The 57671-nt window shown below is 42.9% G+C and carries 52 protein-coding genes and 2 pseudogenes (1 of these 54 running past the window's edge); 22 read left to right on the forward strand and 32 right to left on the reverse strand.

Annotated features, from left to right (window positions below; all coding sequences use genetic code 11):
• Window positions 1-41: 41 nt before the first annotated feature.
• The 6 genes and pseudogenes from IM475_RS03870 to IM475_RS03895 form a co-directional block, all read right to left on the reverse strand.
• A pseudogene (locus IM475_RS03870) lies at window positions 42-398 on the reverse strand (transposase); the annotation flags it as partial.
• A 152-nt stretch (window positions 399-550) separates the two neighbouring features.
• Entirely contained in the window at window positions 551-727 is a 177-nt protein-coding gene (locus tag IM475_RS03875; protein ID WP_287658581.1) for a hypothetical protein, read from the reverse strand.
• A 261-nt stretch (window positions 728-988) separates the two neighbouring features.
• Window positions 989-1474: a crossover junction endodeoxyribonuclease RuvC gene (locus tag IM475_RS03880; RefSeq protein ID WP_287629052.1), complete on the reverse strand. Its 486-nt coding sequence runs from the start codon at window positions 1472-1474 to the stop codon at window positions 989-991.
• Between the two features lie 3 nt (window positions 1475-1477).
• Window positions 1478-2581, reverse strand: coding sequence for a non-hydrolyzing UDP-N-acetylglucosamine 2-epimerase (wecB, locus tag IM475_RS03885; protein WP_287658582.1), 1104 nt, complete (start codon window positions 2579-2581; stop codon window positions 1478-1480).
• A gap of 157 nt (window positions 2582-2738) precedes the next feature.
• Window positions 2739-4070, reverse strand: coding sequence for an MlaD family protein (locus tag IM475_RS03890; RefSeq protein ID WP_287658583.1), 1332 nt, complete (start codon window positions 4068-4070; stop codon window positions 2739-2741).
• Between the two features lie 46 nt (window positions 4071-4116).
• Window positions 4117-4899, reverse strand: a complete 783-nt coding sequence (locus IM475_RS03895; RefSeq protein WP_002752097.1) for an ABC transporter ATP-binding protein — start codon at window positions 4897-4899, stop codon at window positions 4117-4119.
• A gap of 198 nt (window positions 4900-5097) precedes the next feature.
• Between IM475_RS03895 and IM475_RS03900 the strand changes: the two genes are divergently transcribed.
• The gene (locus IM475_RS03900) at window positions 5098-7668 is read left to right on the forward strand and encodes a TIGR03960 family B12-binding radical SAM protein (RefSeq protein WP_287726749.1); all 2571 of its coding nucleotides are present in this window, start codon (window positions 5098-5100) and stop codon (window positions 7666-7668) included.
• 220 nt (window positions 7669-7888) lie between these two features.
• Here IM475_RS03900 and IM475_RS03905 read toward each other — a convergent pair whose 3' ends face one another.
• From IM475_RS03905 to IM475_RS03915, 3 genes are all read right to left on the reverse strand, one after another.
• Window positions 7889-9103, reverse strand: a complete 1215-nt coding sequence (locus tag IM475_RS03905; protein ID WP_287726750.1) for a type II secretion system F family protein — start codon at window positions 9101-9103, stop codon at window positions 7889-7891.
• Between the two features lie 126 nt (window positions 9104-9229).
• On the reverse strand, window positions 9230-10336 hold the full coding sequence (locus IM475_RS03910; protein WP_287726751.1) for a type IV pilus twitching motility protein PilT: 1107 nt from the start codon (window positions 10334-10336) through the stop codon (window positions 9230-9232).
• 197 nt (window positions 10337-10533) lie between these two features.
• Window positions 10534-12546 (reverse strand): GspE/PulE family protein, encoded by a 2013-nt coding sequence (locus IM475_RS03915; RefSeq protein ID WP_287658589.1) that lies wholly within the window; start codon window positions 12544-12546, stop codon window positions 10534-10536.
• A 333-nt stretch (window positions 12547-12879) separates the two neighbouring features.
• On the opposite strand from IM475_RS03915, the gene grpE reads away from it, so the two are divergent.
• The gene (grpE, locus tag IM475_RS03920; protein WP_287658590.1) at window positions 12880-13602 is read left to right on the forward strand and encodes a nucleotide exchange factor GrpE; all 723 of its coding nucleotides are present in this window, start codon (window positions 12880-12882) and stop codon (window positions 13600-13602) included.
• 203 nt (window positions 13603-13805) lie between these two features.
• Here the strand turns inward: grpE and IM475_RS03925 are convergent, their stop codons facing one another.
• Window positions 13806-14465: an HAD-IA family hydrolase gene (locus IM475_RS03925; protein WP_287726752.1), complete on the reverse strand. Its 660-nt coding sequence runs from the start codon at window positions 14463-14465 to the stop codon at window positions 13806-13808.
• 90 nt (window positions 14466-14555) lie between these two features.
• Complete coding sequence (locus IM475_RS03930) at window positions 14556-16520, reverse strand: amylo-alpha-1,6-glucosidase (RefSeq protein ID WP_287726753.1); 1965 nt, start codon at window positions 16518-16520, stop codon at window positions 14556-14558.
• 90 nt (window positions 16521-16610) lie between these two features.
• On the opposite strand from IM475_RS03930, the gene rpmH reads away from it, so the two are divergent.
• The 5 genes from rpmH (at window position 16611) to IM475_RS03955 (ending at window position 19249) form a co-directional block, all read left to right on the forward strand.
• The gene (gene rpmH / locus IM475_RS03935; protein WP_002739276.1) at window positions 16611-16748 is read left to right on the forward strand and encodes a 50S ribosomal protein L34; all 138 of its coding nucleotides are present in this window, start codon (window positions 16611-16613) and stop codon (window positions 16746-16748) included.
• A 26-nt stretch (window positions 16749-16774) separates the two neighbouring features.
• Window positions 16775-17137, forward strand: a complete 363-nt coding sequence (gene rnpA / locus IM475_RS03940) for a ribonuclease P protein component (protein ID WP_193959845.1) — start codon at window positions 16775-16777, stop codon at window positions 17135-17137.
• Window positions 17127-17522, forward strand: a complete 396-nt coding sequence (locus tag IM475_RS03945; RefSeq protein ID WP_002763099.1) for a PH domain-containing protein — start codon at window positions 17127-17129, stop codon at window positions 17520-17522. The genes rnpA and IM475_RS03945 overlap by 11 nt, the downstream gene beginning before the upstream one ends.
• A gap of 84 nt (window positions 17523-17606) precedes the next feature.
• On the forward strand, window positions 17607-18755 hold the full coding sequence (gene yidC / locus IM475_RS03950; RefSeq protein ID WP_002800507.1) for a membrane protein insertase YidC: 1149 nt from the start codon (window positions 17607-17609) through the stop codon (window positions 18753-18755).
• A complete protein-coding gene (locus tag IM475_RS03955) occupies window positions 18755-19249 on the forward strand; it encodes a Jag family protein (protein ID WP_151695271.1) in 495 nt (164 codons plus the stop codon). Before yidC ends, IM475_RS03955 begins: the two co-directional genes overlap by 1 nt.
• Before the next feature lie 105 nt (window positions 19250-19354).
• Here IM475_RS03955 and IM475_RS03960 read toward each other — a convergent pair whose 3' ends face one another.
• Genes IM475_RS03960 through IM475_RS03970 form a run of 3 tightly spaced genes read right to left on the reverse strand, consistent with a single transcriptional unit; the run spans window position 19355 to window position 21832 of the window.
• Complete coding sequence (locus IM475_RS03960; protein WP_002739214.1) at window positions 19355-19564, reverse strand: hypothetical protein; 210 nt, start codon at window positions 19562-19564, stop codon at window positions 19355-19357.
• An 11-nt stretch (window positions 19565-19575) separates the two neighbouring features.
• Complete coding sequence (locus IM475_RS03965; RefSeq protein ID WP_287726754.1) at window positions 19576-21255, reverse strand: glycosyltransferase family 39 protein; 1680 nt, start codon at window positions 21253-21255, stop codon at window positions 19576-19578.
• A gap of 1 nt (window position 21256) precedes the next feature.
• Window positions 21257-21832: a hypothetical protein gene (locus IM475_RS03970; RefSeq protein WP_287658596.1), complete on the reverse strand. Its 576-nt coding sequence runs from the start codon at window positions 21830-21832 to the stop codon at window positions 21257-21259.
• A 236-nt stretch (window positions 21833-22068) separates the two neighbouring features.
• On the opposite strand from IM475_RS03970, the gene IM475_RS03975 reads away from it, so the two are divergent.
• On the forward strand, window positions 22069-22263 hold the full coding sequence (locus IM475_RS03975; protein ID WP_287658598.1) for a hypothetical protein: 195 nt from the start codon (window positions 22069-22071) through the stop codon (window positions 22261-22263).
• A 130-nt stretch (window positions 22264-22393) separates the two neighbouring features.
• Here IM475_RS03975 and IM475_RS03980 read toward each other — a convergent pair whose 3' ends face one another.
• Window positions 22394-23923: a pyruvate kinase gene (locus tag IM475_RS03980; protein ID WP_287726755.1), complete on the reverse strand. Its 1530-nt coding sequence runs from the start codon at window positions 23921-23923 to the stop codon at window positions 22394-22396.
• Window positions 23924-24407: 484 nt separating this feature from the next.
• Between IM475_RS03980 and gatB the strand changes: the two genes are divergently transcribed.
• Together gatB and IM475_RS03990 are read left to right on the forward strand one after the other, a co-directional pair.
• Window positions 24408-25880 (forward strand): Asp-tRNA(Asn)/Glu-tRNA(Gln) amidotransferase subunit GatB, encoded by a 1473-nt coding sequence (gene gatB / locus IM475_RS03985; protein WP_287726756.1) that lies wholly within the window; start codon window positions 24408-24410, stop codon window positions 25878-25880.
• 178 nt (window positions 25881-26058) lie between these two features.
• Window positions 26059-26709: a ParA family protein gene (locus IM475_RS03990; RefSeq protein ID WP_002745320.1), complete on the forward strand. Its 651-nt coding sequence runs from the start codon at window positions 26059-26061 to the stop codon at window positions 26707-26709.
• Between the two features lie 17 nt (window positions 26710-26726).
• Here IM475_RS03990 and IM475_RS03995 read toward each other — a convergent pair whose 3' ends face one another.
• Both IM475_RS03995 and IM475_RS04000 read right to left on the reverse strand, forming a co-directional pair.
• Window positions 26727-27179: a DUF8637 domain-containing protein gene (locus IM475_RS03995; RefSeq protein ID WP_287726757.1), complete on the reverse strand. Its 453-nt coding sequence runs from the start codon at window positions 27177-27179 to the stop codon at window positions 26727-26729.
• Between the two features lie 48 nt (window positions 27180-27227).
• The gene (locus IM475_RS04000; protein WP_287658644.1) at window positions 27228-27995 is read right to left on the reverse strand and encodes a pentapeptide repeat-containing protein; all 768 of its coding nucleotides are present in this window, start codon (window positions 27993-27995) and stop codon (window positions 27228-27230) included.
• Between the two features lie 428 nt (window positions 27996-28423).
• On the opposite strand from IM475_RS04000, the gene IM475_RS04005 reads away from it, so the two are divergent.
• Genes IM475_RS04005 through IM475_RS04015 form a run of 3 tightly spaced genes read left to right on the forward strand, consistent with a single transcriptional unit; the run spans window position 28424 to window position 31756 of the window.
• The gene (locus IM475_RS04005; protein ID WP_287726758.1) at window positions 28424-29461 is read left to right on the forward strand and encodes an AI-2E family transporter; all 1038 of its coding nucleotides are present in this window, start codon (window positions 28424-28426) and stop codon (window positions 29459-29461) included.
• A gap of 18 nt (window positions 29462-29479) precedes the next feature.
• Entirely contained in the window at window positions 29480-30337 is an 858-nt protein-coding gene (locus IM475_RS04010) for an amino acid ABC transporter substrate-binding protein (RefSeq protein ID WP_287658606.1), read from the forward strand.
• A 12-nt stretch (window positions 30338-30349) separates the two neighbouring features.
• Entirely contained in the window at window positions 30350-31756 is a 1407-nt protein-coding gene (locus IM475_RS04015; protein ID WP_287726759.1) for a DUF2079 domain-containing protein, read from the forward strand.
• On the opposite strand, the gene miaA is transcribed toward IM475_RS04015, so the two are convergent.
• From miaA to IM475_RS23090, 4 genes and pseudogenes are all read right to left on the reverse strand, one after another.
• On the reverse strand, window positions 31698-32645 hold the full coding sequence (miaA, locus tag IM475_RS04020) for a tRNA (adenosine(37)-N6)-dimethylallyltransferase MiaA (protein ID WP_287726760.1): 948 nt from the start codon (window positions 32643-32645) through the stop codon (window positions 31698-31700). The two genes, IM475_RS04015 and miaA, sit on opposite strands and share 59 nt — an antisense overlap.
• A gap of 408 nt (window positions 32646-33053) precedes the next feature.
• The gene (gene ftsH3, locus IM475_RS04025; protein ID WP_002763074.1) at window positions 33054-34907 is read right to left on the reverse strand and encodes an ATP-dependent zinc metalloprotease FtsH3; all 1854 of its coding nucleotides are present in this window, start codon (window positions 34905-34907) and stop codon (window positions 33054-33056) included.
• Window positions 34908-35435: 528 nt separating this feature from the next.
• On the reverse strand, window positions 35436-37925 hold the full coding sequence (locus tag IM475_RS04030; RefSeq protein ID WP_287726761.1) for a tetratricopeptide repeat protein: 2490 nt from the start codon (window positions 37923-37925) through the stop codon (window positions 35436-35438).
• Window positions 37926-37951: 26 nt separating this feature from the next.
• Window positions 37952-38053 (reverse strand): annotated as a pseudogene (locus IM475_RS23090) (IS30 family transposase); the annotation flags it as partial.
• Window positions 38054-38417: 364 nt separating this feature from the next.
• Here IM475_RS23090 and IM475_RS04035 point away from each other — a divergent pair.
• Both IM475_RS04035 and IM475_RS04040 read left to right on the forward strand, forming a co-directional pair.
• Window positions 38418-39479, forward strand: a complete 1062-nt coding sequence (locus IM475_RS04035) for a CIA30 family protein (protein ID WP_287726762.1) — start codon at window positions 38418-38420, stop codon at window positions 39477-39479.
• 86 nt (window positions 39480-39565) lie between these two features.
• The gene (locus IM475_RS04040) at window positions 39566-40186 is read left to right on the forward strand and encodes a CPP1-like family protein (protein WP_287726763.1); all 621 of its coding nucleotides are present in this window, start codon (window positions 39566-39568) and stop codon (window positions 40184-40186) included.
• Here IM475_RS04040 and IM475_RS04045 read toward each other — a convergent pair.
• Window positions 40183-40878 carry an HAD family hydrolase gene (locus IM475_RS04045; RefSeq protein WP_002801790.1) on the reverse strand — a complete coding sequence of 232 codons (696 nt, stop codon included), beginning with the start codon at window positions 40876-40878 and terminating at the stop codon, window positions 40183-40185. The two genes, IM475_RS04040 and IM475_RS04045, sit on opposite strands and share 4 nt — an antisense overlap.
• Window positions 40879-41177: 299 nt before the next feature.
• Here IM475_RS04045 and sds point away from each other — a divergent pair, with 299 nt between their 5' ends.
• The gene (gene sds, locus IM475_RS04050; protein ID WP_287726764.1) at window positions 41178-42149 is read left to right on the forward strand and encodes a solanesyl diphosphate synthase; all 972 of its coding nucleotides are present in this window, start codon (window positions 41178-41180) and stop codon (window positions 42147-42149) included.
• Here the strand turns inward: sds and IM475_RS04055 are convergent.
• Window positions 42146-42691 carry a hypothetical protein gene (locus tag IM475_RS04055; RefSeq protein ID WP_287658616.1) on the reverse strand — a complete coding sequence of 182 codons (546 nt, stop codon included), beginning with the start codon at window positions 42689-42691 and terminating at the stop codon, window positions 42146-42148. The genes sds and IM475_RS04055 overlap by 4 nt on opposite strands.
• A 107-nt stretch (window positions 42692-42798) precedes the next feature.
• Entirely contained in the window at window positions 42799-43134 is a 336-nt protein-coding gene (locus IM475_RS04060) for a 2Fe-2S iron-sulfur cluster-binding protein (protein WP_287726765.1), read from the reverse strand.
• Window positions 43135-43196: 62 nt separating this feature from the next.
• Between IM475_RS04060 and cimA the strand changes: the two genes are divergently transcribed.
• Window positions 43197-44837, forward strand: a complete 1641-nt coding sequence (gene cimA / locus IM475_RS04065; protein WP_287726766.1) for a citramalate synthase — start codon at window positions 43197-43199, stop codon at window positions 44835-44837.
• A gap of 131 nt (window positions 44838-44968) precedes the next feature.
• Here cimA and IM475_RS04070 read toward each other — a convergent pair whose 3' ends face one another.
• The 4 genes from IM475_RS04070 to rimM all read right to left on the reverse strand — a co-directional run bounded on the left by IM475_RS04070 (window position 44969) and on the right by rimM (window position 47635).
• Complete coding sequence (locus IM475_RS04070) at window positions 44969-45463, reverse strand: hypothetical protein (protein WP_045362090.1); 495 nt, start codon at window positions 45461-45463, stop codon at window positions 44969-44971.
• 64 nt (window positions 45464-45527) lie between these two features.
• Entirely contained in the window at window positions 45528-45992 is a 465-nt protein-coding gene (locus IM475_RS04075; protein WP_287726767.1) for a hypothetical protein, read from the reverse strand.
• A 75-nt stretch (window positions 45993-46067) separates the two neighbouring features.
• A complete protein-coding gene (locus tag IM475_RS04080) occupies window positions 46068-46847 on the reverse strand; it encodes an ABC transporter permease (RefSeq protein ID WP_287726768.1) in 780 nt (259 codons plus the stop codon).
• Between the two features lie 209 nt (window positions 46848-47056).
• On the reverse strand, window positions 47057-47635 hold the full coding sequence (rimM, locus tag IM475_RS04085; protein WP_287726769.1) for a ribosome maturation factor RimM: 579 nt from the start codon (window positions 47633-47635) through the stop codon (window positions 47057-47059).
• Window positions 47636-47785: 150 nt separating this feature from the next.
• Between rimM and IM475_RS04090 the strand changes: the two genes are divergently transcribed.
• On the forward strand, window positions 47786-48583 hold the full coding sequence (locus IM475_RS04090; protein ID WP_287726770.1) for a Tab2/Atab2 family RNA-binding protein: 798 nt from the start codon (window positions 47786-47788) through the stop codon (window positions 48581-48583).
• Here IM475_RS04090 and IM475_RS04095 read toward each other — a convergent pair.
• Window positions 48566-49360, reverse strand: a complete 795-nt coding sequence (locus tag IM475_RS04095; protein ID WP_287726771.1) for a CPBP family intramembrane glutamic endopeptidase — start codon at window positions 49358-49360, stop codon at window positions 48566-48568. The two genes, IM475_RS04090 and IM475_RS04095, sit on opposite strands and share 18 nt — an antisense overlap.
• A 374-nt stretch (window positions 49361-49734) precedes the next feature.
• A complete protein-coding gene (locus IM475_RS04100; protein WP_002795460.1) occupies window positions 49735-50121 on the reverse strand; it encodes an AbrB family transcriptional regulator in 387 nt (128 codons plus the stop codon).
• Window positions 50122-50652: 531 nt separating this feature from the next.
• Between IM475_RS04100 and IM475_RS04105 the strand changes: the two genes are divergently transcribed.
• From IM475_RS04105 to IM475_RS04115, 3 genes are all read left to right on the forward strand, one after another.
• Entirely contained in the window at window positions 50653-51636 is a 984-nt protein-coding gene (locus tag IM475_RS04105; RefSeq protein WP_271935202.1) for a succinate dehydrogenase/fumarate reductase iron-sulfur subunit, read from the forward strand.
• A gap of 73 nt (window positions 51637-51709) precedes the next feature.
• Window positions 51710-52711, forward strand: coding sequence for a CsgG/HfaB family protein (locus IM475_RS04110; protein ID WP_287726772.1), 1002 nt, complete (start codon window positions 51710-51712; stop codon window positions 52709-52711).
• A 219-nt stretch (window positions 52712-52930) separates the two neighbouring features.
• Window positions 52931-53893, forward strand: a complete 963-nt coding sequence (locus IM475_RS04115; RefSeq protein WP_159254004.1) for a protochlorophyllide reductase — start codon at window positions 52931-52933, stop codon at window positions 53891-53893.
• Between the two features lie 73 nt (window positions 53894-53966).
• Here IM475_RS04115 and gltS read toward each other — a convergent pair whose 3' ends face one another.
• On the reverse strand, window positions 53967-55175 hold the full coding sequence (gene gltS, locus IM475_RS04120; RefSeq protein ID WP_287726773.1) for a sodium/glutamate symporter: 1209 nt from the start codon (window positions 55173-55175) through the stop codon (window positions 53967-53969).
• Between the two features lie 138 nt (window positions 55176-55313).
• Window positions 55314-57218: a molecular chaperone DnaK gene (gene dnaK / locus IM475_RS04125; protein WP_287726774.1), complete on the reverse strand. Its 1905-nt coding sequence runs from the start codon at window positions 57216-57218 to the stop codon at window positions 55314-55316.
• A gap of 360 nt (window positions 57219-57578) precedes the next feature.
• Between dnaK and IM475_RS04130 the strand changes: the two genes are divergently transcribed.
• Window positions 57579-57671 carry the 5' end (the start) of an RtcB family protein gene (locus IM475_RS04130; protein ID WP_287726775.1) on the forward strand. The gene runs 1089 nt beyond the window's last position, so only the first 93 of its 1182 coding nucleotides appear in the window; its start codon is at window positions 57579-57581; the stop codon falls past the right edge of the window.

Below are 57671 nucleotides of genomic sequence, written 5' to 3' on the forward strand. Positions count from 1 at the left end.
ACTTTACATTTAAGAACATAACAACCCCAAAACGCCATTTTTCAAATTGAATAGACAATTTTCCTAAACCAGTGTACATAGCTGATATGTTGACACATAAAACTCTGTAAATAGCGGAGTTTATCTAATAAGCTTTTGCCAAAATCTTCCGCAATATCAATTAATTGTAAAATTAGGTAGACGATAATACAGCTATAGATTTGTATCCGAATTCCCTTTTCATTTTTGGTGATGAGGTTGTCGAGTTTAAGAGGCATTTTCAAGAACTTCCACAGGAGTTCTATCTGCCATCTTTGTCGGTACATTTCCCCGATTTCTTCATTGCTGACCACCCCTTCCCCTACTAAAGGTAAATCCGTTGCTATCCGAAATTCAGTCCGACTTTCTAGGTCACAGAAAGCGGGAACATCTCACCTTTGCATTAAGCATATAGTCATTTCAGATAAGTCTGATACACTCTAGACCGACAAAACCCTTATGAACTCTGGGATTGATATTCTCAATCTTAATTGAAATGACTATAAATGCAAAGGTGAGGTCAATAAAAAAGTTAAAAAAGAGAACCATTAAAATAGGCACAGCGATGACGAAGATAACCAGGTAAAACTAAGCTGATACCAGCCAAACTATGTATTGTTCCTGGATAACTTTCTTCTGCATCACTACCCACCAATCGCCAACAAAAAGAACCCAACCAAATATAAAAGCCTGGAATCAGTGCGTCCATAGAATAGGCAATATCTTTTAACTGAGGGTTAACTCCGTTTGATGATCGCTTTTTTTAAGAAACTTTTATTTTCATTATTTTAAACTTATACTCATTTAATAACTATACCATATTTTTGTTAGCATTGACGATGACAATTATCACAATTCCACACTTAAACCCTTTGGTGCGATCACTTTTGCTAAAAGGACGAGTTATACTAAATCCAAAGATGGCTTTTAGTTGTCAGCTAAATTTTTGCGCCAATTTCGTCAAATTGCTTCAAGAGATTTGATTGCGAACGCCACTGAAAGCAGCATAGGCGATTGCTATAGCATCTACAGCATCATTAATAGGCATTTTTGTCAATCCGAATAAATACTTAATTTCTTCCGCCACCTCAGCTTTAGTGGCCCTACCATGGCCCAGATGACATTTCCAACTAGCTTGATGGAGGAAAATCGGTTCAATTCCCCCATCGCGACAGCTAACTAGATTGATAATTCCTAAGGCTTGCAGGACTCCACCGGCTGCCTTGATTTGCCGGTTAAAAAAGGGCATTTCCACGGCAATTTCCCCCGGTTTATATTCTGCGATTAACTCCTTTAAATCCCGTTCAATTTCGATCAAACGCTGGGCAGTAGAAAGATTTTTAGAAGTTTCGATCGTGCCGTAATCGACTAAAATTGGCATTAACTCACTATTATCCCGGAGAATAGCCCAACCGACAATCGCTAATCCGGGGTCGATACCCAACCAAGTAGTCATAGATTAAGCCAAAAAATCTTGGACGATTTGGAGGATTCTTTGGGATGCTTGTCCATCTCCAAAAGGATTAATTGCATTAGCCATACGATCATAGGCGATTTTATCCCCTAATAATTCTCCCGCTTGTGCTAAAATTTGCTCTGGATTAGTACCAATTAATTTCGCTGTTCCCGCTTGTACTGCTTCCGGTCTTTCTGTGGTTTCTCGCAATACTAAAACTGGTTTTCCTAAACTAGGGGCTTCTTCTTGAATGCCCCCAGAATCAGTTAATAATAAATAACAGCGTTGAATCGCCCCCACTAACTCGGCATAATCGAGAGGTTCGGTTAAAAATACCCTGGGATGATTGCCCAAAGCGGACTGTATTGGTTCTCGGACGGTGGGATTGCGATGCAGGGGTAATAATAGGGCTGTATCGGTATATTTTTCTAACAACAAAGTGAATCCTTTGATAATATCCTGTAGTGGTTCGCCCCAATTTTCCCGGCGGTGAACCGTGGCTAATAAAACCCGATAATCTGACCAATTCAAGCCCGCAATTTGACATTCTGGTGCGGTTTTTGCTACGGTTAATAAAGCATCAATAACCGTGTTGCCGGTGTGGTGAATATTGCCCGTAACCCCAGATTTTTGTAAATTTTCTACGGCTAAAGTAGTGGGAGCAAAATGTAGGGTAGTCAGTTGAGAAATTAGGCGGCGATTAGCTTCTTCGGGATAGGGATTATAGATATCATTAGTTCTTAATCCTGCTTCCACATGAGCGATAGGAATTTGTTGATAAAAAGCCGCCAAAGCAGCAGCAAAAGCAGTGGTAGTATCACCTTGCACAATAATTAAATCTGGTTTTATGCGCTCAAAAACTGTTTCTAAACCCCGTAAACTGCGGCAAGTAATATCGGTTAAAGTTTGACGAGTTTGCATAATATCGAGATTTTCATCTGCTTTTAAAGCAAATAATTCCATCACCTGCGCTACCATTTCTTTATGCTGTCCCGTCAGGACTACATGGGTTTCAAACTGTTGCGATTCTTGAAAAGCACGAATAACGGGAGCTAATTTAATCGCTTCGGGACGAGTTCCAAGAGTAATACAAATTGATTTCGACATATTATTATCAGTTATCAGTTATTTTAGCCGTCAGGAGACAGGAGACAGGAGATAGGAGTCAGGAGATAAGAGTCAGGAGATTATTTTTATTTATTCTCCCTAATTCATAATTCATAATTCATAATTCATATTCTATCGCTTGAATTGTACTATTTTGTCATTTTTCACTCGTGGGTGGTTGTTGAACGATAAATTGGGGATAGAGTTGCATTTGCTTAGGATTTAAAGGTCGAGAGATGGTCAAAACTTTTTGTTTAGCTAACTCTTTGGTCATGGTATCCAAAGTTTGAGCGATACGCAAATTATATTCTAATTGTTCCCCAGAAGAAAGCAGATTACTTAAGCCATCGATTAAACGTCTTAAATTCTCGCGAAATTGGGGATCACCGATTAACTCATCGATATCGGAGGTGATTTTTTGAGTATTTTCAAAAGTAACCCTAGCGGATTCGAGAGTTTTTTGCAGTACGACAATTGTAGCAGGATCGTTAATAGTTTTAGTAATTTCTCGTAAATTATTCGATGTTTCCACCGCATTATTCAAAATAGTCTCGATATTTTGCATGACTTGTTTAGTATCAATTTCATCTAAACCTGCATTCAACCTCAGGGCGGTATTATTGAGATTATTAGCGAGACTACCAATACCTAAACTAGCTTGATTAATATTACCGAGAGTATCAACAATTTGTCCGCGATTTTCGCTGAGAACAGCATTGATATTAGCGACCAATTGGGAAGATTGTTGAAAAGTCCTGCTGATTTGACTGCGATTTTCCTGAACGGTATTATCTAAAGTATTGACAAAACGGGAGGCATTATTAGCCGTATTAGTGACCGAGCGACTGGTGGTAGCTAATTCCAAAGATAGACGAGAGATTTCTCTTTGGGCATTACGGATAGTCTGGGAGGTATCATCGGATAAACGGGCGATTTTTTGAGCTGCTATAGCGGTATTTTTGGTGACATCATTGAGATTACCCACAAATTCAGGACTGGTAAAAGTATCCACTAAACGACCAACACTAGACATTAATTGTGTTCCTGTTGTCCCCTGTAAACGAGTATTATTACAGAGAATTAACTGTTGATCACAGTCGGGACCCAGAGGGTCGAGATTTTTGGCCTCAGCACTTAAAGAAACTAAGGGAGTGATATCGATGGCTGCCTCCCCAATTAATCCGGAAAGATTGGTAGTAACAGTTACCTTCCTAGGCATAACTAAAGTAGCAGAAGCGATCTCGGCAATAACCTCCACTTGATTACTTCCCGGGATAAAACTCGTAATTCTTCCCACTCTCACCCCGCGAAAACGCACCGGCGCACCGACTTGTAACCCTTCCACGTCGGCAAACTCGAAGATTAATTGATAGGTTCTTTGACCAAATCCCCCCCCGCGAACCCAGATAGCGAGCGCCCCAAAGACCAATAATCCGCCTAGAGCAAACAAACCTAGTCTTCCTTCCCGTAAAGCTCGCGAACTCTGCATGATTTTTTTCTCATTCTCGATAGTTCTTAATTTAGATTAATCTAGCTTAAACGATTGTCCTAATCGGGCCTTCAATGCTGGCGCTAAAAAATTGCCGGATCATGGGATGATCGGTACGATCGATATCTGCCACTACTCCCTGCCATTGCACTTTTCCCTGATAGAGAAATACTACTCGATCGGCGGTGCGTCGGATGGTACTTTGTTGGTGAGAAACCATGACATAAGTGTTCGCAGACCCCGATTTTTCATGGAGAGTCCGCACTAGATCCTCGATAATTGTGGAAGCTATCGGGTCTAATCCGGCGGTAGGTTCATCATACAGCAGTAATTCGGGATTATCGGCCGGATTATCGGGATTAGTGATAATAGCGCGGGCAAAAGCCACCCGTTTACGCATTCCCCCCGATAGTTCCGAAGGATAAAGGTCACTAATTCCCTGTAAACCGACCATTTCCAGGCTTTTTTCCACTAATTCCCTAATTCTGGCTTTTTTTAAATTAGTTTGTTCATAGAGATAAAAACCGACATTTTCCCCGACGGTGAGAGAATCAAACAGGGCCGTTTGTTGAAAAACCAAGGAAGTTCGCATCGCTTCTCGACCATCTTCTAGCAATCCCTGACGCAATTGGCCTTTAATACGAATTTCTCCGGCATTTATCCCCGTTAATCCCGCAATTAACCGTAAAACCGTTGATTTTCCCGTTCCCGACGGCCCGATAATTACCAGGGCCTCCCCTCGATAAATGGTTAAATCTAAACCATCGAGAATAACATTATCCCCGAATCTTTTCGATACTCCTCTCAATTCAATTAACGGTTCTTTCATCGTCGCTTAATTATCTTATAACCTCTGTAATTTTAGGGAGATGGGGAAGTGGGAAGTATTTTCGGTGAACAGTAAACAGTAATCAGTGAACTGAACTCTGATAAGTGATAACTGATAACTGATAACTGATAACTGACTCGATTCTGGCTGCTATAGTAGAAAAGCACCCATTGCTGACGATATCTGAGGTAGATTGCCGTGACTATTGCTTTAGACCAACTGCTTACCCCCGACATTTTTCGACCAGCGCGTTATTTGGGCAACGAGTTAGGTGCTAAACATAAAGAATGGGCAAGTGCGGTGGTTCGTTGGGTGTTAACCTATCCGGAAGTGTACGAAGTGGGGGCATCTAACCTCGGCCATATTATCCTCTACAATATCCTCAATGCTCAACCCCGCCAACTCTGCGATCGCACTTATTTACCCGCACCGGATTTAGCCCAAAAACTCAAACAGACAAAAACCCCCTTATTTGCCCTAGAATCCCGTCGTTGCCTCACAGATTTTGATATTCTGGGTTTTAGTCTCAGTTATGAGCTAGGAGCCACCAATATTTTAGAAATGCTCGACCTAGCGGCAATTCCCTTGACTTGGAGAGAAAGAGATGCGGGTAACTATCCGCTAATTTTTGCCGGGGGACAAACTGCCACCTCTAACCCCGAACCCTACGCCGACTTTTTTGATTTTATCGCCCTTGGTGATGGCGAAGAATTATTGCCAGAAATCGGTTTAATTTTAGAAGAAGGTAAACTAGCTAATCTAAGCAAAGAAGAACTATTACTAGATTTAGCCCAAATTCCGGGGGTATATGTGCCGCGTTTCTACGATGTCACCCCAATCGGTGCAGTTATCCCCAATCGTGACGATGTACCGCAAAGAATTTTACGCCGGGTAGCCACTCCTATCCCAGCCTATTCTATCGGTTTAGTTCCCTTCGTGGAAACAGTCCATGATCGCCTAGTGGTGGAAATTCGTCGCGGTTGCACTCGGGGATGTCGTTTTTGTCAACCGGGGATGTTAACCCGTCCCGCGCGGGATGTGCAACCGGAAGCAGTAATCGAATCGATTGAAAAAGGAATGCGAGCGACGGGATATAACGAATTTTCCTTATTATCTCTCAGTTGCTCTGATTATCTAGCTTTACCTGCTGTGGGTATGGAGATTAAAAACCGTCTCCAGAATGAGAATATATCTCTATCCTTACCCAGTCAAAGAGTCGATCGCTTTGACGAAAATATTGCTAACATAATTGGGGGCAATCGTCAATCGGGTTTAACCTTTGCACCGGAAGCGGGAACCCAACGAATGCGCGATGTGATTAACAAAGGGTTAACCAACGAAGAATTACTCAGAGGGATAAAAACTGCTGTCGAACAGGGTTGGGATAAGGTCAAACTCTATTTTATGATTGGTTTGCCAGGGGAAACCGATGTCGATGTCATCGGTATCGCGGAAACCCTGCGTTGGTTGCGTCGGGAGTGTCGTTTACCGAAGCGGAAACCCCTCGATTTTACCCTAACTATCTCTAATTTTACGCCTAAACCCCATACCCCCTTCCAGTGGCATTCCGTCTCCACGGCCGAATTTATCCGCAAACAGGAGTTATTAAGACAGGAATTCCAAGGCATAAGAGGGGTAAAAGTCAATTATACCGATGTCCGCATCTCGGCCATGGAAGATTTTATCGGTCGCGGTGACAGAAGTTTAGGGAAAGTGGTGCTGCGCGCTTGGCAATTGGGAGCCGGGATGGATGCTTGGTGGGATAATACAGAGAAAGCCTATCAAGCATGGTCACAGGCGATCGAAGAATCCGGTTTAACTTGGAAATATCGTCAGGTAGAACAGGGAGAATGGAATATTTTTGCCGATACAGACAAAGATATTTTAGAGCGTCCTTTGCCCTGGGATCATCTCGATACCGGTATCGATAAAAAATGGCTAGAGGAGGACTTAAAACGCGCTCTAGACGCGGCAACTGTCCCCGATTGTTCTTTTGAGGGTTGTTCCCATTGTGGCGTTTGTAGCGTCGATTTTGGTCATAATATCGTCATTGAAGCGCCCCCGATTCCCGCTTTTGCCGGACATTTTCAACCCAATCAAGAACGCGTCCAAAGAATTCGGGTTTGGTTTGGCAAAATTGGCGAAATGGCCCTAGTTAGCCACTTGGATCTGGTGCGTTTATTTGATCGCGTCGTCCGTCGCGCTGCCATTCCCATTTCCTTTACCGGTGGATTTCACCCCGGTCCGCGCATTTCGATCGCAAATGCCTTATCCTTGGGAGCAACCAGTAGCGGTGAGATTGTCGATTTTGAATTGACAAAAGTGATGGATTTAGAGAGGTTTAAACAGCAATTAAGCGCACAATTGCCCGCAGATTTACCAGTTTATCAGGTGGAAGAAATTCCCTTAAATGCCCCCGCTGCCACCCGTTTGTTGGAAAAAGCTGAGTATTTGCTCACTTTTAATAGTGAGGGAATTGACTGTCAACAGTGGCAAAATTGGATCGAGGCAATTAAACAAGCAACGGTGATGGAACGGGAAAAAACCACCAAATCTGGCAAAAAAGTCACGATTAATCTGCGAGAACAATTATATGAATTAGAGTTAAAAACTGTTGACAAACAAGCCGTTTTGTGCTATGTGGGCAGTTGTCGCAATGATGGCACTTTACTGCAGCCCGATCATATCGTCGAGATGTTAGAAAGGGTTTCTGGCCAAGAGATTTCGCTGCTTAATTTTCATCGTCAGCGTTTGATTTTAGGAGCTTAACCATCGTAAATTGTTCCCTTTATGCTCTAACCCCAGAGAGTCAGCTAATCTTGATCGACTAATTACAAGGAATCATCAACCAAAGCTGGCCGGTAATTTTGAACAACCAAAAGTTTCCTAAGACACAGATTCACCTAATCAAATAAAAGGAGATGAAAATTAAAATCTGGCTGATTTCAAGCTACCAGCAATAGTCACTGATAACTGATCACTGATAAACTTATCCCAAGGCATCGAAGATTTTAAACATAGGCAAGTACATAGACAGAAGAATAGTTCCCACCATCCCCGCAACAGCAACCATCATCAACGGTTCAATGATACTGGTTAAAGCTTTAACGGCCTGTTCCACCTCATCTTCGTAGAAATCCGCCACTTTCATCATCATGGCATCTAATTCTCCCGTTTCCTCACCAATACTAATCATTTGAATGGCCAAAGCTGGGAAAACATTGGCTTTTTGTAGGGCCAAACTCATCATTCCCCCCTGCTGAATTTCCTCCTTAGCACCAGCGATCGTATTAGCAATTACCTGATTACCCACCGTATTACAAACTATATCAAGGGAACTCAAAATCGGGACACCAGAACGCATCAGAGTCCCAAAAACCCGGCAAAATCTAGCCACAGCCGATTTTTCATTCAAATCGCCAAAAAGGGGCATTTTAAGGAAAAACCAGTCAATTTGCAGACGACCCATCGGGGTTTTGTAATAGCGACGCAGTAAAAAAACTGTGGCAGCAATGGTGACAATCGGAATTAAAATTAACCAACTACGCATCACACCACTTAAAAAGAGCATAAATTGCGTTAAAGCTGGTAGTGGCACCTTCAAATCGGTGAAAATTTTCGCAAACACGGGAATTAAAAAGATTGTCATCCCGAAAAACACAATTACCGCCAAAATTCCCACTGCTACTGGATAGGTCATCGCTGATTTAATCTGGTTTTTCAAGCGGGCCATATCTTCCAAAAGTTTCGAGAGACGGAGCAGCACTTCATCGAGTACCCCCCCCGTCTCTCCAGCTTCGATCATACTGACATAAAGTTCATCAAAACATTCAGTATGTTTGGCCATCGCTTGCGATAACGGACTCCCTTGCTGTACGTCGGCACTAATCGCTTGTAGTGCTTTTCTCATCTTGGGATTACTGGATTGATCCGCCAAAACTCCTAAACATCTCACAATCGGCACACCAGCATTAATCATTACCGAAAATTGACGGGAAAAAACCGCTTTATCTTTGATGGAAATCTTGGCAAACATCAACTCTAAACCAGAAAGATCGATCTCTCCTCCCGCTTTTTTGATTTTACCGACGGCAGCATATTTCGCCTTCAGCATCATTCGGGCATGATCGGGAGACATAGCTTCAACTTTCTCTTGGAAAACTTTTCCAGAGCTGCTTTTAACTTGTGCGACAAAAGTAGGCATAGTACAAATCAGTTATCAGTTATCAGTTATCAGTTATCAGTTATCAGTTATCAGTTATCAGTTCACTGTTTACTGAAAAAACTTCCCACTTCCCACTCTCCTATCCCTTTTACACAGGATTTGTTATTAAATCCAGGCTTTAGTTTTGGCGTTAGCACCAGCTCCGGCGACAAGACGTTGTAATTCATCGGGTTTACTACTTTTAGAAATTGCCTCTTCAAAGGATATAACACCGCTAACAACTAAATTAGCTAATCCCTGTTCCATAGTTTGCATTCCTAGCTTCATTCCCGTTTGAATTGCTGAGTAAACTTGGGGGGCTTTTCCTTCGCGAATTAGGTTAGCGATCGCTGGAGTTACCACCATGATTTCCTGTACCATTGCCCGGGCAAATTCTCCCGGTTTAGGATTTTTTTTCCTGACTAGGGTTTGACTAAAAACTGCTAGTAAAGAATTGGATAACATGGAGCGAATTTGTGACTGTTGGTTAGGGGGGAAAACGTCAATGATCCGATCGACTGTTCCCGCTGCCGAGCTAGTGTGTAGGGTTCCGAAGACTAAGTGACCGGTTTCCGCCGCCGTAATTGCCAAACTAATTGTTTCTAAATCCCGCATTTCTCCCACAAGTATAATATCAGGATCTTCTCGTAAAGCTGCTCTTAATGCGTTAGCAAAACTCTTGGTATCTTCTCCTTTTTGTCGTTGGTGAAACAGGCTTTTTATATTAGGAAAAACATATTCAATCGGGTCTTCTATAGTCAAAATGTGTTCAGGCCTAGTCCGATTAATTAAGTCTAAAATTGATGCTAAAGTGGTAGTTTTACCTGAACCTGTTTGTCCAGTTACGAGAATTAATCCCCTCGGTCTTTCCGATAATTCTCGTACTACTTCTGGTAAATTTAATTGTTCAAAGTTAGGAATTTTAGAGGACAAAGCGCGTAAACAAGCTGCATAAGCTCCCCTTTCTTTATAAACATTTATCCTAAATCTTGCTAATCCTTTCACCCCATAGGAACAGTCTAATTCCCAATTCTGCTCTAACTCTTTTATTTGAGTATTATTGAGCATACTAAAAATCAATTTCTGACAATCTTGCGGGGTTAAAGATTCTTCATTAATCGGGGTGAGTTTGCCACTAATGCGAAAATAGACCGGCGCACGGGACTGAATGTGCATATCGGAACCGCCCATCTCGACCAATTGTTCCATTAAATCTTCGATCATTAAGTCCATAAGTTAAACTCCATCTATCGTATAAAGTAAAAACTGAAAAGGAGATAGGAGCCAGTCCCGATGAAAAAATTTTCACCCCCACAGATGAAAGAGGTTTCTTTCCCTACACCCCACACCCTCTTTTCCGTCAGGAGACAAATTCATAATACTTTTGCCTGTTCCGGAGTTCCCTGATCACTGATCACTGAAAAACTGTCTTAACCACTAAATCGCGGTCTCATACAATAGGGACAATCGAGCCATTCTGGTTGTAGTTCGGCGCGACAACCACTACAGATTAAACCGCTTTTCCGTTTAGCTTTTAATTCCGCTTCCAGACCAGAATCGCTAAATGTCACCCGTTCCACTTCTTCGAGGGTGGTGTAACCCTCGCGCACCAGATTTAAACTGTAGGCTAGGAGTGTCACCATGCCCTCATCGACGGCCGCCTCCTTAATACGATCGGTGGTTGCCCCTTGGTTAATTAATTGCTGTAGTCGTTCACTGTTCTGCATCACCTCATAGACACCGATGCGACCTTTATAACCGCTGCCGTTACACTTGACGCAGAGATTACCCTGTCTTCGCGCCTGTTGAATTTCCGCTATGGTCAGGGTATTAGCCTTATAAAAGGTCACTTCCTGTTCATTGGCAGCGGAAAGACCAAAACGGGCCAATTCCTCTTGGGTGGGGTGATAGGCGACTCGACACTCGGTACAGACGCGCCGCACCAGACGCTGGGCCAAAACTCCCAACAGAGAACCAGAAATCATAAACGTTTCAACCCCCATCTCATCGAGACGAGCGATCGCACCTGCGGCATCGTTGGTGTGTAGGGTAGTTAAGACCAAGTGACCGGTTAAGGCGGCCTCGATCGCTGTTTTAGCTGTTTCCCTGTCCCTAGTTTCTCCCACCAGAATCACATCCGGATCTTGTCGCATGAAGGCCCGCAGAATCGAGGCGAAATCCATGCCTTTTTCGCGAATTACCTGCACCTGGGTGATGCCTGGTAGAGAATATTCGATCGGATCTTCGACGGTACTGATATTGACCCCAGGGTGATTTCTTTCCGCTAACACCGAGTATAAAGTGGTGGATTTCCCCGAACCGGTGGGGCCCGTCACCAGCAACAGACCAAAAGGATGACTGGCCAAGTCTCGGACGATTTGCAGGGTCTTTTGATCGGTGATTAGTTTATCTAAACCCAACTGGGTAGACGAGTTATCGAGAATCCGTAAACAGACTTTTTCCCCGTAGCGACTGGGCAGGGTATTAACCCGAAAATCCACTTTCCGCCCTTGATACATCCGCCGAATTTTACCATCTTGGGGAAGACGACGTTCGGCGATATCGAGCTCGGCCATGATTTTAAAACGGGCTGTAACCGCCGGGGTAATTCTTTTCGGCAGTGGATCAAAAGCTTGATGAAGAACTCCATCTTTGCGAAAGCGAATTTTCAGGAATTCGTCTTGGGGTTCGATGTGAATATCGGAAGTCCCTTCCTGTAGGGCTTTAGCTAGAATTTTATTGACCAGGTTGATGACGGGGGCTTGATTAGCGTCTCCTTCTCCGAGATCATCGGCCACTTCATCGTCAGCACCAGAGACCACCTCAATACTGGCGACAATATCGGTGATATCCGAGAGTTTTTCCAGTTCTTTTTCTTTTTCGAGTCTGGCTTTTTCCCTTTCTAGTTCCGGTTGGGCCCAGTGGAATTTTTCCAGTAATCTTTCATAATCTTCGCTGGTAATCACTAAACGCTGTAAACCTAACTCCCTGGGGCGGAGGATACGATTAATATCGTCCGTAGCCTCTAGGTTGTCGGGATCGACCATCGCTATCAAAATTGAAGCCGGCTCTCCTTCGATTCGACGCAGGGGGATGAGACGATAGCGACGACAAAGATCGATCGGAATCAAAGAATCGATCAGCCTGGCTATTTCCAGTCCATCCACATCGCTCAATTCGGGGTCGATAGATTCGACTCCGTAGAGAATTTTTAGTTCAAATAACTGGTTTTTCTTATACTGTCGCTGTAAATCTGGGGGCAAAGGTCGCCCGGTTAGTTTTTGTAATATTTCTACTAATGATCGTCCCGATTTTCGTGTTTCCACCAGGGCCTGTTGCATTTGCTCGGCACCGATATAGCCCGACTGCACCAACTTGTTACCAAAGGGGGAAAAGTAATTGCGTAGGGCAACAGCACGGGTTTTCTTGGAAGAAAATGTCATAGACGATTCCTAACCTCTCCACTACCCTTTAATCTTTCCAATTTTACTGAGAAAATTGCATTCTAGCAAAAATTTTTCTAGATCACTGATTATTGATCGGGGCTGCCTATAGTGCTTTTCACGTTACTGAGGTATCGACAAGTTTTGCCAACAAGGGGTTTAAGCCCCTTGCCCATGCCTCATTCTGATGAAAACTGCTATATATCTAGTTACGGATATTGTCCACAAAATGTTACATTAAGGGTTAAACCTTGATTATTAGCTGGTACTTAAAGACCAAAATTAGCAGTAAATGGTCATATATTGCCAAATTCCCCACTAAAATCGTATACCATGAGTGCAGAACCAAATACCTCAGCAATTTTCGACGAAAACCAAGAATCCTTTTCTAATTCCCCTGAATCTCTTGCAAACGAATCAGAAACCAGTCTCACCGATGAAGCCAAAACGGTGACTGACAAGGCCGCCTCTAGCGAGGAATTTTCCCTTCCAGACGGAATGACTATCGATTTTCTACAAGAGGAGATCGACACTCTCAAGCAGCAGTTAGAGGAGCAAACCCAACAGGTTGATGCCTATAAGAAACGCTATATCAGTCTAGCGGCCGAGTTCGACAATTTTCGCAAACGCACAGAGAAAGAAAAAGAGGAACTGGAAACCAAAACCAAGGGCAAAACCCTGATGGAAATTCTTGGCGTGGTGGATAATTTTGAGCGCGCCCGTACTCAAATTAAACCGGCTAATGATGGCGAGATGGGTATTCACAAGAGTTACCAAGGAGTCTATAAAACCTTAGTGGAGAGTCTCAAGCGTTTAGGCGTTTCCCCCATGCGTCCGGAAGGTCAACCCTTTGATCCCACCTACCACGAAGCGATGATGCGGGAGTACACCGATGAACATCCCGAAGGCACGGTAGTGGAGCAGTTAGTGCGAGGATACACTCTCGGAGAAGATGTTTTGCGTCATGCTTTGGTAAAAGTGGCCGCCCCCAAAGAGGCAGACCCTAACGCTGATCAGTCAGAATCTACTTCCATTCCATCGCAGGAATCAGTCTAAAATCCCGATGGGGATTAAAGCATTTTGAGGGTTAGGTATTAGCTGGTAGGGTCTGTATTCCCTCCCTGTCCCCTATCCCCACTGAAAGACTTTTTCTCTCTTGACCTATTTATTCGTAGGGGTGTGGGGTGTGGGGTGTGGGGTGTGGGGTGTAGGATTTTACCCATAAGAGCCAAAGATATTAGCCAACAAGGTTTTTAGATTTATTCAGCAAGCCCTATTGATCTTTTAATTAAAAATGCCTCTATACCTAGGGATTTTGCTCCTTGGTAATCCTCTTTTTTACTATCGCCAATATGCCAAGCTTGTGCGGGGGAACAATCATGTTTTTGCAGGGCGATTTGAAAAATTTCCGGATCGGGTTTAGCTGCTCCTGTCTGGGAAGAAATCGTGATCGAGCGAAAAAAATATTCTAAGCCTAATTCGGCCAAAACTTGATAGATACGACTATCAAAATTAGAAATAATGCCCAACTCGATCCCCTGAATCTGCCAGAGTCTTAAAGCGGGAATGACATCCTCGTACAGCACCCAAGGCTCGGCCGTGGCAAAATGACGGTAAAGTTCGCCAAAAAAAGCCTCAAAATCGGGAAATCTTTCCAGATAACCTAAATCATTAAAAACTGCTCCAGTCAGCGATCGCCACCAGCGATACTCTAACTCAGGAATTTGTGCCGGTTCAACCTTAGGAAAAGCCAGGGGGGGAGAAGTGGGGAAAATAGCCGAGAAAGATTGTTCTAGTCTCTCGGCCGCCACCTCTACCCCAAAATCCGCCGCTATTTGACTATAAATTGCTCCGACACTGCCTTTTACTCCAAAAATGGTCCCCACAGCATCGAGAAAAATAACTTGCGGTTTCTGCATGAGAGTTTTGTTTATAACGGTCGAATTGAGGTTTTTAGGGTCGGCCCTTTAGCCGGCCTAACACACCTAACAATTGCTCATTTTAAAGGATTATGGCGTAAATTCTCGGATCGCTTGCCAAACCCTTAATGCCTCTGCCACTGTCCATGCTTGGGCAAAAGCACCCCTAGGGGTAAAAGGGGCATTACCATCGAAAATTTCACTTAAATTACCGATACAGCTATCCTGAAGATGGTCGATCATCGGTGTTAAAAAACTCTCAGCTAGAATGGGATCGCGATAGATTTTCAGATGGGCCTCGATAAATGCCCCTAATAACCATCCCCAGACTGTCCCCTGATGGTAGGCACTATCTCTTTTTAAGCGATCACCACTGTAAACGCCACGGTAATCAGGATGATCGGCATCTAGTGATCGCAAACCGCGAGAAGTCAACAATTTTAAAGCACAAATATCGACAATGGCCTTTTTCTGTGGGGAATTTAATAACTCCTCCACCGACAAGGACACGGCAAAAAGTTGATTCGGTCGTAAACTGGCATCATTACCCTTGTCCGTATCCAAAACATCGTAACAATACCCCAGAGAATCATCCCAGAAGCGAGAAAACCCTTTTAAGGTCATTTTTCTCATTTTTTCGTAATCAGTGGCATCCATGCCCAAATAATGGGCAAATTGAACCATTATTTTTAGGGCATTGAACCAAAGGGCATTAATTTCTACGGGTTTGCCGATGCGGGGAGTAATCACCAGATCATCAACTTTGGCATCCATCCAAGTCAATTGTACTCCCGCTTCGCCGGCATAGATCAAACCATCGTCATCTAGGTGAATATTGTAGCGAGTACCGCGACGAAACCAAGCGATCACTTCCTTTAAAGCGGGATAAATAGTTCTGAGAAACTCAAAATCTTGGCTTTGGTTAAAATAGGAACGAATGGCTTCAAAATACCAAAGAATAGCATCGACAGCGTTATATTCGGGCATTTCTCCGCCATCGGGCAGTAAATTGGGCAATAAACCCCGGTCTAGATAACGGGAAAAAGTTAGTAAAATCTGACGCGCGATCGCAGGTCTGCCTGTAGTCAAAGTTAATCCTCTTAGGGAGATCATCGTATCGCGACCCCAATCACCAAACCAAGGATAACCCGCGATTATCGTTTTGCCGTCCGGTTGATCCCGGAGAGGACGACTAACGATAAACTGGTCGGCAGCGAGGGTAAGTTGTTGAATCCATTCGGGCTGCTGGGGATTAATCAGACTATTTTCGTAGCGATAGCGAAACTCTAGAGAAGATTGACCGTCTAAATTCGGATCGGGACGGGTACTAGCGGCAATTGTCACCGATTCTCCCACTTTAAGAGTAGCCGAAAAACTAGCCCCATGAAGATGATTTTCCCGATCGATTAAACCACGATAACGTTCCACGGCCAAATCAAAGCGATAATACCAGATATGAGCAGGAAAAACCTCTCCTTGACTGATTAATAGATAAAAAGGTACAGCATGGTCATAGGCAATCACTCTTACTCCTTTTTCCAGAGGACTAATAGCCATTTGCCAGTTAAAACCCTGGGTATTGCCGTGAAAATCACGATAATTGACAAAAGCAGTCAGATTGAGAGTTAGGGGAGAATTGCCACGACGGTAGGTATAGTGAGTATAGGTGGTATTTTCTCCCTGTTCCATCCAGATACGCTTTTCTAGTAAGGCATCCCCACAGGTAAAAGTCCAGACGGGAATCGTCCCTTCCAGATGAAAACTTTCGATATTAATATAGCCTTGCGGTTCGATCGTAGCACCTAACCAGCGATTGCTGGCCAGATGATAAATTTTCTGGTTATATTGTACCGATTCATCGATTTTAGTCACAAGAAGCGTTCTTTGCGTCGGTGGAGCCAAAGCAGCGATCAAGAGGCCATGATAACAGCGAGTTAGCAATCCGGCCACGGTTCCCGCGGCAAAACCACCAATACCATTAGTGACTAACCATTCGCGCTTTTCAGCCACCGGGAGACAATTACAGATATCTCGACCAAAACGGAGCCTGACCATGAGCTTCCCAATTCCTAGTAATTTTGTTATAATTGAAAATTGTGTCTTTATATCTATAGACTAACTCTATCTTAAGGAGAAAAATCAGCAGTGAGTAAACGTACTTTAGAAGGAACCACGCGCAAACAGAAGCGCACTTCTGGATTTAGAGCGAGAATGCGTAGCGTCAACGGACGTAAAGTCATTAAAGCTCGTCGGAAAAGAGGGCGCTATCGTTTAAGTGTTTAGGTTATTCTGGGAACCGACTAATTTTCGTGGGACTACCCCAAATTCATCGCTTAAAACATCGACAGGATTTTCAAGCTGTCTATGGAAAAGGGAGGCGTTATCACGGTTCCCACTTAACCTTAATTAGTTTAGAGGATTCTTGCCCAGATGCCCCCGGCCCCAGTCGTTTTGGTATCTCGATTAGCAAGAAAGTTAGTAAAAAAGCGGTGGTTCGTAATCGACTAAAAAGGCAAATACGAGCGGTAATTCGGCAGTTATTGCCAGAAATAGCGGCAGGATGGCGAGGGATAATCATTATCCGTCCTGGGGCGATCGAGTGCAATTATGAACATTTTTTGCGAGAATTAAAGCAGTTGTTAGTGAAGGCAAATATAATTCATGGGCATTAAAGAAGAAACTTTTTATGAAGGCGGTCCGCACATCGGCGACCTAATCATCAATATCCTGCTAGGATTTACGGTGATTTGTTTACCTTTGACCGTTGGGGCAGTGGTACGGGCAATCTGGTTAAGATATAAGATAACCGATCGGCGGATTTCGATCACCGGGGGTTGGATGGGACGCGATCGCACAGATATTATCTATTCAGAAGTGGCAAAAGTGGCAAAAATGCCGAGAGGAATTGGTATTTGGGGAGACATTGTCGTAACTCTCAAGGATAGAAGTCGTTTAGAAATGCGCGCGATGCCGAAATTCCGGGAAATTCATGACTACATTGCCGAAAGAGTCGCCGATAAAACCGGTCGTCCCCTAGAATCGATCATCAGTCAATAAAACAAAATAATCGATCACCGCGATTCGATAAATTAGATTTGTCAAAGTGAACCCCCATTAAACGAGAAGGCATAGATTAAAGCCATGGATTTTGGAGTCGGATTTATTTCCACAAATATCATGTTGCCAATCCTAGATTTTTTCTTTCGGATTGTGCATAGTTACGGTTTCGCCATCATTGCTTTAACGCTAGTGGTGAGATTTGCCGTCTTTCCCCTCAGTGCCGGCCAGATTCGCAATATGAGAAAAATGCGAATCACTCAACCCTTGATGAAGGAAAGACAGGCAGAAATTCAACAACGCTACAAAAATGACCCGCAAAAACAACAGGAGGAAATGGGCAAATTAATGCAGGAGTTGGGCAATCCCCTGGCCGGTTGTTTACCCCTGCTATTACAAATGCCGATTCTTTTGGCTTTATTTGCGACTCTGCGGGGTTCCCCCTTCTCGGATATTAACTATACCGTCGATTTACAAGTGCTGCCAAGCGAACAAATCGCCCTCGTGCAGCGCCAACCCTATGCCACCAAACCCCAAAACGTCTATATTGACGAGTCTCTCCACTATCCCATTACCGCTTTTTTACCCCAAGGCAATAAAATCGCCCCGGGAGAACAGGTAAAAATCGACCTGCAAAACGACCAGGGCAAGTCTTTGGGCCAATTAGCCACGGAAGCACCCGAAAATAACCTAAAACCCACCTACGAGGTGGTTAAAGGTCAAGAACTGGTGCAAGTTAATGAAGACGGTTCCATCGTCGCTTTAGCCCCCGGAGATGCCAGTATTAAAGTTATCGTGCCGGGGATTGCCGCTAATACGGGTTTTCTCTTTATTGAGGCCCTGGGAAGAATTGGGGCAACCGGTGCGAATGGTGAAATTCACTGGGATATCTTGGCGATGGTGATCGCTTTCGGTATTAGTATCTATGTTAACCAAGAGTTATCCGGCGCCGGTGCGCCTTCGGGGGGAGCAGCCCAACAACAGCAAACGGTGAATAAAATCACCCCGATAATTTTTAGTATGATGTTCCTGTTTTTCCCCTTACCGGCGGGGGTATTGATGTATATCTTAACCGCGAACATCTTCCAAACTATTCAAACGGTGATTTTGATGCGGGAACCTTTACCGGAAAACCTGCAAAAATTGGTAGCGGAACAGGAAAAAACGGAAAAAACCCGCGATGCTCTCCCCTTTGAAAAACGTTCTAGCAAGAAAAAGGAAAAAACATCGTAATGAGTATATGGGAGCAAAATAGCGAGAAAGCTAAACAATGGCTGGAAAAACTGCTAAAGTTGATGGCCATGCCCACAGATGTCCAGATTGGTGTGCAGGAATTGGGAACTGGACCTTCCTCCTGTTGGTTAATTATTGATAGCAGTCAATTGAGTCCCCAACAAGTGGAACTTCTCCTCGCTAACAAGGGTGAGGGACTGGATGCGATTCAATCCCTAGCTAATACGATTCTGAATATTGGTGTCGAGTCGGCAGAACATCAGTTCTATATTGTCGAAATCAATGGCTATCGTCAACAAAGACAGGCAGAACTTTTCGACTGGGTGAATCAAGCGGCGACGCAAGTGCGGCAAACAGGGCAGGAAATAGAATTAAAAGCCCTATCTTCGGCAGAACGTCGCCAAATTCATGCCTTTTTTCAGGAAGAAAACGATTTAACCACAGAAAGTCGCGGCGTGGAACCCGATCGCCGGTTAGTAATTCGTTTAAAATAAGACCAAAGGGTGGGGTAAAACCTGCCCTCTTTTTTATTTTAGCCAGATATTTCCTGTCTCGGAGTTTCTTCACCTAACGGAAGATTTTTGATTGTTGCAGGAGATTTAATAACTTAACTTCAGGGCATTTACAGGTACATCATCCCAAGATTCTACGGTTCTTAAAACTGCTACCCACCCCGCTTGTTTTTGTTCATCCGTAAGACTGGTTAACCAACTTTGATGACAATCTTTTGCCGCTTGTTCGTCTTGACAGGCAATACAAGCTTGTACTAAACCGCAGGGGTCAATCTGTTCATTTACCCAAATAATCATAGTTAATAGCCCTACTTAACTTTACTATTATAATCCATCGATCGCCCACAGAGAAACTTTTGATATTCATAACCCGTTACATAATTGGAGGATAACTCTGAGAGTTGACAGTCCGATAAATCTATTGAAGAATGGAAATTAATTAACCATAATTCAAAAGGGGGAGAAGATGACAGATTAAAATTTGGCTTTTGTTTTGGGTTGACTAAGAGAAACTTAGGGTTTTTGTCGGGAAATCTTTGGTTAAATTCCCAAGCAATTCCCATCATTTCTCCCACCTGCACCAAACTCCTATAGCTAGTAGCAATTACTAGCGGATAACGGCTATTATTTTCGATGGTGGTAACTAATTTATCTGGGCGATAATACTTACGATAGCCTAAATTAAAAGTCACACTTAGGGAACTAACTAAAGCCATGATAATGACAATAATTACTATTCTTTTCTGCTTCCTTTGCCAACAATTATCTAATAAAATTGCCAGAATTAAAATTACCGAGGGAAAGTAAACAAAACTATATCTAGCTCCCCGGGTAATATCGACCGAAAGCAGATAAGTGATGACAAAGAAAATAGCAATTGAACTGAGAAAAAATGCCGAGAGAATGCCTAATTCTGGTTTATAGGAGTCTAGCCACGCTGTTTTTAATTGTGGGATAATCCAGAGAAAAAACCCGATCATTATTGCCCCAGAAATCAAGATAATTATTAAAGATTCTGATTCAACGGGGAGCAGGGAAAGCATAGTTATTAATGTTCCCAGTAACTGAAAAAAGGGGCTAATTACGGCTAAAAAACTATCATTGTCTCTCTGAATCCAACCAGTCATCTGATTGCCATAATCTTTGGGTACAAACGTGATAAACCAAATAATAATAAAGCTCAAGTTACCTAAAAAAACTAAACTTAAACGCCACCAATTAGTTATCCAAAAGTTTTTTTGTTTGATTTGATTGGATAAAATCAATAATAAAGTTATCGCTTCCGCTAGGATAGTTAAACTAAAAAAATAGTGGACTAATAACCCCAGACAGTTTACAATTAACCAGAAAAAAACCAAAGTATGGGATATTCTTTGATGGTGGATAATTTGGCCGCTTGCCCTAAGAAAACAGCCTAAAGATATGAGGACAAATACAACCGCTAAAGTATAATGACGCGCTTCTTGGGAGATAAAAACCCCGTAGGGAGAAACCGCCATTAAAATCGCCGCTAGAAAAGCGATCGAGCCTGATTTAAAGACCAATTTACTGATAAAATAAATTAAAGGAATCGAAATAACTCCCCAAAATACTGCCAGCGCTCGCATTCCTTCTAAAGATACATATTCTCCCCGATCAAAGAATAATTTATTCCAGAGATAGGCGAGAATAAAATATAAAGGTGGATGATTGTCCTCCTGAATAACTAATTTAATTACATCGGCAATAGTTGCCCGATCATTGCTCTGGAGAGGTGCGAATAAAGTGGCGAGGGAAATTATCTGATTTAACGGCACTATCTGGTAATTATTGCCAATACTAAAAACCATAGTTGCAAATTCATCCGTCCAGGGAGGTTTGCTCGTTAATTGTGTTAACCTAATAACCAGTCCCAAAATTATTACTAATCCTAACCAGCAAAAATCAGACCAAGCTAACCGCTCCTTGCTTCTTTGTTGTAGATCAGAAATGACTGTAGATAAATTCAATTTAATTGTTATCTCCGAAAGATTCGATTATTTTAACCGCTTCCGATGGGGAAATATCTTGACGGCAATTAGGATAATCATACTCCTCCCGGGCAATTAATGCCCCACTGAGACGATAAAAATATTCTCCCATTTTCATCCAATCGGAATAAAAATCGGGTTCGGGGAATTGTTGCCTTAATTCCGAGTTTTTGGGTGTACCATAATTGAGCCAGTATCCTTCTCCAAATAGTGGGGAATTGAGCGCTAGGGTTCCCTCTAATTCTAAACCATCATCGCCCCTAGCGTTTTCGATTCCTTCCACCAAAAAACAGCTATTCTCGGCATTTTCAAAGAGGATTGCGTATCCTTTCCTCTCTTCTGCGAGGATTTTAATCTCGCTGGCCCGAAATCCGGGGGGGATATAGTTAGGTAAAATAATCTTAGCATCTAGCGATCGCAGTTGTTGGCGTTGACTGGCGCTCAAAGTTACCGTTTCTGCTCTCAGATATTGCCCATTGTCAATAATAACAATAGATAATCCTAAAACTAAAGGCCAGAAAAATTTTATGGTCATAATCGCGGTTTCTAGGGTCATATTCTGGAGAATATGTCAGTTTTTAGGCAATTTACTGATTATTTAACCAGATTGACGACGAATATTGCCCTTTTCCTGTTCCCGATTCCCTATTTACCCATTCTAATCGACAAAAAATCATAGCTTATCTGTGGATTCCACTTTTTTCCACTTCTGTCACCCAAAATTATGGGACTGACATCACCCCAAACCCTCTCGTATTCTAAGGTTATCGAGAGGAAAGAGAGGTAACAACCATGTTAGCCAGCCACCAAAATCAAACTTTTGTCCGTAACTACTTAATCGCAGTTATCTCCGTGGTGATGATGGGTGTGGGAGTTGCCGATCTCGTCAATAATCCCTCCCGAATCGCTCAACAAAACCGTCTTGATGGTTATGGTCGCTATGTTAGCGCTGGTTTGGTTAGCGGTGCGGTCAATAATATACGTTAATCTGCCTCTGATTCTCAAGCCTGTTGAAAAGGTGTGGGGAATTATGAATTATGAATTATGAACTGGGGAGAATAAATAAAAATAATCTCCTGAATACTGATAGCTAAAAATAACTGATAACTGAAACTGCTTAAACCCAAGAATGGAGAGCGCGTAATTGGGGCGTTTTTTTAGCTTGGTGGGTCTGCATTCTTTGTAAAACATCATCAAGAATTGTCACCGCTTCCCGGATATATTTCCCCTTATTAAGCATGACACATTCGGCCCTTTCGGCCATAGCGGCATCGGTAATCTCGGCCCGGGAAGGAATACTTTTCTTGACCAGATTTTCTAGAACTTGGGTAGCCCAAATTACTGGAATATGGGCTGCTTCGCATAACCAGAGAATTTCCTCTTGAATTTCTGCTAGTCTTTGATAGCCAATTTCTACGGCCAAATCACCCCGGGCAATCATCACCCCAAAAGGTTGTTTACCGGCGGCATGGATGATTAATTCGGGTAGATTTTTCACGGCTAAAGGTGTTTCTATTTTGGCCACAATTGCTTTTTGTCGCCAAGCATCCCCCAAACGACTTTGTAACTCTAGCTGTAGTGTCTCGATATCGCTGGCTTTTTGTACAAAGGAGTAACCGATAATATCGGCATTTTCGGCAATAAAATCTAAATCTTGCCGGTCTTTTGCGGTCAAAGGATCGATATTTAAAACCGTATCTGGGAAATTTAGTCCCTTATCTGCTTTGAGTTTTTCCCCTTTCTCCCTGGCGTGGGTAATTTTTAGTAAAAGACCTTCCGGCATTATGGCAATAACTTCAGCCCCAATATGACCATCATCAATCCAAACTTTCGCCCCGACGGGAATTTGGGGAATAATTTCCGGTTGGGAACAATTAGCCTGAAAATACTGAGGATGGGCAGTATGGGGCGGTTGGGTGGTTAAGAGGAGAAAATCCCCTTGATATAGTCTGGTTTGGGACTGGGGGGCTAAAATCTCTTCTAAACGGATTTTTGGACCCGCTAAGTCCATATAAACCTTACAGGTATCTCCATTGACTAAATTTTCGGGATTTTTGACCGCCTCGCGCAGATTTTCGATCATTCCCTGCCACTCTTTCGGGCTATCATGGGCGCAATTAATGCGAATACAGTCCATCCCGCAACGCAGTAATTGAGCGATAAAATCGGGGTCAGTTGCCGCCTCCGTCGGCATTGTCACCATAATTCGCACCCGACGCCGGGGGGAAGGCAGACCGAAAACTTCGGCGCTATGGGAAGCTAAAAGTTGATCTCCTTGGAAAAATGCCTCTAAAGGGGGATGTTTTGGCAATAATGAGGATTCTTGATGACAAACCGCCCCTAAAGTGGCAATTACGGCATCGAGAGTCGGTAAAACTTTTGATTCAATCCGGCCTAGGGAAGATAATCCCCAGGGCATTAAAGCTAATTGTAAATCCCGGATATCTTCTTGTCTCAGGGCGAGATAATAGGCTAAATTACGGGTGCTAGGTTGAAAATTCTCCTTTTCAATCAGGTTTTTCCACTGCTGCAATTTCTCCTCTCCTTCTACTGTCACAAAATGCCGTAACTTTTGCAGATGATGGAGGAGAGTTTGAGGGTAGGATAATTGTTCTCGTTTGAGTTGTTCTGAGAGAGTTAAAGACATAAAATCAAGTAAAAATTAAAAATCGTCAATTACTAAGGCAATACTCGCCTAGAAAATGATCACTTTTGCGGCTTATATTGCTCTTGGCTGGTTATGGGGTCAGTTATTGGGTATAATCTCTCTGTTTCTATACTAAGCAAATATCCCGTCTCTAGAAGTTAATTTTTGCTACGATTTATGTCGGTTATCTTCATGGTGAGTTGGGAAGTTTTGGTTTTCGGGAGTCGCTGGTCGGTGGTCGATACTAAAAAAGCTAGGTTTATCGGTGAAAAATTATCGATAAGCTTCTTTAATCTTATGCCTTTGATAAAATTAAAAATAATGGCGGACATTGGTTGAATAAATTATCTTTTTTGAGCTATATTAAAGGTGCATAAAGTTATTAGTAACTACATTATTAAGTTTTATGAAGGGAGGGAATGCTCCAGAATCGCGACTATAATGATTAAACAGATCATTCCTGTGTCGGCGAGAGCGAGAAAATATGTCTGCCACTGAATACGAAGCAATTATCGGTTTAGAAACCCACTGTCAACTGAACACCAGAAGCAAGATATTTTGTTCCTGTCCCACCAACTTCGATAGTCCCCCCAATACTAACGTCTGTCCCATCTGTTTGGGTTATCCGGGGGTGTTACCCGTCCTTAACCAAGAAGTCCTGGCCAGTGCCGTTAAACTGGGATTAGCTATCGATGGTAAAATCACACCTCATAGCAAATTTGATCGCAAACAGTATTTTTATCCCGACCTGCCGAAAAATTATCAAATTTCCCAGTATGATCTCCCTATTGTCGAACAGGGTCAACTAGAAATCGAGATCGTCGATAAAAAAACTAAGGAAGTTAGCCGCAAAATTATCGGCATTACCCGTCTGCACATGGAAGAAGACGCGGGAAAACTGGTTCATGCCGGCAGCGAACGTCTCTCCGGTTCCACCCATTCCCTCGTGGATTTTAACCGTACAGGTGTACCATTATTAGAAATTGTCTCGGAACCGGATTTACGCACCGGGGCCGAAGCGGCGGAATATGCCCAAGAATTACGGCGTTTAGTGCGTTATCTCGGCATCAGTGACGGCAATATGCAGGAAGGTTCCCTGCGCTGCGATGTCAATATTTCCGTTCGCAAAAAAGGCACTGAAAAGTTCGGGACTAAGGTAGAAATTAAAAATATGAACTCCTTTAGTGCTATCCAAAAAGCCATAGAATACGAGATTGATCGACAAATTGAAGCGATCGAAAATGGTGAACCAATCGTACAGGAAACCCGTCTTTGGGAAGAAGCTAGTCAACGGACGATTAGTATGCGGAAAAAAGAAGGTTCTAGCGATTATCGCTATTTTCCCGAACCGGATTTACCCCCCCTAGAAGTCTCCCCCGAACAGTTAAAAGCTTGGGCGGAAGAATTACCAGAATTACCCGCTCGTAAACGTCGTCGTTATGAAGAAGAATTTGGTCTTTCCGCCTACGATGCCAGGGTTTTAACCGATGATCGCACCGTGGCCGAATATTTTGAAACTGCTGTAATTGCGGGGGCAAATGCGAAATTAGTCGCTAACTGGATCAGTCAAGATATCGCCGCTTATTTGAATAATAATAAGCTGACGATCACAGAAATCGCCCTGCAAGCGTCAGACTTAGCCGAATTAGTTAAACTGATTGAAACCGGAACAATTAGTGGTAAAATTGCTAAGGAAATTTTACCCGAACTTCTCACTCAAGGCGGTTCACCCAAAGCGCTGGTGGAAAAGAAAGGATTAATACAAATTTCTGACACTTCTGCCATCGAAAAACTGATCGAGGACATTATCGCCGCCCATCCAAGCGAGTTAGAAAAATTCCGGGCAGGTAAAACCAATCTTAAGGGATTTTTTGTCGGTCAAGTCATGAAAAAAAGCGGCGGTAAGGCCGATCCTAAATTAACTAGCCAAATCTTAGATCAAAAACTTTCTGGTTAGTTATATTCAGTGATCAGTAATCAGTAATCAGTGGGGAGCTTTTTTTCAGTGATAAGTAAACAGTAATCATTGAACTTAAAACTCAAATCTGATAACTGGTAACTGATAACTGATAACTGGTAACTGATAACTGGTAACTGATAACTGATAACTGATAACTGATAACTGATAACTGAAAATGACCTCGCAATTAAAGCCTAATAGCCCGAAAATTCTCGCTGTTGTCAACGGTAAAGGTGGTGTGGGTAAAACCACCACTGCGGTCAATTTAGCGGCAATTTGGGGGCAGAATCAGCGTGTTTTGCTGGTGGATGCGGATCCGCAGGGTTCCTCCACTTGGTGGGTAGAAAGAAATCAAGCGGGTATGGTATTTGATTTAGCCAAGCAAATTAATACAGAGAAATTAGGAGAATTGCGTCAAATTATCGAGTACGATCTGATCGTGATTGACACACCACCAGCTTTGCGCTCCGAATTACTGACGGCAGTAATAGCAGAATCAGATTATTTAATTTTACCGACTCCTCCCGCACCGATGGATTTAATGGCTTTAATTGACACGGTACGCACGGCAGTTAAACCCCTAGGAATTGCCTATCGGGTTTTGTTAACGAAAGTGGATTCCCGTAGTCTTAAGGAAACTTTGGAAGCACAAAATACTTTATTAGAATTAGGTATTCCTGCCTGTCATGCTTTTGTCAGAAATTATAAGGCCCACGAAAAAGCCGTTTTAGACGGGGTAGCTATTACCAATTGGCGCGGTAAAAATGCCCAAGAAGCCAGCGCCGATTATCGTCGTGTGGCCGAAGAATTAGAACGGGATTGGTAGATTTATGGACAGGTTTTCTAAGCACAATATTTTTGCAGTAAAGAAATCACTAAATCTAGACCATCGGGCTGAACTTGAACAGTATAGGCTTCGGCTTCAATTTGTCTGCTAAAACCCTGATAATTCATAAAAAATCTTCTGGTCATTGCCGGTGGTTCTATGGCTAAATTAAGAGCTTTAACTGTTTTGCCCCCATGACAAAGTTGAGCGGCATGGACAGCTTCATGAATTAATGTTGGCCGGGCAATACCTAAGTCAAAAACTAGGGGATGAATCCAAATAATTCTAGTTTTACTATCAAATAAACCGTAGGCTCCTCGCACTGGTGGCGGGGCAAGTTTGACGATAAAATTGTGTTTTTCTAAAGTTTTTTGCAGCAGTGAAAAATCAGGATTCGCCGCCGCTAAATTTTCTCCTGTGGCTAATTGCATCCCTAGAAAAACAGCAGCGATTGTGTAATAAATGCCCATCGGGTGATAGTTCCTATTAAAGAAAAATCCAAATTAGCAAGAGGTTATTCATTGATGAATCGAACCATCGGGGAGAATTGTTCCCGTTAAAATTGCTCCAGTTAATTTCACCATAATACGCTTACCAAAGCCAATTTTTGCCCCGCGTAAATCTGCCGCCGACAGATCCGCCCCGCTTAAATCCGCTCCGATGAGATTGGCTTCCTGTAAATTTGCGCCTTTAAGGTTAGCTTCGAGGAGATTGGCGCGAAAAAGATTAGCTTTGTACAGATTGGCTTTTTCTAGGTTAATTTTGTGCAGGAAGCTATCGCTTAAGTCGGCATGGCTTAAATCTGCCCCGATGAGACTGCGACTAGAGAGATCTTTTTCTTTCAGGTTGGCTCCCTGTAAATCGGCTCCGTTTAAATCCCGATAGTGAGGGCGCCAGGCGGCATGATTGTGGACCTGATGGTTATTCTGGGAGTGGCTGTGTTGACTGTGGGTTTGTTGACTGTGGGTTTGTGAATTTTGGCCGGGTTGGCTAGGGTGAGGCTGATAGGGAGAAGCAGTTTTATAGGCGTGGGCGGGCTGTTTTTCAGTTTTAGGGGCGGAATTGGAGCGTTTAGGAGAATTTTGATGAATTTGCCGCAATTGTTCCCTAGCTTGGTTAATTTCTTGCAGTTTAGCCGTGGCTTTTTCCAAAAGACGCTGATTATCTTTGGGAATGCGATCGGGATGCCAAATAAACACCAAATCTTTGTAGGCTTGATTGATCTCATCGAGAGATGCCCCATGATCTAACCCTAAAACTTTATAGTATCGCTCCAATTCTTTCATCATCGAAGTCCTAATACAAGGATAAAAGCATTAATGGCCACAATTTTGCTGAGTCTTGTCGGATTTTCTAGGAGAGGATTTCTTTCAGGATAATTTGACTCTGGGAGAGTTGCCATAAAATTTGAGAAAATGTCTGGTAATTAAGAAAATCTCGTTTTTCTATCCTGTTTTGTGGCGTAACTGTATAGCACATAACAGCAAAATTAGCAAATTTTTGATACAAAACTTAATTTTTGCTGTTGGGGGTTAGGGAGAGGGAAGTGGGGAAGTGGGGAAGTGGGGAAGTGGGGAAGTGGGGAAGTGGGGAAATTGAACTAAAACCCCAAAACCCCAAGACCCCAAAACCCCAACACCTAAAACCTGCCGACCGCCGACCGCCGACCGACTGCTGTATGATAAAACTTGTCCCGATAGGATAAATCAAGGTTGTGAAATTTGGTCAGTGGTTGGGGTTTATCTGTTTAATAATGGCTCTGTATGTATTGTGGCAGATTCGACAGCTGTTATTATTGATTTTTATGGCGATCGTGTTTACTGTAGCCTTAAATAGATGTGTGAAAGGATTGCAGAGATTAGGTATTAAAAGGGGTTTGGCTATTTTAATTACCCTGCTGACGAGTCTGGGAATTGCGATTTTATTTTTTATAATTATTGTTCCCCCCTTTATCGAACAGTTTCAAAAATTAATTGAACTTTTACCGCAAGCTTGGGATTTAGTCCGTAATAACTTGATTCGATGGCGACAACAATTCCAATTTGATTGGTTGCCATCCCTGCCTAATTTAACTGATTTAGTCCAGCAGTTACAACCTTTAGGAACCTTTGTTTTTAGTAACTTTTTTACCTTCTTTTCTAACTCAGTTGCGGCCATTTTGCAATTATTATTCGTGCTGGTGTTAGCAATGATGATGTTAGTCAACCCCCAACCCTATCGACAAGCTTTCTTAAAATTATTTCCTAACTTCTATCGTCGTCGTGCTGAGGAAATTCTTACCCTATCGGAAGCAGGTTTAGGTAATTGGTTGTTGGGAATTGCCATTAGTTCAACTATGGTAGGATTATTAAGTGGTTTCGGTCTTTTCGTTCTACAAATTAATCTAGTTCTCGTTCATGCTATCCTAGCAGGATTACTCAATTTTATCCCTAATATCGGACCGACTGCTAGTGTGATTTTTCCGATCCTCATTGCTGTTATCGATGCACCTTGGAAAATTGTCGCTATTCTGATTCTCTATTTTATTATCCAAAATGTCGAAAGTTATTTGCTGACACCAACTGTCATGGCTAAACAGGTATCTTTACTACCAGCAATTACCCTAATCGCTCAAATTTTCTTCGCTCAAATATTTGGCATCTTAGGTTTATTATTGGCTTTACCTTTGACAGTGGTAGTAAAAACATGGTTAGATGAATTACTATTCAAAGACATTTTAGATCAATGGGATCACGTCCATAAAAAATCTTAAATAATCTCGGCAAAAGTCATGAAATTAATCATTCTTACTCTCGTTATTTTATCTAATTTTTTTGCTGCTCTCCCAGCTAAGTCTGAAACGGTTCTAGAAAAAATTAAACGCACGGGATTATTAGAAGTAGCTATGAGAGAAGATGCGATTCCTTTTGGCTATCGAGATAGTAATAATAATTTGCAGGGATTATGCTTAGATTTTATCCAATTGCTCAGAGGGGAACTAAAGCATAAATTAAACCTCCAGATCATCAGTGTCAAAATTTATAAATCAACTTTATTTAATCGCTTCCAGTTATTGGAAAATAAAACCGTTGATTTCGAGTGTGGTCCCAATAGTATCAGAAAAAATATACCTGATGGTGTCAGTTTTTCCCGTCCTTTTTTTGTGACTGGAACTCAGTTTTTAGTTCGGAGTGATAGTCAGAAGAATTTTAACTTTTCCTCGTCCTTAGAAGGTATAAGTATTGGAGTTTTGCGAGATACCAGCACTCAAGAATTATTAAGACAAAAATATCCTCTTGCTACCTATCAAGAATTTCAAGGAGTGACGGGAAGACTGCGGGGTATCCAAAGTTTAAGAAGGAATAGAATAGATGCTTTTGCTAGTGATGGTATTCTGCTAATTGGAGAAGCTGTCATTCTCGGTTTATCCTTAGAAAAAGATTATCAACTTATCCCCCGCAATCCTTTAAATTGTGATTATTATGGTTTCATTCTTCCCGCTAATGATCCCCAATGGCAAGAGTTTATTAATGGGGTTATCGTCACCAGTGAGAACAGAAATATTTTTAAAACATGGTTTACTGAAGTTGCTTCCTATTTTATAGATACCTGGCAATATTGTCGTAATAATCCCCAAAAATCCCAGTAAAACTTAACGATTATGCCCCAAAAAAAAGATATATTTTGGTTAATTGGTTGCGCGACAATAATCCTGTTTATTTGCAGTGCAACCAGACATATTTTATTTCAATCTAATGCTCTCGATCTTGGTTGGTTTGATCAGGGAGTTTACCTAATTTCTCAAGGTAAACTACCGATTATATCTTTTGTTGACTACCATATTTTAGGCGACCATATCGCTTTTATTCTCTATCCTATAGCCTTACTTTATAAAATTTATCCGAGCGTTTATTGGCTGCTTTTCTTACAAGCTTTTTCCCTTTCTCTTGGTGCTTTTCCCCTCTGGCAATTGGCAATAGAAGCGGGATTAAAAGAAAAACAAGCTTATACATTAGCCTTAGTTTATCTGCTCTATCCCCTGATTTTTAATGTTAATCTCTTTGATTTTCATCCAGAAGTGATCGCAGTGCCAGCGATTTTTTGGACAATTTTGGCAGCAAGATTAAATAATCTCTGGGGATTTTGTCTAGGAATCATTATTATTCTCGGTTGTAAAGCAATTCTCTCTTTAACATTGTTGGGAATGGGTATCTGGTTACTTCTCTGGGAAAAGAAAAAAATCCCCGGAATAATTGCCATGATTACCGGCATTCTTTGGTTTATTATCACCACGAAGTTATTAATTCCTCTCCTGACAGGAAAATCAGCAGTTATTGAAATGGCTGATTCTCGATATAGTTATCTAGGAGATAGTTTACCAGCAATTATCTTTAATCTTTTCCTCAAACCCGATCTTGTCTTGGGAAAAATCTTTACTGGCAATAATCTAGAATACCTAATCCTATTAATTATTCCCTTAGTTTGGGGTTTATCCTGGCGCTATTCTGCGCCAATAATTGCCGCTATTCCCGCACTCGCTTTAAATTTATTGGCAGATCATGCCCCACAAAAAAACTTAACTACTCAATATTCCCTGCCAATTTTGCCCTTTTTATTTCTAGCGGTTATCGCCACTTTAGCCCATAATAGCAGCTGGTTGAAGCAGCCTAAATGGATAATTACTTGGGCAATTATTGCCTTTTTTGCCTTAGCTAAATACGGCTATTTTTGGTCACTGTATTTAAATTCCCTCGATACTTGGTCCGCCACCCAAAAAGCTCTAACCCAAATTACCACCAGTGAGAGTGTCTTGACTACTTCTAGAATTGCCCCCCATCTTACCCATCGAGAAATGATCAAATTAACGATCGAAGGTTCCCAATCCCTAGATTTAAATCAATTTAATTATATCCTACTCGATCGCCGTCATCCCGGTTGGTCTAGTTCACCAGAACTAATTGATGATCACTTAAATAAACTGAATCACAATGAGAACTTTCAGTTAATCTTTAATGAGGATGATGTGTTTTTATATCGGGCCTTGACAACCCCTCAAGAAACAAAATAATTTTTCGTTCCACCGATTCCAATAAATTTTCTTTATCGACGGGAAACCAGACAATATCAGCATCGGCACGAAACCAAGTGCGCTGACGTTTGGCAAATTGACGGGTGTGGAGGATAATCAGATCGATCGCCTGTTCTAAAGAAACTTCTCCGAGGAGATATTGCTTAATCTCTGCATAACCCAAAGTCTGCAAAAGTGGCAAATCCCAACCGTATTTATCCCCCAAATTCTGCACCTCTGCTACTAATCCCCTGGCGATCATTTGATCAGTACGAACAGTGATCCGCTTGCCTAAACTTTCTGGGGAACAATCTAAACCAATTTGTAAAATCGGATAAGTGGGAGGATTTTCTCCCTGCTGACTAGAGATAGGTTTTCCTGTCAGATAAAAAACCTCTAAAGCGCGTAAAGTCCTGATCTGATCATGGGGATGAATTTTTTTAGCGGCATCTTCATCTACCTGGGTCAGAATTTGATAGAGATAGGATTGTCCTAAAGCTTGTAATTGCTGCCTTAAATCCGGTTGAGGAGAAACCCTCGGTATTTTTAAACCTTTGACAATGGACTTGATATAAAGTCCCGTACCACCAACCAAAAACAGAGGAGAATACTGGAGATTGCTGATTAAATCCTCAGCTTGTTCTTGGTACTGTGCTAGGGTAAAATTATCTTTAGGAGCGCAAATATCAATTAGATAATGGGGAATTCGCTGACATTCTTCTAAGCTAGGTTTAGCGGTACCAATATTAAATTCTCGATAGATTTGTCGGGAATCGGCACTGAGAATTACTGAATTAAACTTTTCAGCCAATTGTAGGGCTAAACTGGATTTTCCTGTGGCAGTTGCGCCACAAATAACAATTAAAATAGGTAAAGAGGAAGTAGTCATCAATGCTACATGACAGTGAACAGTAATCAGTGAAAAGACAGGAATGTTAAGCTAAGACGGGTGCATCCCACATTTGCAGAAATACCGACAATCAGCAATTATCAGTGACTCTTAAATTAGTACAAAAATATGAACAATCGCGTGTAAGCATCTCACAGTTAAACTAATGCGCGGAGGGTTTGGGGGGTAGAACCCCCCAAAAGCTTGGATTGAGTGATAAAACCGAAAGTAACGCCCAATTTTAGGAGAAAGTTTCCGCTTAAAAATCCCAAATTAGTAGATTGACAAAAATTGAGATGCACCCGATTAACAGCTTATCAGCAAGAAATTAAGTTTGTCATTAATTTTCGTTGAACAAAAAAAACAGCACCCATCAGGATGCTGTTTGTCAAGAAAATGTTACAAAACTTAAGCTAAAGCCGCCATTTTCACATCGTTATTAGCGAGGATATTTTGTAACTCCTCCGCGTCCACGGTTTCTTTTTCCACTAACATTTGCGCTAACTGGTCCAAGATGGCGCGGTTATTGACTAAAACCTCTTTAGCGCGACGATAGGCCTGTTCCACTAGGTTACGCACTTCCTCGTCAATAGCTGCCGCAGTTTCATCGGAGAAATCTCGATCGGAAGCGATATCACGACCTAGGAAAACATTACCATTTTGACGACCTAAGGCCACCGGTCCGAGGCGATCGCTCATGCCGAAACGAGTTACCATTTGCCGCGCTACTCGTGCCACCTGTTGCAGGTCATTAGAAGCACCCGTAGTCACTTCTTCCTCACCGAAGATAATTTCTTCAGCTAAACGACCCCCCAAAGCTACAGCCATCTGATTTTGCAGATAAGCGCGAGAATATAACCCGGATTCCATGCGATCCTCGCTGGGAGTGAACCAAGTTAAACCCCCAGCGCGACCGCGAGGAATAATACTAATTTTTTGGACGGGATCGTAATCCGGCATTAAAGCACCCACCAAAGCGTGACCAGCTTCATGGTAAGCCACTAAAGTTTTGCGTTTTTCGCTCATGACGCGATTTTTCTTCTCAGGGCCTGCTAGGACACGATCAATCGCATCGTTGATCTCATCCATGGAAATCTCGGTTAAGTTGCGACGTGCCGCTAAAATTGCGGCTTCGTTGAGCAAATTAGCTAGATCGGCACCAGTAAAACCGGGGGTACGACGGGCAATTTTATCGAGATCCACGTCTTGAGCCAAAGTTTTGCCTCTGGAGTGGACATTAAGGATTTCCTTACGACCAGCGTAATCGGGACGATCTACCACTACTTGGCGATCGAAACGACCCGGACGTAATAAAGCGGCATCCAGCACATCGGGGCGGTTAGTGGCGGCGATAATGATAATACCTGTATTACCTTCAAAACCGTCCATTTCCGTTAATAATTGGTTGAGGGTTTGTTCCCGTTCATCGTTACCCCCCCCTAAACCGGCGCCCCGTTGACGACCGACAGCATCAATCTCATCGATAAAAACTATACAAGGTGCATTCGCTTTCGCTTGTTCAAATAGGTCGCGGACGCGAGAAGCACCCACCCCGACGAACATTTCCACGAATTCCGAACCGGAAATGCTAAAAAACGGGACTCCTGCTTCTCCAGCTACTGCGCGAGCGAGCAGGGTTTTACCTGTCCCCGGAGGACCGACTAAAAGGACTCCTTTGGGGATTTTTGCCCCAATTGCCGTGAAGCGATCGGCATTTTTCAGGAAGTCCACCACTTCGTTTAATTCTAATTTTGCCCCTTCAATCCCGGCCACATCACCGAAAGTAACCTGGGTTTGGGGTTCCATCTGTACTCTTGCTTTCGATTTGCCGAAGTTCATCGCTTGGGAGCCAGGACCACTTTGAGCGCGACGGAGCAAGAAAAATAGACCAACAAGAAGCAATATGGGGAAAAATAGGCTACTGAAGGCTCTTACCCATACTCCTTCTTCTCTTTGGGGCAGTACGGAAATATCAACGTTATTTTCTGCCAAGATGTTGATTAATTGCGGATCGTTGGGCAGGTTAACTAATACATTTGCACCATCTTGGGTGGGTACGATCGCTCGTTGCCGGTCGGCACTTAAGCGCACGGTTTCTACTTTACCTTCGCGTACTTCCTGTAAAAATTCACTATACTTCCAAGTTTGTTGGACTGCTGGCTGGCGATCGAAGAAAGCTGAGGCCAAGGCAAGGACTACGATTAACAATAGGGCATATAGTCCCGCATTGCGCCATTTTTTGTTATTACCGTTTTTGTTCACGCTGTCGAACTCCTGATAAATTGAGGATGATCTTATCGGTTGTTAAGGGGTTGTTAATTTATGTTAACGTTTCTCAGGAACAGTGGACAGGTTTTTTTTTAATATGCCCGTTCTAGTCCTCAATGGGGGTTAGCTGTTGGGGGTTGGCAGTGGGGGAGACCACTTCTTGCGCGTTGCGGGGCAGCGGGGAGCGGGGGTGAAAAAAGCTGATAACTGATAACAAGGGACGAATCTAAAACCTAATACTAAATCTGGTTATTAAAAACTGATTATTTATTCTCCGTTTTGCATGAGTGCCTCTTGCATGAGTGCCTCTCCTCATAAGTAAACTATACTCAACGGATTTAGTATAATTTGTTCAGCTAAAAGCTTTGATTTACTTAGTTTCTAGCCTTCTTTTTCGGGGGGAGAATTGCCAGATTCTTTACTGGGAGCCTTTTGAACCCCCAAAAATTGATTATGCAAGAAAGCTAATCAATGATAAAGTCTTGAAGCCTTTGTCAAAAATGAGCTTATTTTTTAGACAAATTACTGCATTTTTAACATCCATTCTACTGCGCGTTCATACAGTTCTAAATTACCAGTTTTTATCAAGGCATTAGCGGCTTTTTGCAAATAGTTAAGGCTCGCTACTCGACTACTAGGATTTTTATCATCGTAGGTGGCAAGAGCCAAGTTATAATAAGCTTCGCCATAATTTGGCTGATAAGTAATTGCTAATTGATAATCAGTGATCGCTCCCTTCTTATCGCCTATTTTTTCCTTAACTAAACCTCGATTATAGTAAGCTTCAGCGTAGTTAGATTGGAGAGCAATAGCGATATTTAAATCCTCCAAAGCTCCGGCATTATCTCCCAAATCAAAGCGAATAACTCCCCGGTTATTGTAGATGATCGGATTATTGGAATTCAATCTAATTGCCCTATCTAAATCCTCTAAAGCACCCTCTTTATCCCCAGTTTGTCGTCGAATAATACCACGATTATTATAGGCGATCGGATTGGCCGATATTCTCGGTGTTACTTGTACATTATCGGGAATAGTAGCGGTATCGGTGCGTGCATTTCCCCGATTACTATACACTGTCACATCGATAGGATTAATGCTCAAAGATTGCAGATAATCTGTAATCGCTCCTTGGTCATCTCCCACGTCAGCGCTACTATTACCACGACTATAGAAAATTCTCGCATCCCGGACTTTTTGTAGGAATACATTATAATCCTCGATCGCTCCCTGTTTATCCCCTTTTTCAAAACGCGCATTGGCCCGTTTATGATACCCTTCTGGATCGTTAGGATGGGCAACTATATAAGTAGTATAATCTCTTTCGGCCGCGGCAAAATTTTTCAGAGCAAAATAAGCATCTCCCCGCGCTTGAGCATGACAAGAGACGTTATAATTAGGACGAAAATCGGGTTCTCTGGAGTCATAAAAATAATTTCTGTCGGCAGATTCTTGGATATTTTCGCTACAGACAGAGCGAGAAGTAAAACTAGGTATATTAATCCGATCATCTTGGGCTAAGGCAATACTATAATTATCTACTGCCTCCTGATAACGCCCTAATTTATACAGCACTAATCCTCGATGATAGTGAGCGGCTGCATCATGACGATTTCGTGCAACTGCTGCAGTAAAATCCTCTAAAGCTCCTGCGTATTCTTGATATTTATTGGCTCGCATTAACCCCCGATATACATAAGCTTTTGCGTCTTGGGGTTGCAGATAAATTGCTTGGTTATAATCTTGAATTGCCCCTTGATTATTGTTGAGTCTTAGGTGAGCATAACCCCGTTTAATAAATGCTCTAGCATGGGGAATTTTATCGTAGTTGGGATTAATACGGATGACAAGTGCTAAGTCTTTGATGGCTCCATTATAATACTCGATCGCTGTTTGATATCCTTGAAGGGAATTATTCGATAAATTGGCTAATTCTACTTCCTCGTCAGCCATTTCAATTTGTACTCTGGCACGGTTTTGATAACTGCTAGGACTATTCTTGGCTAAAAATAGTTTGGGTGAGCATTTTAAAACGATTTTATAATCCTTAAAAGCATCTCGTTTTCTCCCTATCTTTTCTAAAGCTATGGCCCGATTATAATAGAGTTCAATTAGATCGGGTTGGTATAAAATAGCCAGGTCATAATCTTTGATAGCCTCTGCATAATTTCCCCACCGAGAGTATAGCTGTCCTCGATGATAATAGCCGCGATAATTTTCAGTTTCATAACCGATAAAACGCTGATAATAATCTAAAGCCAAGGATTGATGATCGAGCAAAGACGCAACACTTGCTAGGTTAAAGTAAACTTCACTTTCATTGGGATTATATTTAAAGGCTTGCCGAAAATCTGCTTGAGCAGCTTCTAATAATTTTAGCTGATGCTGCTTCCTTATTGGCCTTTCTGACTCAATAAGGGGTGTTTCTTCCTCAATAACAGGGATTTCCTCAACTATAGGTTTTTTTTCCTCAATAACAGGGATTTCCTCAACTATAGGCGTTTCTTCCTCAATAACAGGGATTTCCTCGGCTATAGGGGTTTTTTCTTCCTCTATCGCCATGGCTAACTTTAACTTACCTCTTTGATAATAGGCTTGAGCTAGTAACTGTCGATCTTTGAATCCAGGAGCATTATAATTACTATACCAAATGTATTGACTGAAATCATCGATCGCACCGTTTCGATCGTTGATTTTTTCTCGCGCCATTCCCCGTTGAAGATAAAGTTTAATCGTACTAGGATCGCTAGGGTAGACTCGCAGAGTGGTCGAATAATTAGCAATTTCTCTTTTGAGAGCATTAGTATCAACTTCTTCCTTAGAAATAACGGGACATTGTAGGTTTTCTACTGCTTTCACCGAGCTAACTGCTAAACCAAATAATTCCCAAAACAACAGGGGAGACAATAAAAATATTTTTCTAAAAAGCTTGACATTTAAACTATTTTGTGCCGTGGGATTGGGGAGGGCTTGATCTGTGGGGGTTTTAGGGATTAAGGATTGTTGTGGCATGATGATTAAAAAAATTTGTAGTAAACTCAAATCTGAATTGCATCACTATCCGATTGTATTTGATAAAATACCTCAAAGGGGGTTCGATAGTCAAGACATTTTCGGGGATGGTTGTTAATTGACTCCACAACTTTTGCAGCTTCCTCCCGTTGGCTCTCTAGACTGGTTATGGCAAATTAGTAGTTTTAATGAGCTTAAAAACTTAGATAGTATGGAATCGAATAAGGCCAAAATATTTTTTGTTAGAATTAATATCCTGTCAAAGTAAGTTATCGAGACGCTATCGGGTCAAAATATCTAAAAGCACAGATAAATTTGACATCATCTTCGGTTTTATGGGTAAGATAGTTGTCTCTTGTCTTTTTTCTGTTCCTGTCTCGGATTTTCCTCACCTAACGGAAGATTTTTGAGGTTTACAGGAGAGCTTTTGATCTCAAACAGCCAAATTAACTCGATAAAATAAAAATTAATGGCAGTAAGGAGATAAAATTTATGGCTGAGTCAAAAAGCTGGGATTTTCAGAGATTTTGGCAAACTCTCGACTATTTTGATAGTATTCCCCTCTGGAGTTGTCTGCAAAAGCTGCTCGGTTTCGGGGAAGATAAAAAAATTCAGCTAACAAATGAGCAAGCAATGAAGACTATTTTAGTCATTGGTGGCGAAAATGCGATCGGTAGAAAGGTAATCGCTCAACTACAGCAGCAAAAGTATCAAATTCGCGCTTTAGTCGATAATATCGAGTCTGCACGTCAATTATTTGCTGAAAATGTCGATTTATTCGCTCTGCAAACCCCGCAATTATTCACGGGGATTGATGAGATTATCTACTGTCAAGGGGAGAATAACCGCCATAGTTTAGCTAATTTACTCGATTTACTGAAAAATACCGGAATAACCGCCGAAAAAACCCTCTTTGACTTTAGCAATCCCAGCAGTGATATAAAAGAAATCTGGGGTGCGGTGGATGATGTGGTAATGGGAGGAGTGAGCGAGAGTCAGATAACCCTGACTAGAGGACGCGCGCTCTTTTCTGGTATCGTTAGAACTGAAAATAACGGCGGTTTTGCCTCAGTTCGTACCAGAAACCTGAATCCTCCCCTAAATTTATCTAACTACGAGGGAATAGAATTACAGGTAGAAGGGGACGGAAAACGCTATAAATTAATTCTGCGTTGTGAAGGACGTTGGGACGGCATCGGTTACTGTTATTCTTTTGATACACTTGATCGCACCCTGCAAAGGATTTCTATTCCTTTTGGCGATTTAATCCCAGTGCTGCGGGCCAAAACCCTGCGGGAGGCAGCACCCTTTGATAGCAGTAGCGTCTATGCTTTGCAGTTAATGCAGAGTAAATTCGAGTACGATGGGGCCTTAAATCCCCGTTTCTCTCCGGGGTTATTTGCTTTAGAAATTGTCACAATTAAGGCCTACGGTGGCAAAAACCGCTTAATTATCGTTAAAGAAGGAGAAATCGCCGAAAAAAGCCTTTTAGATGCCAGTGGTTATCCCTACGAAGCGATCGATTCTGCCCAGATTTTCGCTAAACTTAATTAATTTAAATAAGCTTGGATCTCAAGTTAAACTACAGAACATCGGGTTAAGATCATGACTATCGGGAGCATAATTAAGGAGGTATGTTCATGAGTGAACAGAATCCCTACGAACAACTTGGGGTTACTGAAGAATCCTCTTTTGAAGAAATTCAAGAGGCCAAACAAAGACTGGTGCAACAGTATCAAAATGATAGCAAAATTGTCGAATTGATCGAGGCGGCCTACGATTCCGTCCTCATGGATCGACTGCGGATGCGACAGGAGGGTAGAATTAAAGTACCCGATCGCATTCGTTTTCCCGAACGTCTGGCAATTCCGGTGGAAAGTAAACCAGTTACTAGCAGCAAATCTCCTCACTGGTGGCAAAGCTCAATCGATACACCTTCTGCACAGGATATCGGCGTACCAGCAGTGATTTACGCTTGTTTAGGAGCAATAACGCTGTTAGTTCCCGATCCCAGTGGCTCCCTCTTACCGCTGCTCTTAGCTTTTGGCGTTTTCGTTAATATCTATTTTTTCAACCGCAAAGAAAAACGTTTTGGCCGCGCCTTACTATTCACTCTCGCTGGTTTAGTGCTAGGAGTCGCTCTGGGAGCGGGATTAGCCAGTTTAGCGGCCAAGGCTGATTTGAATATTTTCGGTGATCGCCAAATTTATGCGCTCGTCACTTTTCTGATCTTTTGGGTGATTAGTAGTTTTTTCCGTTAACCAATCGCTCGTAGGGAGCCTAAGATCACGTCCACTGCTTCCCCAAGGTTATTGACGATATAATCAGGCTCGTAGCTCTCTAAACGGGAACGGCTGCGAATCCCCGATAATACGCCAATAACCTTAATATTTTGGCTCTTAGCTGCGGCAATATCCGCTTCCGTATCCCCCACCATCCAAGTGTCGGCAGCCGCCGGCAGTTCCTTAGCGGCCTTAGCCATAAGCAGGGTTTTGTCGCGCACGTCGTTGGTTTTGGTGTAATTATTATTTAGACAATAACGACGATTAGCGGCGAAAAAACGACCGATATCGTGGCGATTAAAGGCATGATCTAGCTCGGATACCCGCCGCATCGTCATCACGACTAAATCGATCTTTAACTCTTGGATTTTCTGGAGAGTTTCCAAAGAACCAACCACCGGGCGATCGTGGACAAGATAGGGTAAAGTATGGACAGTTTGACGACGAAGATGGGCAAATTTACGCGCTTGATCTTCATCTAATCCTGACATTTCGCCGATACGCTTCTCAGAAACCTGATCCCGTTTTAACTGCCAGAATTCCGCTTTCGATAATTCCCCGATAATTTGACCTTTATAGGCGGTTTTCTGTAAACAGTCTTGATAAACTTGGTAATATCGCTCCGATACGTCCATTATCGGGCCGTCAAAGTCGCTAATTAGTCTCAACATCGCTCTAATACTTCTCGCTTTATTAATTTTTATATACAAGTTACCCTAGAGTCTTGACAATGACAAGGGTTTTGTCGGGAAAAAAATTAGGGATGAGGGAAGTGGGGTGTGGGGTGTAGGGTGTGGGAAGTGGGGTGTGGGGTGTAGGGAAATGGGAAAATTTCAACTAATACCCCAACCTCTAACCCCTCACTGATCACTGATCACTGATGCTTCCCCTTCCCTAGTCTGGACGGTTAGCTTAAAATAAATGTAAGGATATGTAAACTTTCGTAACTATCTCGCCAATTGGCTAACCAATGATCCCAACAACTTCTTTATTCGCACCCGTTGAAGATGATCTCCGTCTTTTGACCGATAACTTAAAAAACCTCGTCGGCGCTCGTCATCCCATTTTAGCGGCGGCAGCAGAACACTTGTTCGAGGCCGGTGGTAAGCGCGTTCGACCGGCGATCGTGTTGTTAGTGTCTCGCGCTACCATGTTAGACCGGGATATCACTCCCCGTCATCGTCGATTAGCGGAAATCACGGAGATGATTCACACTGCCAGTCTCGTCCATGATGATGTGGTAGATGAGGCAGAATTGCGGCGCAGTGTTCCCACCGTTAACAGTTTATTTGACAATCGCGTGGCGGTTTTAGCGGGGGATTTTCTTTTCGCTCAATCCTCTTGGTATCTAGCTAATTTAGATAATTTAGAAGTGGTAAAATTGCTCTCAGAAGTGATCCGGGATTTTGCTGAAGGGGAAATTCAACAGGGAATTAATCGCTTTGATACCAGTATCTCCTTAGAAGCTTATCTAGAAAAAAGTTACTACAAAACTGCTTCTTTAATTGCCAATAGTGCCAAAGCAGCCGGGGTATTAAGCGATCAATCGGCCGAAGTTAATCATCATTTATATAATTATGGTCGTGATTTAGGATTAGCTTTTCAAATCGTCGATGATATTCTCGATTTTACCTCCCCCACGGAAGTATTAGGAAAACCCTCTGGCTCCGATTTGATCAGTGGCAATATCACCGCTCCCGCTCTCTTTGCTATGGAGGAAAATCCCTATATAGAAGTGTTAATCGAGCGGGAATTTAGTCAGGAAGAAGACATCGAAAAAGCTCTTGATTTTATTCACTCTGGCCAAGGTATTCCTCGCTCAAAAGAATTAGCAGCTCAATATGGACAAAGTGCCTTAAAACACCTTGACTGTTTAGCTTCTTCTCCCTCAAAAGACGTGTTAATCGAGCTAGTAGATTATGTTTTGAGCCGAATTTATTAGGGAATCATAGTTCTCGCCGTAGCAATAGTCCAAGCATCGACTAATAATAAAAATAGGGTGAGAATAAAAAGAATTCCATACATCCAAGGCTGAGAAAGGGGGCGAATATCGGTCATATCCAAGTTAGTTTTTTCCTCGATTATTTTGACCATGCGATTAAACCCCACTACTCGCATCGGTAATAAATAGGCTTTTTCCGCGGAGCGATCAAGGAAATAATAAACTAAACCACCCTGTCCCGTACTGCGACATTTAAGTTCTTTTATATCTGTCCAATTTAACCACCAACCAGAGCGAAGAAAAGCAGGAAACCATTGGGGATAGGTAACTTGTATCCCTGTTTCTGATAAAATGACTCTTTCACTTAAAGCTCCGTATAAAGCGATTAATCCTAAGCTAATTCCTACCCAGAGAAAATTGGGATTAACGGGGGAATTAGTGACTTTTGCTAAAAAGGGTAAAGGGATGGTTAACGCTATGTATAAACTTAATAAAGTTACCCGAATTATTGGTGATATCCGAAAAGTTGTTGTCTCGTTCATTTGATAACCCTAATCAGTAAACAGTAAACAGTAATCGGTGAAAACACAGCAGAAAACTGCCACTTAATACTTTAACACTTTAACACTTAATACTGCTCACTGAAAACTCAAAACTGATCAGTTATCACTGAGTCTCCTTGTCCCCAAAAACAATCGTATTTAGTCACTTCAATATCCCCAAAAACTTTGACTTGACAAGCAAGACGACGGTTATTATCGGGGTTGTGGGGAGGTAAAGAAAGACGCGCTTTTTCCCTCCAATTTATAGCAGAAACTTCGCCCACAATTGCCACCGCACAGGTTCCACAGCTGCCGATGCCGCGACAATTGATTAACTGGGAACCGCCATTATACAAAGAAATGTCATGTTTTAATAATATGCGACGGAGATTTTCACCTCGATCGCAGGTGATTGTTTGACCGTAAACTGTTATTCTAGGCATTAGGGGCGTGATTTTAACTTGCTACAGTTATTAATTAATATTAACACTTATTGACTATTTCTATGAACAATGGTAAGCGCATTTGGGTCTATGACACTACTCTCCGGGATGGGGCCCAGCGAGAAGGTATTTCCCTCTCCCTAGAAGATAAAATTAAAATCGCTAGGGAATTAGATCGAATGGGTATTCCTTTTATCGAAGGCGGTTGGCCGGGCGCAAACCCTAGAGACGGTCAATTTTTCTGGAAACTGCACGAAGAACCCCTAAAACAAGCGGAATTAGTCGCTTTTTGTTCCACTCGTCGCCCCCAGATCGAGGCCCGGGAAGATCGGATGTTAACCGCCATTCTCGCCGCTAGAACCCGTTGGGTGACAATTTTCGGCAAATCTTGGGATCTGCACGTCACAGAGGGCTTAAAAACCAGTCTGGAGGAGAATTTAGCCATGATAGGAGATACGATCGAGTATCTACGCTGTCAGGGAAGACGAGTCATTTATGATGCCGAACATTGGTTTGATGGTTACAAAAATAACCCCGAATACGCCCTTTTAACCCTGAAAACCGCCAGGGCTGCCGGGGCCGAATGGTTAGTTTTCTGTGATACCAACGGTGGCACTTTACCCCAAGAAATCGCCCCGATTGTGGAGAAAGTGCGGCAGCAATTGGGCATCGATCCTGATAACGAAAATGGGACTAAATTAGGCATCCATGCCCATAATGACGCGGGAACCGCCGTAGCCAACTCCTTAGCTGCAGTTAACGAGGGCGCACGCATGATTCAAGGCACAATTAACGGTTATGGGGAACGCTGCGGCAATGCCAATTTATGTACTTTAATTCCCAATCTTCAGTTAAAAATGGGCTTTTCTTGCCTAGAAGAAAATCAATTAGGTCGATTGACGGGAACTAGCCGAAAAATCAGCGAAATGGTCAATTTAGCCCCAGATGATCACGCTCCCTTCGTCGGACGTTCCGCTTTTGCCCATAAAGGCGGTATTCACGTTTCTGCGGTGGCGAAAAATCCCCTGACCTACGAACATATTAACCCGGAAGCGATCGGGAATCAGCGCCGCATCGTCATTTCTGACCAATCGGGATTAAGTAATGTGTTAGCGAAAGCGCGCAGTTTTGGCATCGATTTAAATAAAGATGATCCCACCTGTCGGCAAATTTTGGAACGTTTAAAAATCTTGGAAAGTCAGGGTTATCAATTTGAGGCAGCCGAAGCTAGTTTTGAGTTATTAATGCGGGAAGCTTTGGCACAGAGAAGCCACCTTTTTGAATTAAAAGGATTCCAAGTTTATTGTGATATGCTGCGGGATAGTGATAATGCGATCGCTACAATTAAAGTACGGGTAAAAGAGGAAGATTTATTAGAAGTGGCCGAGGGTAACGGGCCTGTGGCTGCTTTAGATCGAGCTTTAAGAAAGGCTTTAGTCAAATTCTATCCCGAAATTGCTAACTTTCACCTGACCGATTATAAAGTGAGAATCCTCGATAGTGGTTCGGGGACGGCAGCGAAAACTAGGGTTTTAATCGAGTCCAGTAACGGTCAACAAAGATGGACAACCGTGGGAGTGTCTAGTAATATTTTGGAAGCTTCCTATCAAGCAGTAGTAGAAGGAATTGAATACGGTTTATATCTGCTGCAAAACAATAAACTAGAATTATCGGGTCAATTTTGTCCTTTGGGAATAATTTAGGGAGCAGTAATCAGTAATCAGTAATCAGGAGTCAGTATTCAGGAGATTATTTTTATTTATTCTTCCTATCCCCCCACACCTCACACCCCACTTCTCCACTTCCTGCTCCCCTTTCTGGGATTGAATGTTTCCTAGGATAATAATCTAGTGACGACCGAATTTTGCCAACGACGAGCTAGGGCCCGCAGATACATATTAACGGGAAACTGATAATATTCGATAATTAACCAGAGTAAACAAATAGCATGGCAAATAAAGGTTAAAATCGACCAAAATAGAGGCACCCATGACAAAGGACTCCCCTCGACCGGAGGAAAAAGATAGGCTCCCGTAGCCACAATTGCTGTGGGAAAAATCACAAATCCTAAACCGATAATTAAGTAAAAACCTGCCATCTCCATGCCTTCTCTCGGTAAACCCTGCCAATACTTACCATTCCAATACCAAGTTAAGGGTAATTGACTATCGGCCATTTTTAAAACCTGTTGTTCTAAATTAGCAGTAAAAATGTGTTGACAAAAGTTGCAAGCATAGGCTTCCATTAGGGGTAAAGTGGCGATTTTACCATGGCGACAGACGGGACAAGAATAGGTATCATGATAGTTTAATCGGGTTGGCTCGGTCATGGTAATGTGAGTGAGAGTAAAAAAGGCAATTGCAGATAGTTAACTTTTCCCTATTGATAACTAATTAAGCAAGATTGGGAGGAATTGCCGCTAGTTTTTGCAGTTGTTTTTCAATATTGGCCTTTAATTGGGTCCGGGAGATTTCTTTTCCTGTTTGAGCGGTGTGTGCATTTTCCAGAAAAATAATACTATCTACTTTTTCTACGGCAAATAATTGGAATAAAAGATGGGTTACGGGAATCAGGAGCGTTGATAGGGGTGAATTAGCAGTATTTTGAGCAGATATGGCCATTTTTTCCGTAGCAAAGGCATAGATTACCCTTTTCTCCTGTTGCGGCTGCTGCCGATGGGCTAAAGTGGTTAGTAACCAATCACCCTGGCTATTCTGAACCACATAGTATTGTAAATGTTTTAACTGTCTGGCCACGGCCGCGAGGACAGGATTAACCGCTTCTTCCATGACCACGGTGGCCAGTCCGTAATTGACCGCTTCTCGACTTAAAATATGCAGTTGGGCCTTTAATTTCATGGCTAATAATGTCTATAAACTAATCGATATTGACCATTCCTACCGGCGATTCATACCTTGATTCGCCAAGGCCATTTAAAATTGTCGTCGTGAAAAGATGAGGATGGAGATACCCAATAATAGACCAGTATAAACGAGACTGTAGAGGGCATTACCGATTAAGACATCAGCACTAGGGAGCAAACCATAAACGGCCTCGTTTCTAAAATTCAATCTCTCTAAATCTGGGAGAATTAGATAAATATTTTTGGTGATAGCGAGGATATTGGCATTTTTGCTGATTATACCCAATTGGATCAGATCTTTGCTGATGTGACCCATTAGATAGACCCCAAAAGTCATTAACGTGGCTATAATCGAACTGGTAAATACCCCAAAAGCGATCGCCACGGCCGCGATGAGAATTAATTCCAAACCGAGATAGAAAACCGAAACAATCAGGGGTAAAGCTTGAAAAGATACTTTCATCCCCAGCAACATCAGCAGGTAAATCACCAACATTACCCCCAACATCACCGCTAAAACCCCGGACAAACCCAAGTGTTTACCGAGGATAAATTCGGCCCGACTCAGGGGTTTGGGAATCAAAACTAAAATAGTTCTCTTGTCAATTTCCTTATTAATTAGCTCTGTACCCACAAAAACCGCGACAATTACCCCTAATAACCCGATAGCGGCTAATCCCAAGTCAAGAAAGATTTTCTCATGGGTTCCCACCGCAATTTCCGGTAATAAACGCCAAGCGAAGGCCATCAACAAGGCAAAAAACCCGATAAAGTAAAGAATGCGATCGCGAATAACCTCGCGAAAACCATTAGCTGCGACCACCCAGATTCTCAGGATGCTGATACCCATAGCCTTTCATCACAATAATATCTGTCTTTCCCTTTGAGATTACCCATTTCCGGGGCAAAAGTGGACTTTCTCTAAAAATCAAAAATTGTCGCGGTTGGTTAGCAGTCCCTAGAAATAACTAGGTGTTGTTAAGTTAGCTAAAACAGCAGATAACCCTTACCGTTCCAGTGTTACCTTATCTTTGTCGAAATCCACCATCAAGAATCAGCCTAGGATAAATTGATCTCTAATAACCCCGGTGGTGGCGAGATCTCGATGCGTGCCGCTTTCAGATCCACCAGTGGAACAATTTCTTTGACGAAGGGGACCAGGGCCCGGGCCTCTGAGTCGGAGGATGAACTTTTTTTCTTGACAGAGGCGAGATTTGCTTCTAGTTGCACTGCTAAAATGTCATTACCCGCCCACAAAATATCCACCACAACCCCGATTTTTTCTCCTGTCAGGTGATGATAAACCTCTAAGTTTACTAGCTCACTAACATGATATTCATCCGCTTTTAGGCGAGGTTTTTCTAGTTTATTCGCCCATAATTTATATCCGCGCAAAGCTTCGGCTTGTTCCCGATTTTCAACCCCCTCTAACTTGATAACATAAACATTTTTGCCCGGTAGCTCACGTCCCCTGAGCAGAGTAATTTCTTGGATTTCTCCCCCCTGGGTCCCTTGTATTCCCCTAATACCTCGCTTCTGAAAACGTTCGGGAAAATCTGATACCGATAAAACTCGCAATTCTCCCTCCAGTCCCTGGGGTGCTACTATTGTCCCAATTTCTAGCCAATTTTCTTCCATTGTCTCGACATTTTTTGCTATAGCTTTCCCTAGTATATAGCCTTTTTTGTCTCGCTCCTAGATTTTAAAAGTCTTGGTAAGGTAAAATTTTTAGTTGACCTCTACTCCTGACCATTTTTTGACTTTTTACTGGTGCCTTTTTACTGAATTATGACTATTTGGCAAGCGGATTTTTATAAATCTTCATCTTCTCCTTCTCTTGGCCCAGTCTGGCAATTGTTCATTTTCGATCCTCTCGGTCATCTTATCTATGAAAATTCCTGTCCCCAATCCCAAGCTAATAGTGACTGGTTAACTCAACAGTTACAGCAAGCTTGTCAAGTCTCCTCCCCAGAAATTATCCAAGTTTTTCGCCCCCAATGCGCCAATTTATTTCTCCTCGCCGGTCAAAATTTACAGATCAAAATTGAGTTAACCCGTCACGTTAATACCCTGAAAAAACAGCTAGAATTGCGGCAAATCCCCATCAATATCGACTCTCCTCCACCGCAACCCCTACCAGACCAATTTTTAGGTCAAGAGTGGCGTTTTGCTCGTTTTCCCGCCCTTGATTTAGTTAACTTTTTTGGCGATCGCAGAATACCGATTCTTTCCCTGCCAGAGGCCTTTTCTCCTTTAAAATTAGGTTTAGCCTCCACTTTAATGATCCCCGGTGTGGTTATTACCGGTGGTAAAAAATCTCTGGCGATCGCTCGTTGGCTGGGGGAAATTAACCCGGTATTTATCGATCATATTCCCACAGAAACGGGGCGATCGGGCGGTTTAGTCTTAGAATCGGGCCTCAATGAGCGTTGGATTTTTCTCACCTACGAAGATGAAGAAGTGGCCCAGGCAGCCAATGCTTATCAAGCAACCAAAGAGGAAAGCCAAGGTTTGCACTTTCTCCTCATACAACCGGATGATTCCGGTCGCACTTTTACCGGCTTTTGGCTACTGAAGCAGGTTTAACCCCCAAGCTGTCCCCAAGAGGCAGAGAATGCCGGCTAAACCCGCTAAAGGTTGGTTATAGATACCTTTAACCCAAGCTAACCCAGAATCGCTGTAAGACATCAATTCGGCACTGTCTAGCAAGGCCAATCCCCACACCCAACCGCTATGAAGTCCCCAAGCTAATCCTAAACTACCATGATCGATCGCCCGCGCCCAGACCAGAACCATCCCCATCAGAAATAAACCGGGTAGTTGCGGCAGCGTTTGCTGACGTTCCCAAAGCAGGTGCAGCAGGGCAAAAATTAGGCTAGAAATGGCTCCCGCCACCCAAAAACCGTATTCTTGGCTTAATTGGCTCAAAAAGATGCCCCGAAAGATTAATTCCTCGGTAATACCCACCCAGAGGGCCACTATCAACAGGGGTAAACTCAAGGAAAAAGCACGAGTTAGGTTTTTGGGCTGCCAATGTACCCATGTCAAAATCCCCTCTAGAAAAAAAATTATCCCTAATCCCACCACTGCCAGGATTAATCCTTTAGTTAGGGAGATAAATAGGGAAAATGACCAAATTAATCCGTAATTATCGAGGCTACTCCCCTCTATCTTCAATAATCCCCAGATAACTAAGGGAGCCAAGACGTAAAGAGAGGCCACCAGGGGCAATTTTTGGTCAGGTTTTGTCCCTTGCAGCGGTTGCCATCCCAAACGACTCCCTAAACCAATGGCAATGGGCAGCCAGAGAATTAACCAGACTAACAGGAAAATAATAATTTTTATTAAGGCAGCAATGTCCATTGTCAATTAGGTGTTATGGAAGTGGGGGTGTGGGGTGTGGGGTGTGGGGTGTGGGGTATTAGTTGAAATTTCCCTATCCCCCCATTTCACCATTTCCCTACCCCCTACCCCTAACACCCATAAAACAAACCCCTAGGCATACGATAACTGTGGAACTTTGCTCTGGAAAAGCCTAGCTCCAACAAAAATCCATCCCTAGGGGGTTGCGAAAAAGAAGAAAAAGTGCTTAAGGAAAACCCCTCGAGTTGATGAAAGAGGCGGTCAGGGGTTAGAATTAGGGATAAGAATCTATATTGTCTTTTTGGTCGGTCTTGTCAAAACTAGCCCTTTTGACTGCCGATTTTTTTTATCCTTATCCCTACTCCGTAACCTATTTAAGCTTCTACTGGTTCTTCTGATTCCATTTGTTTGAGGTGGATGTGCTTGTAGCCAAGTTTGATTTCAAATTCATCGCCGGGCTGCAAGTTCATTTGTTCGGTATAGGTGGAACCGATGACGATTTGACCATTTTTGTGGACACTAACCCGGAAAGTGGGTTCGCGGCCGCGGCCATCTTTAGTGCCTTCGGGATCGAGAGGAACGCCTTTTGCACCCAAAACAGCATCGTAAAAGTCGGTTAAATTGACCCGAACTTGACCATCTTTACTTTGGGAGTAGTAACCACAACGTTTTGCCGTTTCGCGACGGGGTAAGTGGGCCAACTCTTTGACTTTTTGTAGTAGAGCTTTCCCGGTTAGGGGAGTAGGAGAGATATCACTCATGGTACTTTTAAATGTCCCTTGATTTTTGACTGACTGTCAATTAAGTTTACACTGACAAATTGATCATACCAAAAATCTTGCCAAAAATGTCTAGAGGGGAATAATAAATTTTTTAAAACTGATGGTTCGGTGATGACAATCGTGCTAAGAAGACCCCGGACTAGGTAGTAAGTGTAAACCTTGTGGGGGAGAGGAAATTTTTGGTTAAGACTCTCGCAATTTTTGGTCGGGTGCGAGGAAAACAGGGAGGAGAAAGTGAGGACATAAAACCGATCAAGCTATACCGAGCAAGGAATTGAGAAACTATACTTGTGGTTGTAGTTGGCAAAAAACTAATGACCCAGAGCAGTAAATCCGGGGTGATTAAACTGTTTTCCATCGACTTGCCCATCTATCATTAGGCCTAGATACCCACTCCTTGGCTAAACCGACCGGGAAAATCTTAAGGATTAATTACCATTACTAGCTCCCCTTTGGCCCGTTAACATCGATTATCCTGAGTATTAGGAGTCCCTCATCCCCGTGCCGAGTATGGAAGTTTCTTTTAAAATTCTGCGTCAACGACCCAACGACACCCCTTACCTAGAAAATTTTACCCTAGAGGTGGAGGCGGGAAATACAATTCTCGACTGCCTTAATCGCATCAAATGGGAACTTGATGGAACTTTGGCCTTTCGTAAAAATTGCCGCAATACAATTTGTGGCAGCTGTGCGATGAAAATTAACGGTCGTTCGGCCTTGGCTTGTCAAAAAAATATCGCCAGTGAATTAAACCATTGTAGCCAAAAAGATGCCGGAGAAATTCCCGAAATCACGATCGCCCCTCTGGGTAATTTACCAATTATCCGGGATTTAATCGTCAATATGCAACCGTTTTGGGACGATTTAGAAAAGGTTGAACCTTATATTAGTAGTCAAGCACGCACCATTCCCGAACGAGAATTTCTGCAAACTCCGGAAGAAAGAGCCAATCTCAATCAGATGGGTAACTGCATTATGTGCGGGGCCTGTTATTCGGAATGTAATGCCAAGCAAGTGAATCCCGATTTTGTCGGTCCCCACGCTTTAGCAAAAGCGCAGCGCACCCTAGCAGATTCCCGCGATGGTAATCAGGAAAGTCGCCTAGAACTTTATAACCAAGGCACCGCCGGGGTTTGGGGTTGTACCCGTTGCTATTTCTGTAATGCGGTTTGTCCCATGGAAGTGGCCCCCATGGATCAGATTAGTAAAATTAAACAGGAAATACTCGCTCGCAAGTCGGCCGATAGTAGTCGTCCCATTCGTCACCGAAAAGTTTTAGTGGAATTAGTCAAAGCAGGGGGATGGGTTGATGAACGCCAATTCGGACTCTATGTGCTGGGCAATTATTGGCGCGATTTACAGGGTTTATTAAGTATTGCCCCCTTGGGATTGCGGATGATTGCTAAGGGTAAATTTCCCACTTCCTTTGAAGCTTCCGAGGGAACCGAGGAAGTGAGAGGTTTAATTACTGCCATTCAAAATTCTCGCTCTTGATCACTCTCGATAGTTAGAGCAATTTTCAGATGTATTATGATCTATATTCTATTTGACTGGAGAACCCCTTATCATGTTTGATCGAGATAGTATCCGTGGTTTTTCTGCCCTGCTCACCCTTGTGGGAGTCGCTTCTAGTTTGGGTTTTAGCTTCAACGCACCGGCTTTCTCCCAAGCTATCTCTAACGATTTACCTTTACTATTAGCCCAAAAAAGCGAAAAGGTGCGAGTAGCGGTTTTAGACTTCGATTATAGCGGTCTCAGTAATCCCCAGTGGTTAACATTTCTCAATGGTGGGGCCAGTGGTGTCAGTGATATTCTCGTCAATAAATTGGTGGAAAGTGGTCGCTATACAGTCATTGAGCGCAGTCGCATTGATGCTGTCCTCAGAGAACAGAATTTGGGAGCTTCGGGACGGGTAGATGCCGCTACCGCCGCTCAAATCGGGCAAATTTTGGGGGTAGATGTGGTGATTATCGGTTCGATTACCCAATTCGATTTACAAAAAAAACAATCTGGTGGCTCGTTTATTATTTTTAGCACCGCCAAGACAGAAACCGATGCTTTTGTCAAGTTAAATGTCCGGGCAATTAATACCACCACGGCCGAAATTATTACCACCGCTCAGGGAGATGGTACTGCCAATCAATCCGATGGTTCAACCGTGGTTTTAGGCGTTGGGGGTGGTTCCCAAACCTCCAACGAAGGGAAATTACTCAGTATTGCCACCGATAAGGCAGTGGCGCAGGTGGTGGATAATCTCAACAATAAAGCCGACCAAATCGCCGCTACACCTCGCTCGCTCCCGACTGTCACCGCTTTAGTGGCTGCCGTGGCGGGAAATCAGGTAATTCTCAATAAAGGTACGGGAGAGGGTTATCGTGTTGGTTTACGCATTTCCATCGAAAGGACGACTCAAACGGTCAAGGATCCCCAAACGGGTAAGGTTATTCGTCAGATTACTCAACCGATTGGCACTCTCGAAATTGTCGAAGCTGATGGTCAATCTAGCGTCGGTCGCATCATTACCGGTAATGGTTTTAAAATCGGTGATTTAGCTAAACCGATTCGTTAATTGGGGAGGTGGGAAAGTGGGGAGTGGGAAGATCGGTAAACTTAAAACTCAAGTCTGATCACTGATCACTGATAACTGATCACTGATAAGTGAACACTCACGAAAATTTGAAGTTATGTAAAGCGAACCTGGGGGTCAGGTAAGACAACCGATAGAATTTATGATTGGAATCCCTTGGATATTCCCTAGACCAGAGCGATTAACGAAAACTATCAAAAAATGGTACAAGATCAAAAACCCACGGTGATCATTACTGGGACAACTTCTGGAGTCGGTCTCTACGCCGCTAAATCCCTTGCTCAAAGAGGTTGGTTTGTGGTTATGGCCTGTCGGGATATCCCGAAAATGGAACAGGCGGCCAAGGAATTGAACATTCCCCGGGATAACTACTGTATTGAATTTATCGACCTCGGTTCCCTCGATAGCGTCCGGCGCTTCGTCAAAAATTTCCGGGCCTTGGGCAGATCTCTAACCGCTTTAGTCTGCAATGCCGCTATCTATCTGCCTTTGCTCAAAGAACCCTTAAGAAGTCCCGACGGTTATGAATTGAGCATGGCCACCAATCATTTAGGTCATTTCCTGCTCTCGAATTTGCTCTTGGAAGATCTAAAAAATTCTCCCTCTCCCGACCGCCGTTTAGTCATTCTCGGCACTGTCACCCATAATCCCGATGAATTAGGCGGTAAAATTCCTCCTCGTCCCGATTTGGGCGATTTAGAAGGGTTTGCCAAGGGTTTCAAAGAGCCGATTACTATGGCCGACGGCAAAAAATTTGAATCGGTCAAAGCCTACAAAGATAGTAAGGTGTGTAATGTTCTCACCATGCGGGAACTGCACAAACGCTATCACGAATCCACCGGAATCACTTTTACTTCCCTCTATCCGGGTTGTGTGGCCGATACACCCCTTTTCCGCAACCATTACCCCTTTTTCCAGCAGTTTTTCCCCTGGTTCCAGAAAAATATCACCGGTGGCTATGTTTCCCAAGAATTAGCTGGGGAAAGAGTCGCTATGGTGGTTGCTGACCCCGAATACCGTCAATCTGGCGCTTACTGGAGTTGGGGCAATCGTCAGAAAAAAGAGGGTAAATCCTTTGTACAAAGGGTTTCTCCTCAAGCTCGCGACGATGAAAGAGGCGCAAAAATGTGGGAATACAGCGCTAAATTAGTCGGATTAGCCTAATTTCTGATTTTGAGCCTGAAAAAGGACACAAGGTAACTTGTGTCCTCAATAATCACTTGATCGGTAAAAATTTTTAAGTCAGAAAATTCAAAAATTGCTGGATGATAAAAGCATTAAACAAATCAATAAAAAATGCCCCCACCAAAGGAACAATAATAAATGCTTGGGGAGAAGCCCCAAAATTTTCCGTTACCGCTGTCATATTGGCGATAGCTGTGGGAGTTGCCCCTAGAGTTAAACCCAAATAACCGGCGCAAACTACTGAAGCATGATAGTTTTTTCCCATTAAGGGAAAGACCAGTAAAACAGTATAAATAATACTGAGTGAGAACTGCACTAATAACAGGATAGCAATCGGTCCGGCCAAATCGATCAATGTCCATAATTGTAAACTCATCAAGGACATAGATAGGAATAAACCGAGACTAACATCAGAAATTAAGGCTAAAGAGGACGTATTAGCGGGCCAAGGAAAGCGTTTCAATAGCAAAGGTACGGTATTAGTCAGGATAATTCCTGCCAATAAACAGGTGACAAAATCTGGTAATTTTAAACCAAGCGTAGTTACCCAGTAGTTAATCTGATTACCTAAACCGATAGTTAAACCAATTACCAAGATTGAATGGAGCATTGTATTGTAATCGATATTGACATTCCTCTGGCTTTGTTTAATTCCCACCGTTAAATCTTGGTCTTGATTATTGGATCGCAGTCGATTTCTAGTAATTAACCATTTAGCCACCGGTCCGCCAATAATTCCCCCTAAAACTAGCCCAAAAGTAGCACTAGCTACACCGATTTCTGATGCTTTGGCGATGCCATAATTATCACGAAAAATAGAAGCCCAAGCAATGGCAGTCCCGTGACCCCCACTCAAAGAAACGGAACCAGCAATCAAACCGATGGGTAAATCCAATCCCATCACTTTTGCCACTCCTAACCCAGCTAAATTTTGTAGAATGAGATAAACCACGGCGGTTATTAATAAAATTAGCAAGGGTTTCCCCCCTTGCAGCAGGGTTTTTAGTTTTGAGGACAGCCCGATAGTAGTAAAAAAAACGATTAACAGGGCATCCCGAACATTAAGGGTAAATTCGATTTGCCATTTAAAAACAGCAAAAAATAGACCGAGAAATAAGGAAGCTAAGACACCACCAGCAACGGCATCAGGAATGTTATAATCTCGCAGAAATTTGATATTTTTGGTTAAATACTTACCGAGATAGAGGACTAGAATAGCCATAATAATTGTCTGGCGTTGGCTAAATTGGTAAATTTCCATTTTCTTAATCTTAGTTCTCCAAGATGCTCTACTTAAGTTTAGTCCTAATTTTCATTAACAACCTTATCTGTAAGAAAGCCGCAACGAAAAAAGGACACAAGTTACCTTGTGTCCTTCCCGAAGCTAGGAACTTAATTTTTATTTAGCGTCGGAGAATTCCGCATCGATGACATCATCGCCGCCACCAGCACCACCAGAGGGGCCATTGTCATCATTGCCACCGGTGGGATTACTAGGGGCCCCTTGCTGATACATACTGCTACCGATCGCGTAGAGGGCTTGTTGTAATTCCGGTAGGATGGTTTTGATCTTACCATCATCGTCTTGAGCGATCGCTTCTTTCAGATCTTTAATCAATGCCTGGGCTTTATTTTTCTCAGATGGAGGAACCTTATCGCCCAACTCGGCTAACTGCTTCTCAGCTTGATAAACGAGGGAATCAGCTTGATTTTTGCGTTCAATGCGTTCGCGACGTTCCTTATCGACCGAGGCGTTCGATTCTGCCTCATTAACCATGCGTTCCACTTCATTTTGGGGCAAGGTAGAAGCGCCGGTGATGCTGATCGATTGTTCTTTTCCTGTACCTTTATCCTTAGCGGTGACATTTAAAATACCGTTAGCATCGATGTCGAAAACCACTTCGATTTGAGGCACACCACGAGGAGCGGGAGGGATGCCATCGAGTCGGAAAGTTCCCAAACTCTTGTTATCTTTGGCCATTTCCCGTTCCCCTTGCAGGACGTGGATTTCCACGTTAGTTTGTCCATCTACTGCCGTGGAGAAAACTTCCGATTTTTTGGTGGGAATAGTGGTGTTGCGGGGAATAATCCGCGTCATCACACCGCCGAGGGTTTCCACACCCAAAGACAGGGGCGAAACATCAAGCAGAAGAATATCTTTGACTTCACCGGCGAGGACACCACCTTGAATAGCGGCACCGACGGCTACCACTTCATCGGGGTTAACGCTTTGGTTGGGATCCTTGCCCAGAACTTTTTTAACTAATTCCTGGACGGCGGGAATCCGGGTTGAACCACCGACGAGAACCACTTCATCGAGGGCAGATTTATCGATTTTGGCATCACGGATGGCATTTTCGACGGGAATCCGACAGCGATCAATTAAATCGGCGCAAATTTCCTCAAATTTAGCTCTGGTTAAAGTGGTATCTAGGTGTTTTGGTCCTTCGGCGGTAGCGGTGATGAAGGGCAGGTTAATTTCCGCTTGGGTAACGCTAGAAAGCTCAATTTTGGCTTTTTCTGCCGCTTCCGTGAGACGTTGCAGGGCTTGTTTATCTTGACGGAGATCTATTCCTTCAACTTTTTTGAATTCTCCGGCTAAATAATCAACGATTTTTTTATCGAAGTCATCACCACCGAGATGAGTATCTCCAGAGGTGGCGAGAACTTCAAAGACACCATCACCCACTTCTAGAACCGATACGTCAAAGGTTCCCCCACCCAAGTCAAAAACAAGAATGGTTTCGTTAGCTTTTTTGTCTAATCCGTAGGCAAGAGAGGCGGCAGTGGGTTCGTTGATAATGCGGAGAACGTCAATCCCAGCAATTCTCCCGGCATCTTTGGTGGCTTGACGTTGGGAGTCATTAAAATAAGCGGGTACGGTGATGACTGCTTGGGTAACGGTTTCGCCGAGGTATTTACTGGCATCTTCCACCAGTTTCCGCAGTACCTGGGCGGAAATTTCTTCGGGGGCGAATTGTTTGCCCTGGGCGGGACAGTCTAATTTAACGTTGCCGTTGCCGTCTTGGAGAGTTTTGTAGGATACTTCTGTGGCTTCGTTGGTAACTTCGTTGAATTTCCTGCCGATGAAGCGTTTGACGGAATAAAAAGTATTTTGCGGGTTCATTACCGCTTGACGTTTGGCGATTTGTCCTACTAGGCGATCGCCACTTTTGGCGTAGGCTACGACTGAGGGCGTGGTTCTAAATCCTTCGGCGTTGGCGATAACGGTGGGTTTGCCCCCTTCCATAACCGCGACGCAGGAGTTAGTCGTCCCTAAGTCAATTCCAACTACTTTTCCCATAATCTTTGTGCTGCTCCGATACAACTATAGTGACTTCTAGAATCGGAACTGTACTCGGTTTTTAGGCGATACCCACCCCTATCAGTTCCTTCGTTATCTCTATAGTGCAAAATAACCCCGCTTTCTCGATAGTGTAGGTATCCGAACCTTTTTGGTAGTATTACAGTAGTCGGTAAACCTGCGGTGAAAGTCAAAAATTCTCCCGGAGGGCAGTCTGAACGAGTAATTTAGATAGTCAACAGCTTATCCTCTGTGCTCAAACACGATCACTGATAACAATTTATCTAATTCATCGCAGAATCTCAATTGCCTTATTGTCTTAGTTACATCGGCTTTTTACCTGATTATTTCCTAACAACTATGGCTTACGAAACTCTGGATATTTCCACACCGACACCGATTTTATCTTGGGCGGGGCATGAATTAGGACCCCAAGAAACCCAAATGGCCAAA

Source organism: Microcystis sp. M061S2, from assembly GCF_020245605.1.
Classification (GTDB): Bacteria; Cyanobacteriota; Cyanobacteriia; order Cyanobacteriales; family Microcystaceae; genus Microcystis.

Excerpts from the sequence above, each read along its gene's own strand:
- IM475_RS03875 (WP_287658581.1), bottom strand. The coding sequence starts at position 727 with ATGGACGCACTGATTCCAGGCTTTTATATTTGGTTGGGTTCTTTTTGT.
- IM475_RS03880 (WP_287629052.1), bottom strand. The coding sequence starts at position 1,474 with ATGACTACTTGGTTGGGTATCGACCCCGGATTAGCGATTGTCGGTTGG.
- wecB (WP_287658582.1), bottom strand. The coding sequence starts at position 2,581 with ATGTCGAAATCAATTTGTATTACTCTTGGAACTCGTCCCGAAGCGATT.
- IM475_RS03890 (WP_287658583.1), bottom strand. The coding sequence starts at position 4,070 with ATGCAGAGTTCGCGAGCTTTACGGGAAGGAAGACTAGGTTTGTTTGCT.
- IM475_RS03895 (WP_002752097.1), bottom strand. The coding sequence starts at position 4,899 with ATGAAAGAACCGTTAATTGAATTGAGAGGAGTATCGAAAAGATTCGGG.
- IM475_RS03905 (WP_287726750.1), bottom strand. The coding sequence starts at position 9,103 with ATGCCTACTTTTGTCGCACAAGTTAAAAGCAGCTCTGGAAAAGTTTTC.
- IM475_RS03910 (WP_287726751.1), bottom strand. The coding sequence starts at position 10,336 with ATGGACTTAATGATCGAAGATTTAATGGAACAATTGGTCGAGATGGGC.
- IM475_RS03915 (WP_287658589.1), bottom strand. The coding sequence starts at position 12,546 with ATGACATTTTCTTCCAAGAAAACCCGTGCTGTTGCCCTACGCAATTAC.
- grpE (WP_287658590.1), top strand. The coding sequence starts at position 12,880 with ATGAGTGCAGAACCAAATACCTCAGCAATTTTCGACGAAAACCAAGAA.
- IM475_RS03925 (WP_287726752.1), bottom strand. The coding sequence starts at position 14,465 with ATGCAGAAACCGCAAGTTATTTTTCTCGATGCTGTGGGGACCATTTTT.
- IM475_RS03930 (WP_287726753.1), bottom strand. The coding sequence starts at position 16,520 with ATGGTCAGGCTCCGTTTTGGTCGAGATATCTGTAATTGTCTCCCGGTG.
- IM475_RS03945 (WP_002763099.1), top strand. The coding sequence starts at position 17,127 with ATGGGCATTAAAGAAGAAACTTTTTATGAAGGCGGTCCGCACATCGGC.
- yidC (WP_002800507.1), top strand. The coding sequence starts at position 17,607 with ATGGATTTTGGAGTCGGATTTATTTCCACAAATATCATGTTGCCAATC.
- IM475_RS03955 (WP_151695271.1), top strand. The coding sequence starts at position 18,755 with ATGAGTATATGGGAGCAAAATAGCGAGAAAGCTAAACAATGGCTGGAA.
- IM475_RS03960 (WP_002739214.1), bottom strand. The coding sequence starts at position 19,564 with ATGATTATTTGGGTAAATGAACAGATTGACCCCTGCGGTTTAGTACAA.
- IM475_RS03970 (WP_287658596.1), bottom strand. The coding sequence starts at position 21,832 with ATGACCCTAGAAACCGCGATTATGACCATAAAATTTTTCTGGCCTTTA.
- IM475_RS03975 (WP_287658598.1), top strand. The coding sequence starts at position 22,069 with ATGTTAGCCAGCCACCAAAATCAAACTTTTGTCCGTAACTACTTAATC.
- IM475_RS03980 (WP_287726755.1), bottom strand. The coding sequence starts at position 23,923 with ATGTCTTTAACTCTCTCAGAACAACTCAAACGAGAACAATTATCCTAC.
- gatB (WP_287726756.1), top strand. The coding sequence starts at position 24,408 with ATGTCTGCCACTGAATACGAAGCAATTATCGGTTTAGAAACCCACTGT.
- IM475_RS03990 (WP_002745320.1), top strand. The coding sequence starts at position 26,059 with ATGACCTCGCAATTAAAGCCTAATAGCCCGAAAATTCTCGCTGTTGTC.
- IM475_RS03995 (WP_287726757.1), bottom strand. The coding sequence starts at position 27,179 with ATGGGCATTTATTACACAATCGCTGCTGTTTTTCTAGGGATGCAATTA.
- IM475_RS04000 (WP_287658644.1), bottom strand. The coding sequence starts at position 27,995 with ATGAAAGAATTGGAGCGATACTATAAAGTTTTAGGGTTAGATCATGGG.
- IM475_RS04010 (WP_287658606.1), top strand. The coding sequence starts at position 29,480 with ATGAAATTAATCATTCTTACTCTCGTTATTTTATCTAATTTTTTTGCT.
- IM475_RS04015 (WP_287726759.1), top strand. The coding sequence starts at position 30,350 with ATGCCCCAAAAAAAAGATATATTTTGGTTAATTGGTTGCGCGACAATA.
- miaA (WP_287726760.1), bottom strand. The coding sequence starts at position 32,645 with ATGACTACTTCCTCTTTACCTATTTTAATTGTTATTTGTGGCGCAACT.
- IM475_RS04030 (WP_287726761.1), bottom strand. The coding sequence starts at position 37,925 with ATGCCACAACAATCCTTAATCCCTAAAACCCCCACAGATCAAGCCCTC.
- IM475_RS04035 (WP_287726762.1), top strand. The coding sequence starts at position 38,418 with ATGGCTGAGTCAAAAAGCTGGGATTTTCAGAGATTTTGGCAAACTCTC.
- IM475_RS04040 (WP_287726763.1), top strand. The coding sequence starts at position 39,566 with ATGAGTGAACAGAATCCCTACGAACAACTTGGGGTTACTGAAGAATCC.
- IM475_RS04045 (WP_002801790.1), bottom strand. The coding sequence starts at position 40,878 with ATGTTGAGACTAATTAGCGACTTTGACGGCCCGATAATGGACGTATCG.
- sds (WP_287726764.1), top strand. The coding sequence starts at position 41,178 with ATGATCCCAACAACTTCTTTATTCGCACCCGTTGAAGATGATCTCCGT.
- IM475_RS04055 (WP_287658616.1), bottom strand. The coding sequence starts at position 42,691 with ATGAACGAGACAACAACTTTTCGGATATCACCAATAATTCGGGTAACT.
- IM475_RS04060 (WP_287726765.1), bottom strand. The coding sequence starts at position 43,134 with ATGCCTAGAATAACAGTTTACGGTCAAACAATCACCTGCGATCGAGGT.
- cimA (WP_287726766.1), top strand. The coding sequence starts at position 43,197 with ATGAACAATGGTAAGCGCATTTGGGTCTATGACACTACTCTCCGGGAT.
- IM475_RS04070 (WP_045362090.1), bottom strand. The coding sequence starts at position 45,463 with ATGACCGAGCCAACCCGATTAAACTATCATGATACCTATTCTTGTCCC.
- IM475_RS04075 (WP_287726767.1), bottom strand. The coding sequence starts at position 45,992 with ATGAAATTAAAGGCCCAACTGCATATTTTAAGTCGAGAAGCGGTCAAT.
- IM475_RS04080 (WP_287726768.1), bottom strand. The coding sequence starts at position 46,847 with ATGGGTATCAGCATCCTGAGAATCTGGGTGGTCGCAGCTAATGGTTTT.
- rimM (WP_287726769.1), bottom strand. The coding sequence starts at position 47,635 with ATGGAAGAAAATTGGCTAGAAATTGGGACAATAGTAGCACCCCAGGGA.
- IM475_RS04090 (WP_287726770.1), top strand. The coding sequence starts at position 47,786 with ATGACTATTTGGCAAGCGGATTTTTATAAATCTTCATCTTCTCCTTCT.
- IM475_RS04095 (WP_287726771.1), bottom strand. The coding sequence starts at position 49,360 with ATGGACATTGCTGCCTTAATAAAAATTATTATTTTCCTGTTAGTCTGG.
- IM475_RS04100 (WP_002795460.1), bottom strand. The coding sequence starts at position 50,121 with ATGAGTGATATCTCTCCTACTCCCCTAACCGGGAAAGCTCTACTACAA.
- IM475_RS04105 (WP_271935202.1), top strand. The coding sequence starts at position 50,653 with ATGGAAGTTTCTTTTAAAATTCTGCGTCAACGACCCAACGACACCCCT.
- IM475_RS04110 (WP_287726772.1), top strand. The coding sequence starts at position 51,710 with ATGTTTGATCGAGATAGTATCCGTGGTTTTTCTGCCCTGCTCACCCTT.
- IM475_RS04115 (WP_159254004.1), top strand. The coding sequence starts at position 52,931 with ATGGTACAAGATCAAAAACCCACGGTGATCATTACTGGGACAACTTCT.
- gltS (WP_287726773.1), bottom strand. The coding sequence starts at position 55,175 with ATGGAAATTTACCAATTTAGCCAACGCCAGACAATTATTATGGCTATT.
- dnaK (WP_287726774.1), bottom strand. The coding sequence starts at position 57,218 with ATGGGAAAAGTAGTTGGAATTGACTTAGGGACGACTAACTCCTGCGTC.